Here is a 44,278-nt window from a genome sequence, read left to right as displayed (position 1 = left end):
GCTGTCCTTGATACATGCGACCGACAATTTGTTCAGGCGACCAAGTATCCCACAACTTTTCTTGAACAGCTTCTTTTACTTCAGGCGTAAATTTTGACTTGGCACCACAGTTGGATTTATTTTGATGGTAACGTACTTGCGCTTCCTCAGCCGTACTACCGGCATGGCGTTTTATCTCTCTTGAAATTGTAGAAGGTTGACGATTTAAGAGTGCCGCTATTTTACGAATCGAATAATCAAGTTCCAGGTATGTTTCTATTTTTACACGTTCTGATATGGTAAGATGGGTATAGCTCATAATGATTCCTCCGTTTGAATGTTGGTGTGGTAACTACATTCTACACGAGGTCGTTATGGGCTTCTTTTATATTGACTTCTAAGTGTTGCACTTAATATTACAATTCGTCTGATAAAAAAAGGACTTTACTTGGGACACCACTTACTGAATGCAACAACTTATGTATGGACTGATTTATTCGGATTTAAGACAACATATTGGATTAATGATTACCTAGTAAACTAAACCTCGAACAGTGGCCCTTTTTAAGCGTCCTCTAATCGGGGTTCAGTTCACTTTGTTCAAAATGGATTTTGTTTATTCTATAAAAAACTTGAGACTTGGGAAGAATATTTAATTAAACTTTGTTTCAAAGCTAAGTTTCAATTGTGCTTAAAGAAAAAAAGTTCAAATATTTCCCACCGTTGGCTCAATCTTTCGTATTAAACAGTAATGGGTGAAGAGAGTCTTGTCCAAACCAATTAGTAAGAGTCTCTATTGCTGAGTCTGATAACTCTTGTGTAAAAAGAAGAGCTAAGCGCTTTTTCGGTCTCGAACAAGCTACATAAAACAAATTTCTGTTGCGTTCAAACATGTCAATTTTTTTTGGAGGAATCCCAGTTGATTCATATTCTAACATCTGAGAAAAATTATAATGTGACCATCCTCTTCCAAAAACTACTAATACATTTTCGAACTCTGCCCCTTTTACTCCATGTTTCGTTGCAAATGGAGTTTGATGTTCTATAAATTTTGATAAAGCAATAACTTCTTGATAAGGAATCGTTTTCAACTTCTTTATTCGTTCAAATTTCTTCTTCATATAGTCATCTAACTCTTGGAAACTTTCCACTAAATCAAGTTCAGTTTCATATCTTTCTATATACTCTGGTAAAGATGGATACCTTGTCTTCTTTAGGTGTTCAATAACTTCTCCAATATCTTTATTATTACGAATGGAAATAAGTCTATCCATATGAGTTACCCATTCAAGTTTTTCTTTATGAGAGCGAATTACAGGTCTTTCCCCTTCTAAGAGGGAGAACATTTGACCAAACTTTTTATTTTCATATGCGATACAAACTGGTTCCAAAATATTAACAAAGAATGCGATATAGTCATCCTCTTTCTTAATATACGAGTCATTGTTGGGGAAGACATCTGCTATATTTCGATAGCCTTGTTCTTGAGCTAGTATATTATGCGTTAACATAAGAATCTTCGTTGTTTTCTTTGAAAAATCCCAACCTCTTTTGAGTAGCTCCGACTTAGTCTCCACAAGAGATTGATGAGCGATATCCATTGGTAAATCACCCTTCCAATGAGGTTCAGTGCGTCTTTCTTTTTTCCATGCATTTGAATGGAATACAAGTACTGAACCCTCATCTGAATCATTAATCTCTTGCATTAATTCTGGTCGAATTCTATTTAGACTATCTACAATTGTCTTACATGAACGAAAATTTGCTCTTTTTTCAATAACTTTTAGACTGTCATGTTCAATCTTGCCACAGCCTGTACCATATATTTTTTGCCAGTGATCCCCAAAAAAACCGAAAAGAGGTCCATCGTTTTTGTCTAAAAAATGCTTTTTTATGGATTCTATGAAGTTTTTATCTGTGTCTTGATATTCATCAATGAAAATAACAGGGAAGCGAAAAGAAAATATTTTACGAAATTTATAGTCTTCCATGAGACAAATAGTTAATGCTAAAACATCATTATGACTAAGTGAAATTTTTTGAGACTCTATTCTTGAATATCCAATATCATAAGTAATAGTATGATTATTTATTTCTCCAATTTCTTTAAGTCTATCACCCCATTTATCAATTTGGGGTAATATTTCACGTAATCTTGGTTGGTAATCTTTTATGATTGACCAACAAAATGAGTGAATTGTTGCAGAAAAGATAACTGGATGATGATCAGTTCTCGATTCGATTTCATTTCGTGCAATATTAGTATAGGTTATACATGCAATTCGTTGATTATTACGTAGTAATGCATTGCCCTCTTTCACTAGCATATGCTTAAGTGCATGTATTAAAGAGTATGTTTTTCCAGCGCCTGCCCCAGCCTCTAAAACAAAACTCTTTTTCTGGGATATGCACGAATAGACTTGCTTTAGTGCTTCTTTAGCAGCTAACTCTGCTGGGTTAAGAGTCATTTTTTCAATCATTAGTATCCACCGCCTCTTTTACTAAAACTTTTGTGGAGTCGTTATTATGTTGAAAGGGATTTTTCGACAACCATTTTAAACCGTCTTTAATATAGAAAGGAACTCTCCATTCTGTGTCAATAAGAGCATATTGTAGTGCGAAATTAGTCTTATCAACTACACTTGCTTTATTCCATGCATCATAAGCTAATTCATTATTGTCATTACCATTAATTTCAAACAGTGATTTGTTGGCTAACATAAATGCGTCTTCAAAACTTCTGCCTGAAGGTAATGGAGTTTTTTCAATAACCACTTCACTTTTTTTCGTACTTTCTAATATTTTATCCGTTGCTTTGCCCACAACAGTCGCGGCAACTTCTTCGTAAGCAGCTGTTATTTCTGAACTAACATTAATTTCCTCTGGAATCTGATAAGCAATACGTAGATTAACTTTAACTTTCTCTTCAACTGGTTTATTTAATAGGATTTGGGTTGTAATATCTTTTTCATCGAACCAATTTTTAATTGCGGAATTACTTGTATGGCTTGCTTCAGCCACAGGGCATTTAATATAATATGTTCCATTTGATCTAACATCTTTTTTTACTGCATCAATATCTGTAATTATTAAAGAGGGTATTTCCAAAAAATTGAGAAAAGGAAAGAAATTATGGGCATATGCTCCTCCAACTTCAATTATGGATAGATAATTACTTGAAAGTGATTCCTCAGGTGGATTTTCGAAATCAACCTTCTCTATAATTTTAGGCATTAACAATCTTTCTGTTGGTCCTTCTACTAAAATTGCTTTATCAGCAAAAAATAAATCGCACCTTGTTAATGTTAAATATTTGTGCAAGAACTCTTTTGCTTGTTTAAGGGAACTATCTGAAAATCCTGCTCTTAAATCCTTAATACGAGTATTTATTTCTCCAGTTCTAGTACTAAGAAAATACCTAATTGCATCGAAAGGTGCTTCATTTGCAATATGGGTAGAATGAGTAGTAATGACAAATTGGATTGGCCATTTTACTCCATCATTAAAACGATGAGAAAAATCGTTAGCAATTTCGTTTATCTTTCTTATAAAAACCTCCTGCATTTGTGGGTGCAAATGTGCTTCAGGTTCTTCAATAAAAACAATTTGGAAGTTTGGAGCTGGTTGTTGGGCCTTGTATGTTTTGAAGAATCCAAAAAGTTTAAATAAAATGTAAATTATATTTCTAGAACCAAGACCATTGTAAGTTTCAGGCAGGGAAGTACCATCTACTCCAGGATAAAGTACCTTAGTGTGGTTCTCTAAAAGCCTTCTGACATCTAAAATAGTTTCAGTATGAAGAGCAGCATTGTTTAGCCCTGGATATCCAAATAGTGATAAAGCTGGTAGAAGTTTGTTTAGATGTTCATTAAAGTCTGTATCTAGTTTAATTTGAATATCTTTTACTGCCTCTTCCAAAGCGACGGCAGTCTGATTTTCAGAGGGTGAAGCAGTATCTAATTTAGCAATATCAAGCATTTGCTCCACAACTTTTCCTAATACGTCTCTATCTCGATGTGTAGTGTCATCCAACCCTCGTTGAGCGTTAATAAAGTCAGTTTGTAAAATACATTTAAACTTAGGGAAATCAAGTGTTTTCTGATTTGTAACATCTTGTGGATCAATAGCAAATATGGATGTTTCATACAATTTGGGAATCCTTTCTTTTAGGATTCTAAAGAAGTTTTTCTTTTCTTGTGCAATATTTTCAGGAATATCGGAATAATTTATTCCTTCAAAAAGAGAATCAATTCTACCACCTTTTAGTTGATATTTAATATTTGCAATTACCTCAGTGGAATTTGGGTCGAGATCTATAATTAACTCACTGAGAGGGCCCAAATCATCACAATCAATGTCATATTTGAGTGTGAGTGTTATTTCAATAGCAGGAAGTGATTCTCTGATAGTAGGATTTTCATTATCCTCAGTCCATTTAATAAAGGCAGCCCAAAAATGATCATGAACGGGGATAGAAAAGTCTACTAAGTTAAATTTTGGGGAATTGTCTGTTAATAGACGCTTAAATAATTCTGTAAAAGAAGTTTTACCAGAATTATTACGTCCGACAATTATAGTTGTTGTTTGTTCTAAAGTTAATTCGACATCTTTTAATAGTCTGAAATTTTTTATTTTCACACTGTTTATGTGCATTTGTTAACATCCTCCAAAAATAAATTATCTAACCAAATTAATTATTACACAATTAACCAATTTAATTAACGATATTTTAAAAAAATAAAAAAATACGGGGAAATACAACAAACGCTAATCTGTAATTATTAATTTTTCATTGAAATTAGAATTATTAATAGTCGTGTAGGAAGTCCTTCTTTTTACGGGGTAATGGATAAATAACGCATTAAGTTAATTTAATCCTATATACAAAAATGATTTAATGGTTATAGGTATGAGTTTTTATTTCTTGAGAGTGGAAATGTGTTGATTTTATTATTTATTGAATCAGTAATTTTAGAAGAATTTAATCAAATTAAAAATACAAATGTATTAGCATACGAATTTTTTAGGAATGATAATTTGCTATCACAGATTGATGATATTTTTAATGAACATGAGAGTAGAGTGTACGTTCAAATTATTCAAGCTACTAGACTTTTTAATTTAAATTGGCATGTTTTGGGTTAAAAAGACAAGCAAGAAGCTAAAATATTGGAGTTTTTGGTGGATTTAACTCGCCGTATATATTCGCTTAGCTTTCTGGAAAATTAGAGGTTGAGCATTTTAGATAAGCACTTACTATGGGGCTACAATGATTCCTGGGACAATGTTGTAGTAAATTGAAATTTATAAGAGCTGGTGCTGATCCAATTACGCGGCATGTTTAAAAATAGAATAAATATTCATCCATTTTTGCTCTACACATTTTCTATAAAATCTATTTGAAAATTCGGTAATACCTATGCTTTTGCTGAATGTCAAATTCCCTCCTGGGACATACAGTTTTATAACGTCATACTTAGAGAAATAAGCACTTTCGCTTATGATCAGTTGTTTTACAGTACTCGGTCAGTCGAATTTCTGTACTAATGGATTGTATGTGGCTTTTTTTCTTTGCCCAAAAGGAAGGGAATACTTGAAATACAGCTTTACTATTCCGTTTTTAAATTGATACAACCTTACCGAAATTTGCGTGGAACGTTCTTCTATAGCTTCTTGTTCCATGTATTGATCTGGGTTACCTTATAAAGTAACGATTGACCTAATCCAACTCCTTTCAATGAGCACCTTTTCTTTTTGTGTCTATACATCACACTAGTACATCCTTGATGATGGTATATCGATAGAATAGTAGAGGAATATAGTTTATGAGATAGAAGTTAAATTCACGCTAATTGTAATAGGGTAATAAAATAGAAAATGAGGATTGATTTCTTTAGTGGATGGCTAAAATAACAATAAAGTGGATGGTTAATTACAATTGAAATAATATTAATATATAATTTTTTATCAGGAGTAACACGGTTATAAGAAGAAAGTGCAAGTTTGAAGGAACTAATGAGGTGAGTATAGTTGGATTGGAAACCTGATAGAAATGCGAAAAAAGCTATCTATAAACAACTCGCAGAATATATTGAAAAGGGAATTGCAGATGGTACATTTCCACCCGATAAACCATTGCCATCAGAGAGATATTTAGCGAGTGCTCTATATTTGAACAGAAGTACTGTCGTTCATGCATATGACGAATTAGAATCGATGGGGCTAATTGAAAGGACTAGAGGAAGCGGTACTACCATTAGTAAAGATATATGGGGTATAACAAAAAAGCGGATTCCTAGCTGGAATAGGTATATTGAGGCGGGTTCCTTTTTACCAAGTCAACCTGTCACGCAAAAAATAAGAAAAGAAGCTGTTGAACATAAATTAATAAATTTAGCTTCCGGTGAATTGTCAGAAGAACTTTTCCCAAAAAGATTTTTAAGCGAGATAACGTCAACACGTTCTTTTATTGGAAGCCTTGGATACGATCATCCACAGGGGAATGAAATCCTTAGAACTACCATTGCAAAACACGTGGAAAAAAGTCGGGGAATCGAAACTAATCCTTCTTCCATACTTATAACATCAGGAGCGCAACAAGCATTACATTTAATTGTACAATGTTTGTTAAAGCCTGGAGATGCAATAGCAATAGAAGATCCTTCCTACAATTATAATCTTCCAATTTTCAGATCGGTAGGTATACAAATACATTATCTACCTGTCGATAAGGATGGAATAAACCCAGAAGATTTGGAGTCATTATATAAAAAACACCGAATAAAAATGATTTTTTTAAATCCATATTTTCAAAATCCGACGGGCTCTTTGTTGAATAAAAAGAAAAAAGAAGCGATTTTAGATATATCCTCAAAGCTTGGAATTCCAGTAGTAGAAGATGATCCCTATAGTTTAACAGCTTTTTCAGGAGATAAAATCTCTACCCTAAAATCAATGGATAGGAATGGCAACGTATTATACATTAGTTCTTTGTCCAAAATTGTTGCCTCAGGATTAAGAATAGGGTGGATAATTGGCCCAACATCAGTGATTGAAAGATTATCCGATGCGAAACAACAAATCGACTTCGGTCATTCTAGCTATACACAATGGGTAGCGAATGATTTTTTAGAATCAGAAAATTTTCATATTCATATAAAAAGTTTAATTAAGGAATTAGAAAAAAGAAGAGATAAAATTATAAAAAGCCTAGATACGTATTTAAAAGATCTAGTGGAATATTTTATTTCTCAAGGCGGTATTCATATATGGTGTAAAATACTTAAAAATTATAATGAAACCCAATTGCTTGAAGAATCCATAAAAAGAGGCGTCATTTATGTTCCTGGTTCTACACTGGGATCCAAAGATGGTTTTGTTCGTTTTACTTTCGCAAAGGAAGATGAAGACTCAATTGATGAAGGAATCAAAAGGTTTGCAGAAGCTCTTAATAGTATATAGACAATTGGATGACAAAAATGTGTTAGATAGGATGGCTAAAATATTTACAGGTGTAATGATTTGAAAAAAATAGGTTTTTTGATCGATAAAAGGATTTTTTTGTTACTAATTTGCTAATATATTTTCATTTTAACTGATTGTAGCGTAGGGCAACTCGACTCCCGCTCGCCCGCAGGAAGCCTTGCTCTGCGCGAAAGCAAAGCGTCAGCGACAAAGCGAGTAGCCCGTAGCAGAAATCAGCCTCTTCGAGTGTATAAAGATGGCCAATCAACACACCAGATATTTTCATCCCGAGGGTAAATGGATGGTCAAAAAAGCATCAAATTGGATGGTTATAAAAAATATAAATCCCTTATCATGGAGAGGTGGATGTTAAAACATCGATATAGTTTAATTACTAATTATTCTTTATGAAACAATGTGCAATGAAGACAATAATATAGTAATTGCTACTAAAATGCTTAAATTATTGAAAGAGTTGATATGATATGACAACAGGTATGATTATTACGCTAGTGATTGGATCTATTCTTAAATTGATAATGAGCCCTCCCAGTATAGCTGTGGGATGGGGGGTAAGTAAATTTGAACTTCATAAAAAACTTGATTCAAAAGATGTTACGGTAACATTTAATGGAAAGAATTTAGATGAGGAAGAAAAAAATAGATTTACAGACTATTTTAATAAAGCTTCCTTTTTGAAAAAACATTATATATTTCCAGGTAATGAAAAATTATTTTTACAACCAGAGACTAATGTTACTCCATTTATCATGAACGTAAAAAGAGGCAAAAAAGATGTTAATTACTTTGTTTTTAGTTACGACAATCACGTTGATGTAGTCAAAAAATACAACGAGAAGGTTGTTTCATATAGTATTAGTTCTGAACATCTACAAAATTTCGCAGCTTTAACTACAAATGCAAATCATTAAGGGTTTTCGGAAAATTAGGGATTCGGTCGGGGCTTAGGTCACTGACGTAGAATCCCTTTTTTATTACCCTGAAAAAATTACGTGAATATAGTAGCGAAATTATCGCGAAATTATCCTTCCAATTCAATTAAATGGAGGATTTTATTATGACCAAAAAGTTAGGATTATTGCTACTCGTCCAAGCACTCAATACTTGATGAACGACTTTCTTTAATAGAAATAGGAGTAATCTACCATAATAGGAATAATTCTTGCTTCACTATTTCATTCCATAAAAGCTGGTATAATAATGGTAGAATCATACATTCATAAAGGAGAGAAATTGATGACAGCTCAACAGCAAGCAGCAATGCAATCCATGATCGACTGGCTAGCAGATGAACACGAACTTGGGCAAGAACCCAAGAAGATAGAAATTGCAGCAGAATTTGATTTATATGATATGCACTACTATATATTCAAGTATAAAAAAAGTATTCTCGGAAAATGGCTCCTTGGCGTATGCGGAGGCTATGAGGATCCGTCTGACACTGAGCATTGCGGCCATGTATTCAGCGAGATGCAACCTTATGACCCTGCGACTGCAGAGCAAGAAGCTGTAAAGATGGTAGAATTAATCCGAGAATACTGGATGCAGCAGGCTGCAGCATATGAAGCTGCTCAATCTATGGAGGACGAGAAGGAAACGCAAGATAATGGTTATAATGGTTCTGGTATTTTTAACGGGTTCGTTCTGCTTAACTCTGCGGAATGTGATATTGATCAGATAAAGGCCAACCTTTTGAATGATTGGAACATCAGCTGCTCGTCCGTAGAGGATGATGAAAATGCCGAAGAAACAGAGGAAGGAACCTTGGTCTTTGAAGTGGACGACTGCATGTTAGCGGTTAGTTTTGTCGATGCTCCAATACCAGATGGTGAGGCTGAGTATTATGCACAGGGAAATTACATGTGGAAGGAAGCCGTGGAAGTTACTCAAACCCATGTAGCTCAAATCATCCTAGCTGCATTTACCCGCTCTGGCTCCCCGCTGGACAGTGGTAGGCTATACACGAAGCTGGCGGCAAGTTGTTTAAAGCTTCCTAACGCAATAGGGATCTATACATCTGGCACCGTATTCCAGCCCGAACTTTTTCAGGATATGGCTGAAGTCATGAAAAATGACGACATGTTTCCTTTACTGAATCTTGTTTATTTCGGCCTGGTTGGAACGGAAAAAGGGGTAGATGGATATACTTATGGGTTAAAAGCCTTTGGCAAGGATGAAATTGAAATTTTGGACAGTCAAGCAACTCCTGCTGAACTGCGTGATTTTTTGATTACGATTTCTGGATATATTGTAGAAGAGAATGTCACTTTAAGGGATGGAGAAACGATCGGCTTCTCAGCAGAGCAAAAGCTGCCGATTTCCCGTTCCGAGGCAGTTTATGTCGATGGGGATTCTCTCAAAATCAAATACTAGTTTCATACATCAAAAGACACCGTAGCAGGTGTCTTTTTTATGCATCATAATCCCTGATTTCCAACTGTAAACGAGGGGAGGGATACCACCCTATTAACCTTTAAGATGCCAGCTTCATAGAATGTTTAAATGTAGATACCTTTTACATTTGAGCCTATGATCGTTCCCGAATGTAGTGCTTACTTAAGCATTTTGTTCGTGTATGCTTCATTTAATAAAATATTTTTATGTTGTATAGCAAGGTTAACCAACTTAAATTCACCTTTGCTTATATCTCCCTTGATGCTGTTTAACTCGTTCCAAGCCAAATCATACAGAGATTTATCAATGATGCCATTCAAATAAGCTTCTTCTAATTCATCAGCATCTTTTTCAATTAACTCTCCTGATGGTAACAAAATAAGATCTAAAAATAGATCATCCATATATGGAACATTATCTTCTATTGAGTTTTTATGGCATATATCGATATACGATTGAATTATTTCTCCGTTAGCATTAAACATAGTTGTTACAGAATGGTTTTTTTCAAGGGGAAATTGTTGTAACCATATATAGCCGTTATCAACAATACATAGTTTATCCTCTCCATAATTCACGAATAAAGGTTCAGTAACTAGGACTGTTTTCAATAAAGTTATAAAACCCTTGAAGTCTCTAGTGTCAAGGTATGACTGACTATACTTTCTTTCGATAACTCGTGACCATTCAGAACGGTCACCAAACTTTCTTTTTAGCATACTGAACCTCCAAACTCATTTAAAATAATGGGGATACAACTCTTTATGTTGCCATATCCAGTTTTTCATCTCAAGGATCATTTCTTCATAGCTCGGTACGGTAAATGAAAAATCTTTTCTTGTGTTGACTAGTGTTTTATCAATGTTTACGAGGGGATATGGCTGGATCGTTACTTTATTTTCCTTGAAATGCGTATTGAATAATTGCAGTAACTCAAATTTTGAAATACTGCTATTGTTGACGAGGTGGTAGAGGCCTGTTGTACCTTTAAGTGCTGCACGTTCAATTGCTTTTGCTAATGTTAAGGTCGTAATTCCGTTCCATATCGCACCAGTATAGCCGCGAATAGTATTATGTTGTTTCATAAACCAATTAAAAAGGCCAATGCCATCCTCCTTCAGATCAGGACCAATGATAGAATTACGAAACGTCAGATGTTGAGTGCTTTCAATTTCTCCTAGTCCCTTCGTACGATCATAAAAGGTTTCCCCATCGCGAAGGCTACTTTCATGATAGGGAGCGGCTTTTCCTGAGAATACACAATCTGTACTTAAATGAATAAGCTTAGTGTTCCTGTTTGTTAATAAAGATTCAATGGCATGAGGCAAATAACTATTGAGATATACGCTTTTCTCGCGGTCTTTTTCACAGGCGTCATTTAATACACCGATACAATTGACCACAACATCATAATCGTAATCTAAAATTAGTGATTTTAAAAAATTTGTATCTGTAATATCTCCCGTAATATTATTTCCGCAAGAAAAGGCTGATCGCGAATAGGTTGTTACTTCATGCCCTTGGGCGTACAAATAGAGTGAAATTGTGTGACCAGCCATTCCAGTAGCTCCAAGTACTAAAAATTTCAAGGTTTTCCTCCCATCCAATTTTGTAATTCTTCTTGAATGAGCGGAAGCTTTAATAATTTTTCTTTTATTTCAGCGACGGATAGTATTTTCGTATTAGTAGAGTTGTATTCGTCGGTCAATGTAATTTTAGGAGAGCCCTCATCAAGATATTTTCCATAATTTAAATCACGGTTATCAGCAGGGATTCTATAAAAATTTCCCATATCAATGGCCTTCGCAGCTTCTTCTTTTGTTAATAACACTTCGTAAATCTTTTCGCCATGCCGTGTTCCGATAGTTTGTATTTTATTTTGACCTTGAAAAATTTCTAGTAATGCCTGTGCTAAATCCTCAATATAAGCAGCTGGTGATTTTTGCACCATAATGTCCCCGTTGTCAGCGTGTGAGAAGGCGTATAAAACTAATTCTACTGCCTCATCAAGGCTCATCATAAAGCGTGTCATTTTAGGATCAGTAATTGTTAAAGGCTTGCCAGCTTTAATTTGTTCGATAAATAGAGGAATAACAGAGCCTCTTGAAGCCATGACATTTCCGTATCGTGTTCCGCAAATTAATGTTTTCTCCGGATGAACCATTCTAGACTTAGCAATAAACGTTTTTTCCATCATAGCCTTCGATATTCCCATTGCATTTACTGGATAAGCAGCCTTATCTGTAGACAGGCAAATAATTTTTTTAACGCCAGCTTGAATAGCCGCAGTTAAAACATTATCAGTGCCTAGGATGTTCGTCTTAACTGCTTCTAGTGGAAAAAATTCGCAAGAGGGGACCTGCTTAAGAGCGGCTGCATGGAAAACAAAGTCGACATCATACATCGCATGATGAATGCTTTGGATGTCACGGACATCGCCTATAAAAAATTTAATTTTCGGATGTTGATAGAGTTTACGCATATCATCTTGCTTTTTCTCATCTCTTGAAAAGATGCGTATTTCCTTAATGTCGGTAGTTAAAAACCTCTTTAATACTGCATTACCAAAAGAGCCGGTGCCGCCAGTAATGAGAAGAACTTTATCTTTAAACATTGTATTGTTAATTACACCTCCTGCATGCATGGAAATAAGGGCGTTATTTTAATCCTCTTCGATGTAAATCATATTCAGAATTTTCCCTTGGGAAGTTATACCAGTATGCCAATTCGTTTGTATATTTACTTGTCGGGTTTTTATCCATTAAAGCACAATTAAAATCCCAATCCCCGGCAATATCTTTTCTTATGGTAAAAGTTGCATCACCTATAAAACTTCTTCGAATAATTTTAAATTGTCCAGGTAATGTGTATCGGTTTGATTCATCTTTTATAAATGCATAGCCTGCCTTTGTAAGCATGTTGTAGTAGTAAATATCAAATTGACCATCTACTTGGGCTAAGACGTTTCGAATAGCGGGTAAATAGTGATCATCACTATCTATGATAGCTATATAATCACCAGTAGCTTCTGCGATACATCGGTTATAGGCTACACTAGCACCCAAATTAGTTGGATGAGTAATTATTTTTAAGGCAGGACAGTTTTTCTGATAGTCCTCTAATAGGGCTAAAGTATTGTCGGTTGAGCCGTCATCGCAAACGATAATTTCATAGGCGTATTCTTTAGGAATACTTTCTAACAATGTCAATATCCACTCTTCACTATTGTAGGCTGGTGATAAAAAACTAATTTTCATATAAAACCTCGATTCTTTTATTGTTAGTAGAAGTGTTCAATAGGCGTAAGTAGAAGTTTTAGAAAGTCTATACTTTTACTTTCATTGACATAAAGGATTCTTTATTACAATATGCGTTGCAAGAGTGGTTCTGTAGGCAATTGCTTACATTCGTTAGTTATTTAAAGAGAGAAAAGCGTTTTAAAATAAGGTGATTTTACTAGTGTGATAACGGTACTTATACTAATCTTTTCACATTATTGAACAAGAAATCATAATTTAATGAAACGCTTCATTTAAAAAAGGGGGATGTTATGTCAAAAAAGATAGCCTTCATATGTAGTGTGGAATCGTATAAGCTCTCCGACGCACATATTTTCAAAGATTTATGCCTTGTTCCTATTTTGTTAGGTGATTACTTAGGCTATGAAGTTACTATTGTAACGACTGAAATGAATGAAGCATTATTGAAACAAACCTTTCCTTCTGTTACTTTTCAACATATTCCGTTTGAGGATGACTATGTTGCTAATATGAATAGTTATTTAATAGAGCATGCGAAGGACATCGATATTGCATTTGCGATAGGGCCTTATCCATCATATTTATCGATTTTAAAAACTTATAAAAAGTTTAATCCAAACGGAAAAATTTATATGAAATTAGATGTTAATCGATTTTGGCTAAATCGATTAAAAACGTATCCGTATTTTGCGGAGTTACTTCAGCTTTGTGATGTACTTTCCTCTGAATGTGAATCTATCCAAAGCTCTATACATGAATTTTCCAATTTGGATATTAAACGTATTCCAAACGGCTTTTATGAACTGTTTCATACAGAGTCTGTCTCATTTAACGAAAAAGAAAATAGAATAGTAACGGTTGGTCGTTTGGATGCTCCTGAAAAACAAATTCTTTTAGCGGTAAAAGCATTTTTAGCTGCACAGCTTTCGGATTGGGAGTTTCGGTTAGTAGGTCCAATGTCTGAGGAGTTTAGACAGGAGTTGTTGAACGTTCTTGATGGAAACCCATTCGCAACGCAGGTCATTATGTTGGGACCAATTTATGATAAGGTGCGATTGGAGGAGGAGTATAGAAAGGCTAAAATATTTTGCCTTACCTCATTAGTAGAATGCTACGCTCATGTATTTGCTGAGGCCGCAAAGAATGGTTGTTATATCGTTACGACTGATGTCGATGGGGCGGCAGATATTACCCATAATCAGCGCTTCGGGACAATTCATCCGACACATGATTGGCAAAGTGTTGGGCGGACATTGCAGCAAGTAACGAAACAGGAAGCTTTATTGGCTGATGCATGTGAACACCTCCAAGCTTTTGCAAGAGCGGAATTAAATTGGAAACATATTGTGCAAAAAGTAGCCGAATATTTAGAGGAAAAGCCAATCGAATAAAAGGGGGATACTAGGAGAATCGGGTAAAAAAGGGCGACCATATTTAAATTAGCATCGCTAGAAGGGGAATAAAGCACGCTTCTTCGATGACAAACACCCTTTAAGAAGAAACCTTGAAAATAGGAGCGGAAATAAACCCCTCGTTATCGTGAATAAAACACGAATACGTCATAAAGTAAGCGCCAAATACTACAATCCACCTAATGAATTAATAATCGTGAGACAATCACAATATTCATTCATTAGGAGTTTTTTCATGACCAAATAAGAACGTCAACGCTTTTGGTATTAACATATCAGACCTTTAAGACAGCATTGAAAAAAGTGTCGCTGTCTAGTTTATCAAACAGGACGTACCTGTTAAAGTATGTATTATTGGTAAAAAAAGACACGCTCACGAAATCCAACTTTTTTTAAGAAAGATAGCGTTAGAATTTAAAAACCTATTTTTGTAACAGAAATTAAATGATAACCATTAAAGGTTAATTTATAAACATCAGGTTTTTCTGTAGATTTCCAGAAGTCATATCCATATGAATTATCAAAATAATTTATTATACTTGTCATAATATTACCGTGTGTCCCGATAGCTACATTTGTAAAATCTTGATTTTCAATGATTTTAAATATTATTGGTAAAGATCTATACTGTGCTTCTCTAACACTTTCTCCTCCATCCAATCGAAAATCTAAATTTTTATAGGAATCCTTCATTGCTTGTTCAATTTTATCTTCTGACAATTTATAAATCCCTTTAAGTGTTCTTTCTTTTAAATTTTCTTCAATAATAATTGTAGTAGGATGGTCAATTAATCCTTCTAATGTTTGTAAAGATCGTGTATATGGGCTAGATAATACTGCATCAAAATCTACTTTTTTCAATGAGGCTACAAGTCTTTTTGCTGATTTTTTGCCTTCCTCAGAAAGTGGGCGTTCTCGTTCTTGTGCAAAAATAAATGGAGAATGTGCATGTCGAATAAAATAAATATTTGTTTCCAAATTTTTCATCTCCTTTTTAAATGCATTTTTCTTTATTGTAAGTTAAATTTTAGGAAATATAAAGTGATCATAATGGATTCCTCAACGAACTAAAGGAGTGACAATACTTTTCGATGAATACAAAAAAAGCGCGAGAAATCAACGTTTCTAAAAATTGATTTCTTGCGCTTTTTAAAGTTTTGACCTACTTTGTCCCAACCTAGTCTTCTACACTATCTTCAACCAAAAATTCTATCTTTCTATTACTTTCATCTTTTTAGTCAAAGGAGGTTAATATTTTATTTTATTTCAAGTGTATATGGTTGAGAACTAGCTTTGCCGTAATATTCACTAACTTCAATAAAGTAAGTTCCTTTATCAAGTGTAATTGTACCTACTTCAGCATCTCCAGCTCCGTAATAATCAAAAGTTTCTACTGTTTTTCCTTTTGCATCAATAATACGGATGACGCCATCTAGTGCTTTTTCTGTTTTAAGAGAGAAGGACACATCGCGTTTGCTGTCGTTTTTAAATTCGAAATAGTCTTTATCACCAAATTGAACACCGGCATTTAAATATTGATTAGCTACCCATTTACCGTCTTTTTTCGTAAGTACAGTCGGTTTTGTTGGTACACCGTTAACGATCTTGGAATCTGCATCTTCATCAGCTTTTTTATGATCGAACAAAGTTAAATTATACGGTTGGATTGATAATTGTCCATTATTGCTTCCGTTAAGAATAATAAAATAACCGTGAGCTTGTTTTGCTTTAAAAGAAGTATTTACATCTGTTGTCCCGCCAAGACCAAGTAGCATTTGGATGAGATCTTCACCTTGTCCAAATTGAATTTCTGTTGCCATTTCTTTTGGATCAATTTTTTTATTGCCATTTGTATCTTCTATAATGGAGCCTGAAAACTTCAAGTCATTTTGAAGTTCTTTAGGTAATTTATCTAGCTGTTCTTTTGTATATGGTATAGAAGAAATAAGAAGGCTTATGACTTCATCTTTGCCATATTGTTTATAATAGTAGAAATCTGTATTATCTTGATAAATGAGATGATCTTTGTAAGTTGTACCAGGTTGAATCTTAATAGCAGTTTTTGGTGAATTATTATTGGTATTATCCTCTTTTGGAATAGCTGCCATTTTACTTGTTTTAAGTGTATACGGTTCAGAAGAACGGTCACCAAGATTCATTACTTTTACAATATAGGTCTTATCCTTTTTCAATGCAATTGTCTTTGCTTCGTTTTCATCAATTGATGAACCAAGAAGTAGACTAAGTAACCCCATATCGTTAGTTAATGAAGAAACTGGAAGCAATTCTTTTGTTTCCTCATCGTATTCGAATATAGTACCAGCTGGTGATTGGTTTATACCTTTTTGAATGTTGAAACCATAAACGGCATTTTCTTTAGCTGTAAATTTGAAGTAATCTTCATCATCTTCAGTTTGGAAGTATGCTTTTTGATCTTTACCAATATCGAAAGGAATCGCTTGGTCCATAATTTGCTCAACGTTTTCTGGTTGATCCATAGCATCTGGATTCATGAACATATTCATAAAATCATTCTTTTGATTACGTTTTTTTGCTGTATATTCATTAAAAGATAAAAGATCGTCATCGTCTTCTACGCTACTTTCTAGCATTCCTTCTAATGAAAGGCCGTCTTCATCTTCTGGAAGGGTAACGACTTCACCTTTTAATGTGTAAGGAATGATGGATTCACTAACAGTTGCTTCAGTATCAATACCGCCGCTATAGAACATTTCAAGTGTAGAATTGTTACTGTTTTCATTAGAGACGCCGATTACATACTTTTCATTAGGCTCCGCATCGACAACTAAGCTTACTCCATCACCTGTATCCGTACCGTAAGATGCTCGGATTGGATATGCCTCACCTAATTCTTCTGCATCGACTTCCTCTGACTGTAGAAGATCAAAATCATCTTTTAGATAAAGCTCCATGGATGCAGTAACACCTGGAATTCCAGTTAAATCAAATTTCAGTGTCGTTGGTTCATTTACTGAAAATGTAAAATAATCTTTGTCACCTAGATGATCTTCAGAAAGTAGGGTATAGTTTTTCCCTTCTGTACTGAATGGGAATTTTTCAATGTTCTCCATATGCTCCATATCTAGTGAATCAATTGGTAATTCTTTAGTCGTTTGAGCTGTGAAGACATAGTTAGAAGCACCTTTTGAGCTATAGTTGCCATTATGGTCTTTAACTCCAATAAGAAGGGTTCCTTTTTGATCTGCATTAAATAGGTATCCTTCTTGTTTACCTACACGAACATCATTGACGTTAATTGGTTCTACTTTTTTATTAGAACCTTCAGGGTAGAAGTACAAATCAAATGCATAATCATATTTGTCTGCACCATTTAATGTCAGTTGAGCATATTCATTTTCATCAAGATCAACCTTGTACCATTTCTTTTCGTCTGGTTGGCTGAATGAACCTTTTTCAGTATTTAATGTATCCTTTTTCAGGACTTTAGCGTTTTTCAAGCGCTCTTCTTTTGTTTCTGAATACTGTTTTGGTAAATCTTTTATATTAAACTGTAATGCACCCACAGGATCTACTAGACCATGTCCATATGTAAGATCGTAGCCTGTCTCACCTAAATCCTTTGCAGTCTTTTCAAGAATAGCTTCTATTTCAAAAGGCTTTAAATCTGGATATTTTGATTTTAAAAGTGATGCTACACCGGCAACAACAGGCGATGCCATCGATGTTCCACTAAATTTTACAAAGGATGATCCTTTTTTCTCATCATGAACTGTACTGTAAACGTCTTCACCTGGTGCTACTAGGTCAACTGATGGACCATAGTTTGAATAGCTTGATAATTTGTTTCGATCATTTGTAGATCCTACACTTATAACGCCTTCGTAAGAAGCAGGGAAGGAGTAATTATCTGTCGATTCATTACCAGCAGCAGCTACAATGGTAACTCCTTTTTCAATCGCTTTTTGAACGGCTTCCTCCATTAATGGAGATTCACCATAGCCGCCAAGACTCATATTGATAACATCGGCACCTTGCTCGATAGCATAAAGGATGCCTTGTGCAAGGACGTAATCATTAGCACCATCTTTTCCGTTAAATACATCGATTGGAAGAAGCTTGGCCTTTGGATTTATCCCGTGTCCTCCAATACCATTATCTTTTGCAGCGCCAATAATTCCCGCTACATGTGTTCCATGATCACCAGGATAAGAAGTATTGGCAGGTGCTGCAGCATTATATGGAGGTAGCACTTGAGATTTTAAATCTGGATGTTTAAAGTCCACCCCAGAATCGATAACTGCCACTTTTACATCATTTTTACCTGCTAATTGTAGAGCTTTATCAATTTGAAGTAGATTTAAATGATACATATCCTGTTTCTTTGGATCTGTTTTCGTACCAAAGGAATGATACACATAACTTGGGGATACACTTTTAACCCCTTTTTGCTGAGCGTAATATGAAACTGCTTTTTCTAAATTTGTCCCTTTGTTAAGTTGGATAACATCGTAACCTAAAGAAGGAATAGAGCGGATCACTTTTGTTCCGATTTTGTTATGCACACTCTTATCAAGACCAGAATGTTTGACAATAATCGTATCCTTACTAATCCATTCTTTTTGATTTTTGAATGCTTGGTCCTGATTGCTAGCTACTTTCACTACATCTTGGTTCTTTGCTGTTTTTTGTGGAGCTTCAGCAAAGGCAGAAGCAGCAGGAACTATTAGTGCAGCAGATGCTACTAGAGCAACTGATTTTTTCTTCCAGTTTTTCAACTGTTTTCCCTCCTTGGGTCCTTAAATATTTGTGATAACTATACTAATACGAATGAGTAATAGAAAAGTTTCGTAAATGAGGATATATTTTTCAAAGTTTCCAATGTATATTTTACCATTATATTTTACCTATCGTAAAGATTTGTATTAAGCTGATGGAATCCCACCTAGGATCACGAAAGAAAATTCATATCCTTTCCAGATAACGCCTACCATTCCTACTAGATTTGTGAGATTGGAGTAGGAAAGTGTATTTGCCACAGTGAAAAAAATCAAACTATAGAAAAATTATTTTAAAGCTGCGCTATAAGTCTGTTTAAATCTTCCTTAGAACGAGGCATTTTGATGTTTTTCTCAAATAGTTTTTTGTTTTGTAAAGCAATGGCCATTTCGAAGACCCATGGGCGTTCAAGATGGGCTCTTTCAAGCAAATCCTCTTGAAAGAACAGTTCAACAGGATTGCCATTATAAATAATTCTCCCAGCTTCCATGACGACTATTTGATCTGCCCATTCATAGGCTAACGAAATATCATGAGTTGCCAGTAAAATGGTTCGTTCACCGTTTTCTAACGTAGCTAAATATTGTAAAACTTGTGCACTATAATAATTATCTAGTCCAGCGGTCGGTTCATCTAATAATAAAACAGAAGGTTGCATTGCTAGTACTCCTGCCATTGCGACACGTTTTTTCTGTCCAACACTTAAAAAGTGGATTGGTTTATCGAGCAATGATTCAACTTCGGTTTGAGCGATAGCCCAGGCAATTTTTTCTTCAATTATTTCAGTTGTCCAGCCAAGATTCAGAGGTCCAAACGCAATATCTTGTTTAACAGTGCCAGAAAAAAGCTGATTGTCTGCATCCTGAAAAACAATACCAACCTGTTGACGTAATTCTTTTAATGCTTTTCTACTATAGTTAAGTGCTTTGCCTTGAAAGGATATACTTCCAGCTGTAGGCTTCAAAATTCCATTTAAATGCTGAAATAACGTTGATTTCCCAGCACCATTATGACCAAGTAAAGCAATTTTTTTCCCTTTTGGAATTTGAAGTGTAATGTCAGTTAAAGCATGAGTTCCATCTGCATAAGCATAAGATAAATGTGTTAATTCAAAGTACAAATCTGTCATGAGAAAAAACCTCCATACATGATGAGGAGTATAAAAATTGCAACAATACCTAGCCAATTTTTCGTGTTATAGGTAATCTCCTCTTGCCAATAGACCGTCTCGCCACCACGTGCTTCCATCGCATTGTTTAGTTCACGACTACGTTGGAACATCTCAACAAATAAAGCAGCAATCAGCATAGAGACCGAGCGAAGCCACTGAATGGGGGAGCTGTATCCTAGACGAGCCTGCTGAGCAAGATGAATTTTTTGCATACTATCTAAAAAGATAAAAATAAAACGATACGTTAGTTCTACTAGCTCTACGAATAGAGTGGGCAGTCGCCATTGTCGCAGGACATAACAAATAGATTGGACTGATGTCGTAAGAATTAAAAAATACAAACAGCTTATACTGCCAAGGACGATGAAAAAAAGCTGTTGCGCTGTCACTAAGCTCGTACTACCAACAAATATTGTCCAATGATGAATAGAAAATGACCAAATAGTTGGAGGTAGTGTGCTTGTTGCTGGCGCTATAGAAATTAAAATGGATACTAGACTCGAAAGTAAAAAAAATCCCGGTAGCAATAGTAATTTTGCGTAATATTTAGCTGGGATTTTTGCACCTAAAATGATAAAAGCACTCATCACAATAAATGTAATGAGTGAGATTCGTTCGTCTCTCATGATAAGCGACAATAAAAGCAGTCCAAGGGAAAACGTCATTTTTTCTAGCGGATGAACAGACGCTAGTTTATTCATATAAGCATACTTATCAATGAGTAACATTGCTTAACCCTCTTTATGTTTACCGCGCATTAAGCCGATGAAATAGCCAATAAATCCGGCTCCAATAGCAGCTTGGAGTGCGAATAATAAGCTTTCTATTTCACCACTTGGTGGCTCCCATAAGCTTTCAAACCAAGGCTCGTAGGTAGCATCTATCTCACCGATTGCTGCCTCCGCTTCGCCATCAGCACCTTCAAAATCTGCGCCTTTTTGAATGAAGAGGGGGATGATTGCTAACAACACAACAATTGCTAAGAGCAGTAAATTCTTTTTCATGTTAGTGAGCCTCCTTTGCCGAGAAAACGCGTAAAGCTTTTAATTCACTCACATTGTATTTTTTTAAGAAGTTCATAACGACCACTGTTAAAATGCCTTCACTAACAGCAAGAGGGATTTGCGTGAACGCAAAAATACTAGCAAACTTTGTGAATGAAGCCATAAAGCCTCCGACCTCAGAAGGGAAGGCAAGAGCTAATTGTACAGAAGTGACAATATATGTACCTAAGTCACCAAGCATTGCTGCTAAAAAGACAGCTACTGAAAATGATAGCCCCATTTTTTGAGAGCCCTGAAAAACATAATAAGCAATAATAGGACCAGCAATTGCCATAGAAAAGGCATTAGCACCTAAAGTTGTCAGCCCACCATGTGCTAAAAGTAAAGATTGGAATAATAATACGATTGTCCCGATAACGCTCATCGCTAATGGTCCAAAAAGAACTGTCCCAAGTCCAACCCCTGTCGGATGTGAACAACTACCTGTTACAGAAGGGATTTTTAAAGCTGATAGTACAAAGGCAAAGGCACCAGATAGGCCTAAAATCATTTTTGTTTCAGGGTTTTCATCAATAGTTTTACGAATAGAACGTAATCCTAAAATAATAAATGGAATGGATAAGACCCACCAAAAAATCGCCCATTCAATTGGCAAAAAGCCCTCCATAATGTGCATCGCAAATGCACGATCTGGCACGAATAAAAAAGCCAATAAGAAATAACTAAGCTTCCAACCTGAGAATTTCAAAACCTTTCCTCCTCACATTAAAATAGTTCGAATAGTATGCGATGTGGAAATAAAAAAGCACTTCCCCGAAGTGTGGAAAAGTGCATAGCTAAAAATGCAAATAACATTCTAATTTGCTCAGCCGCACACCTATCCTCGTAGGTTCAAACGATCACATATTTTTCGGCAGGTCTCCTGGCTTTAGTTCAACGTTTTATAGGCCTTCCCATCCTTTGGACAGTGACATAATCTATAAAACTCCCTATTACAGTGGCGGGACCGCGCCGGACTTAAACCGGCTTCCCTTTTAAGCGAAATGATGAACAATTCGCACCGAAAAAAGATGAAGTTGTGATTTCACGACAAAGTGTAACATGATTTTCCATATATATGCTATACTTTTTATGAAAAAATTTTTAATTGAGTGTCTATGTCGAAAATTTAGATAAATAGAAAAAGAATGTCATATTTTTCTTTTAAAAATTACTGAAAATGTCACAAATTTAGAAAGAAATATTGAAATTTTTAAAAAATAAGCTATGATAGAAACAGTTTTTAATTTTAATCACAATCAATTATGCCTTGGCATAATTGCATCCGGAATCGGCATTGTGCTTGCACAAAGAACTCCTTTCCGATTTCTTGACATCCGCCGGAGGCTTTAACTTCTTTCAGCGGATGTTTGGACAATTGCTGAAGAATAACTTAAACTCGCATTCATCTCACCACCATATAGGTGGGAGACTTGCTGAAAGAAGTTAAAACAATAATTTCATATAAACCATCCATAAGTGCTTGAATATTTTCAAGATAATAGGGAAATCGGTGTGAATCCGATACAGCCCCCGCTACTGTAATAGCTGATGAAATCGCGGATGCCACTAGTGAAAACTAGGAAGGCGCGAAAGTAAAAGGAAGCTTAAGTCAGGAAACCTGCTTATGTGATAATGATGCAAACTTTTCGGAGGGAGAAGTTGAAGCGAGAGCGAGTACCTGTATATATTCGTTTTTTTGGGCTTCTACTAAACCTTTACTCTTCGTCTAGAGTAAAGGTTTTTCTTTTTCCTAAAAGAAAATGAAGGGAGAAAAACTATGACAACTTGGAATTTAGAGGGGATGAAAACACATCTTTTTATATGCAATGGTAGTAGCTGTATGAAAAAAGATGCTGAGGACATTACTCAGGCAATTCGTGATGAAATACAGGTGCTGGAACTTGATAAGGAAATACATACGACAAGGACTCGCTGTAATGGTAGGTGTAAAGATGCTTGTGTTGTCATTGCTTATCCTCAAGGGAATTGGTACCGTGTGCCGACAACAGAGCATGCGAAGGCACTCGTACATGATTTAAATCATGAATCTTTACATAATGAGCATGTCTTTACTTTGAGTGAAGGATCTTTACAGCGTACAGCACAAACAACAGCCATTAAAGGTATTGAAAAGGTGAAAGAGGGGTAACAAAATGGCGCAAAAAGGTAAGATTTTCGTAGTTGGCTTTGGCCCTGGAGACTTTAAACATATTACGACTCGTGCTGTAGAGGCACTACAACAAAGTCATATGATTATTGGTTATAAAACCTATGTTGAGCTTATTCAAGATTTAGTTAGTGCAAAGTCGATTATTAGTACTGGTATGACAGAGGAAGTTTCACGTGCACAGGAAGCGGTACGTCAAGCAGAGGCTGGAAGTATCGTATCGGTTATTTCTAGCGGTGATGCCGGTGTTTATGGAATGGCAGGATTAGTGTATGAAGTATTAATCGAGCTAGGCTGGACGGAAGCCACTGGTATCGAAGTAGAAATTGTTCCAGGTATTTCTGCTATTAATTCGTGTGCAAGTTTACTAGGTGCTCCTATTATGCACGACGCTTGTACCATTAGTTTAAGTGACCATTTAACACCTTGGAATTTAATTGCTAAGCGGGTAGAATCAGCGGCAATGGCGGATTTTGTTATTGCGCTTTATAACCCAAAAAGTGGACGTCGTACGAGACAAATCGTAGAGGCTCAACGAATTTTATTAGAATATCGTTCGCCAGATACACCGGTTGGACTTGTGAAAAGCGCGTATCGTGACCGTCAGGAAATTACGATGACGACTTTAGCAGAAATGCTTGAGCATGATATCGGTATGTTAACAACAGTTATTATCGGGAATTCAACAACATTTTTCTATGACAATAAAATGATTACACCACGTGGTTATCAGCGTAAATATACACTTGGAGAAGAAAAACAGCCGTTACGACCACATCAACGACTGAAGGAAGAAAATGAACCATGGGCAATGAATCAAGAAACTGGGGCAGCGCGAAATGATTTTGCAACAGATCCGAATGCCAATCGTATAAAGCCTAGTTTAGCTATAACACCACAACCAAAGCCTAAAAAATCATCGCTTGAAATGGCAACAGCAGCTCTGGCAAAGGTGAAGGGAACTAGTGCTGTGAATGTAACACCTAAGCTCGTGCAACAAAAAATCGAATCGGTTTTTGAATTAGCTGTTAGTCCTGGGGTAGCCAATAAGTTTTTTACTCCTCAACAAATGATGACATTAGCTGAGGTAGTTGGTGAGGAAGGAACGATGGAGTATACACCAGACCACCAAATTCATTTGAAAATTCCTACGTCTGAGCCCGGTGAGATTACAGCAAAGCTACGTGAAGTGGGCTTTTTACTAACACCAATTGGTGACGTACTTTCGTTAAAGGCTTGTGATTTCTGTTACGGAGAAAAAACGGATTCGATTCCATATGCGGAAGAGATTCAAGAAAAGCTTGGTGGCATGTCATTACCGAAAACATTGAATATTGGCTTTAATGGCTGTGGTATGGCGTGTTATCGAGCTGTATTTGATGATATTGGCATTGTTTATCGTAAAAGTAAATTCGATGTTTTTATTGGTGCCAAGCCTGTTGGTCGGACAGCACATGCGGCTCAGCCTGTTGTTGAGGGATTAGAGCCTGAGCAGCTAATACCGCTTATTACCGACATTATCGAAGAATATAAAGCAAATGCACATCCAAATGAACGTTTGTTTAAATATTTCAAGCGTGTGAAAAAGATCCTACATTTTACGTATCAGGATATGTCTTCAAAAATAAAAGTTGAGCCAGCTCCATGCGGCGACTAGTGAGGGGTAATGAGATGAAAGCAATTTTATTTGTCGGCCACGGGAGCCGTTTAGAAGCAGGAAATGAAGAGGTACGCACGTTTATCGAGCAAATGAAACCTCGTATTGATGAGCGTTTTTTAGTAGAAACATGTTTTTTAGAGTTTGCATCGCCGAACATTGAAGAAGGTATTACGAACTGTGTGAAGAAGGGCGCTACAGAGGTGCATGTTATTCCGATTATTCTTCTTCATGCTGGACATTCAAAAATGCATATTCCAGCAGAAATCGAACATGCGCGTGAGCATTATCCAAATATTACGTTCACATATGGTCAAACAATCGGTATCCATGAAGAAATATTTGCGATTTTAGAAGATCGTTTAGCAGAAATCGGCTTTAATGCTGAAGAAGAACATAAGGATACTGCCGTTTTATTAATTGCACGTGGCGGCAGTGACCCATATGCAAATGGTGATTTTTATAAAATTACACGCCTGTTATGGGAAAAACTCCCGGTTCAGTATGTAGAAAGTGCCTTTATGGGTGTCACGGACCCTCGTGTTGAAGAAGGTATAGAGCGCTGTGTGAAGCTAGGTGCTAAAAAAATCATTATGCTACCGTACTTTTTATTCACGGGTATCTTAATGGAACGTATGAATGGCATGCGCAAGCAATTAAACGAAAAATATGCTGACTGTGATATTCAAATTGCCAACTATTTTGGCTATCATGAGCGTTTACAAAATGTGCTATTAGAGCGTATTGAGCAAGCTGTAAATGGTACATCAACAGGTATGCAAGATTTAGAAAATTATCGTGCTTATGCGGCAGTGCATGGACATGCGCATCATCATCACCATCACGACCATGATCATGACCATCATCATCACCATCACCATGAAGAGGAGCAGGTAAAATGATTTTCATGTTAGCAGGGACGAGCGATGCAAGGAATCTAGCACTTGAATTACAGTCAGCAGGTTACGCTGTGACAGCAACAGTCGTTACTGATTCAGCAGCCTCAAGCCTTGCAGAAGTGGGCCTACCCCATTTAATCGGTCGATTAACGGCTGAGGAAATGGCGACGATTATTACGGAGCAAGGATACCGTTTAGTTGTAGATGCCTCTCATCCATTTGCTGAAGAAGCTTCAAAAAATGCGATGGCGGCAGCCGAACAAGCAAATGTACCGTATATACGCTATGAACGTGCCCACGAGCAATATGCACATCCACTTATTACGGTTGTGAAAGATTACGAGGAGGCTGCCCACTTAGCAGCTGAAAAACGTGGTGTTATCATGCTAACGACGGGCAGTAAAACACTAGCGACCTTTACAAAGATATTACATGGCTTAGAAAATACGAGAGTGATCGCGCGCATGCTTCCTCGACTCGATAATATGGAAAAATGTGAAGCACTTGGTGTGGCACAAAGAGATATTGTTGCGATACAGGGCCCATTTTCAAAGGAATTAAACGAAGCCCTCTTTCGTCAATATGATGTGACATTGATGATTACGAAAGAAAGCGGCAAGGTTGGCTCGGTGGATGAAAAGCTAGACGCTGCCCTTGCTTGTGGCATTGAAACGATTTTAATTGCAAGACCAAATATCAAATACGGACAGCAATATTCTACATTTGAAGATGTATTACAAGCTGTACAAAACACATTTTAGGAGGCAATTCAAATGGACTTTAAAACAGATTTCAAACCATTAACAGTAGACCCAGATAAAATTTACGATTACAGTTTCTCAATTATTGCAGAGGAAATGGGCGAGCATAATTTCTCAGAGGATGAGTGGAAAATTGTACGCCGCATCATTCACGCTTCTGCTGACTTTGAACTAGGACGTAGCGTTATTATTACACCAGGAGCGATTGAAGCAGGTATTAAATCAATTCTTGCAGGTCGCCATGTCATTGCAGATGTGCAAATGATCGAAAGTGGTTCAGGGAAAAAACGCTTTCAAAAGCATGGTGGCGATTTACACTGCTATATTGCAGATGAAGACGTTTCAATTGAAGCGAAAAAACAAAACACTACGCGTGCGATTATCTCTATGCAAAAGGCTGCTAAATTACATGAAGGTGGTATTTATGCAATCGGTAATGCACCTACAGCATTGCTTGAATTAATTCGTTTAATTAAAGAAGGTTTAGCGAAACCAGATTTAATTATCGGTATGCCAGTTGGCTTCGTTTCTGCTGCTGAATCGAAGGAAGAGCTATTAAAGCTAGAAGGTATTCCATACATTACAAATGTTGGTCGTAAAGGCGGTAGTACAGTGACGGTTGCTGCATTGAATGCTGTCTCACTTTTAGCGGATGAACAGGCGAAAAAATAATGGAGCGGAAGCCTAAAAAAGATCCTAAAGACATGCGTCACGGTTATACAACGGGATCCTGTGCAACTGCAGTAACGAAGGCTGCATTACTCGCCTTAATTACAAATGAAGAGCAAGAAACAAGTACCATTCATTTACCGATTGGGCGAGATGCAACCTTTACGATAGAAAAATGTACATTTCAAAACGATGCTGTAATTTGTGAAACGATTAAAGATGCTGGTGATGACCCAGATGCAACCCATAAAGCACTCATTGTGGGCACAGTAAGCTGGGCGGATCTACCAGGTATTCATCTTGACGGTGGAATTGGTGTCGGGCGCGTAACAAAGCCCGGCTTACCAGTACCTGTCGGAGAAGCAGCCATCAATCCTGTGCCGCGAAAGATGATTCATAGTACTGTACAAGGCGTACTTGATGAATTTCAAATTAAACGAGGCGTTAACGTAGTTATTTCCGTCCCTGAAGGTGAGGAAATTGCTAAAAAAACGTTAAATGGGCGCCTTGGTATTATTGGAGGCATCTCTATTTTAGGCACAAGGGGAACCGTCGTGCCTTTTTCGAGTTCAGCGTATATGGCCAGTATCGTCCAAGCGATTAGTGTTGCAAAAGAGGCTGGTTGTGAGCATTTAGTTGTCACGACAGGTGGACGTAGTGAAAAGTATGCAATGGCACAATACCCTGATTTGCCAGAGGAAGCGTTCATTGAGATGGGCGATTTTGTTGGCTTTACATTAAAGCATTGTAAGCGACTTGGTATGAAGAAAGTATCGCTTGTTGGGATGATGGGGAAATTCTCGAAAGTGGCACAAGGTGTCATGATGGTGCACTCCAAAAGTGCTCCTATCGATTTTAATTTTTTAGCTCAATTAGCAGTAGATATAGGGGCAGATGAAGAAACCGTAGCCGAGGTACGAGAGGCTAACACTGCTTCACAAGTCGGTGAAATTATGGCAGAAAAAGGTTATGATGCATTTTTCAACCGTTTATGTGAGGCGTGCTGCTATTCATCTATACATCACATTAGAGGCGGTTTAACGCTGTCCACATCGATCTATTCGATGCAGGGACAATTACTAGGAAGGGCTGATGACATTGCATCGATCGATGAAATTGATTGGGATCGGGGATAACGGACAAGAAAGCTTACTACCACAATACGTGCAGTGGATTGAAGACTGTGAGGTGCTTGTTGGTGGAGAGCGTGTTTTAGAATTTTTCCCGAACTTTACCGGTGAAAAAATGGTGATTAAAGGTGGCCTTTCAGCGCTAGTTGAAAGATTGTCTGCGGAAACGAGAAATACAGTTATTTTAGCGTCAGGAGATCCATTATTTTACGGAATCGGTGGGTATTTAGCGAAAAAGCTGGACATTGACGTTTATCCATATATGAGCTCAGTGCAGCTTGCTTTTTCTAAGATGGGAGAAAGCTGGCAGGATGCGTATGTCACAAGTATTCATGGACGCTCCATGAAAGGATTAGCACAACGTATTGATGGTAAAAAGAAAGTGGCACTACTAACAGATGCAGAAAATAATCCGAATGAGTTGGCACGTTATTTAAAACATTTTGGCATGACAGAATACCGTGCATTTGTGGCAGAAAATTTACAGGGCACAAATGAAAAATTTAGCTGGTATTCGCTTGATGAATTAGAAATGGCTGATTTTTCGCCTTTAAATGTAGTCATTTTACAGCAAACTTCAGTGCCGAAGCGCTATGCACTCGGTATTGATGATGAAGAATTCTCGCAGCGTAAGCCCGATAAAGGTCTAATTACGAAAAAAGAAATTCGTGTCCTAAGTTTACAAGCAATGCAGCTACAAAAGGATAGCATCATTTGGGACGTTGGTACATGTACAGGTTCGATGGCTATTGAGGCCGGTAAGCTTGCGCCAGACGGTCAAATATTTGCCGTAGAGAAAAACGCACCTGATTTGGACAATTGCTTGCAAAATCAGCAAAAGTTTCGTGTAGATATTACAGCTATTCATAGTAAAGCGCCAGCAGGACTTGAAAACTTCCCTGATCCGGATGCGATATTTATCGGCGGTACAGGAGGAGAAATGGTGGAGCTCTTACAATTATGCTGTTCACGTTTAAAGCCAAACGGACGTATTGTATTGAATGCTGCAACTATTGAAAATTTATATAAGGCTGTCGAAGCGTTTAAATCTTGTGGCTTTGCTGTTGACATATTACAGGCGCAACTTGCACGCAGCAAACCAATATTAGATATGACACGTTTTGTCCCATTAAATCCGATTTACATTATTTCTGCATATCGAAAGGAAGAAAATCATGAGTAATCTTGGAATTTTATATGGCTTGGGCGTAGGCCCTGGCGATCCAGAGTTAATTACAGTTAAGGCATTCCGTGTCATTCAGGAATCGCCTGTTATCGCGTATCCGAAAAAACTAAAAGGCAGTAAAAGCTACGCACATCGTATCGTAGATGTCTACATTAACCCAGAAGAAAAGGATATGCTTGGTTTAGTATTTCCAATGACAAAGGATGAAGCTGTATTAGAACGTGAATGGACGAAATCAGTTCAACTTGTCTTTGAAAAATTAAAAGAAGGTAAGGACGTCGCATTCGTAACAGAAGGAGACCCATTATTATATAGTACGTTCATCCATATGATGAAGCTTATGCAGGACATGCACCCTGAAGTTGAAATTCGAACAGTTCCTGGTATTTCTTCGTTCAACGGTTCAGCATCACGACTTGGAATTGCGCTTGCAGATGGCGATGACCGTGTTGCCATTGTACCTGCTCATGATGACTATGAGGCTATGCGTGAAGCGATTGAAAGTCACGATGCAGTAGTGTTCATAAAAGTAGCGAAGGTTATTGATTTAATGCTTGAAGTACTACGTGATTTAGATTTACTTGATAAAGCGTCAGTCGTAACAAAGGTAACATCTGATGAGGAAATCATTTGGGATGTACGCGAACTAGACGGTGTCGATCTAGAATATTTAACATTAATGGTGGTGCGTAAATAATGAAGAAAATATATATTGTTGGCGCGGGTCCTGGTGATCCAGATTTAATTACAGTTAAAGGCTTACATATGCTACAAACAGCAGACGTTGTTATGTATACAGATTCTTTAGTGAATGAAGACCTGATTGCAAAGGCAAGACCAGATGCAGAGGTTATTCGTACAGCAGGTATGCATTTAGAGGAAATGGTAGCGGTCATGGTAGATCGTGTTAACGCGGGTAAAGTAGTAGCTCGTATGCATACGGGAGACCCTGCTATGTATGGCGCGATCATGGAGCAGGTGGCCCTATTAAAAAAAGAAGGCATTGGTTATGAGGTTATTCCTGGTGTAAGCTCGGTCTTCGCTTCTGCAGCGGCAATCGGGGCAGAATTAACAATTCCTGACTTAACACAAACACTTATTTTAACGCGTGCCGAAGGACGTACACCTGTACCAGAATTCGAAAAGCTACGCGATTTAGCAAGTCATCACTGTACGATCGCATTATTCCTAAGCGCAACGCTAACGAAGAAAATAGTAAAAGAATTACAAAGTGCTGGCTGGGCTGATGATACACCAGTAGCTGTTATTCAACGAGCTTCTTGGCCAGATCAAAAAATCGTACGTACAACATTAATTGAACTGGATGAAGCAATGCGTGTGAACGGTATTCGTAAGCATGCGATGATTTTAGCTGGCTGGGCTTTAGATCCGACTATTCATGATAAAGATCAATATCGTTCGAAATTATATGATGCTACTTTCACACATGGCTTTAGAAAAGGTGTGAAGACTAGTGATTGAGTTACAAGAGGGTGTCTTTCCAGAGGTTGACCAACGAAATCCTTATGCAGTTGTCGCCATTACAAAGCATGGTGTTCAAATTGGACGTCGCTTGCAGCATACTTTTGCTGCGAGCGATTTATATTACATGAGCAAATTTGAGCAGGGGGATGAAGCAGAAAAGCATATACAAATGTTTACAGGTACTGTGCGTTTACTGCTCCCTACTCTTTTTAAGCAATATAAAGGCTTAATTTTAATCATCTCACTCGGTGCAGTTGTTCGCATGATAGCACCGATTTTAAAGGATAAAAAGACAGATCCAGGTGTAGTTGTTATTGATGATCGTGGTGAAAATGTAATTAGTGTTTTATCGGGACATCTTGGTGGCGCCAATGAGCTGACGCATGAAGTAGCTGCGGCGCTTGGAGCAAATCCAATTATTACGACAGCTTCAGATGTGCAAAAAACGATTCCGGTTGATTTATTTGGGGCACGTTTTGGTTGGGTATGGGATAGTGCTGATAAACTGACACCTGTAAGTGCCTCTGTTGTAAACGAGGAGCACGTTGCAATCGTCCAGGAAACGGGGGAACGTGACTGGTGGATGCGTGACACACCGATGCCAGAGGAAATTAAAATTTATCCGACAACATATGCAGCGATTGAAGCGAAACCACATGCGACATTGCTCATTACTGATCGGATCATTGAACAAGAGGAAGAAGTGCTTCTTGAAAATGGTGTGATTTATCGACCAAAATCCGTCGTGCTTGGCATGGGCTGTAATCGCGGGACATCTGTGGAAGAAATTGAGCAAGTTATTGATGAAACCCTTGCAGAGCTGAAGCTTTCGAAAAAAAGCGTTAAAGCGTTATGTACGATTGATTTAAAGAAGGACGAGCAATGCTTCCTTGAAATAACGAAGAAATACGATTGGGAGTTTGTTACATATTCACCGACGGAATTAAATGAAATTGATTTCCCATCACCTTCGGAAACCGTTTTTAAATATACCGGAGCATACGGAGTGAGTGAGCCTGCTGCGATGCGTTATGCGGAAGTGGAGTCGCTTGTGCTAGAAAAGAAAAAATCGGGCAATGCTACTATCTCTGTTGCTAGATTAACATTTTAAGGAGGAAGCCTATGCAAACAAATCGCTTTGTACTTGCTGGTACTGGCAGTGGAGTTGGTAAAACAACTTTTACCATTGGACTTATGAAAGCGTTACAAGAAAAGGGCAAAATTGTGCAGGGCTTTAAATGTGGTCCCGATTATATTGACCCTACTTATCATACTGCTGTTACAGGACGGGTATCACGCAATATCGATAGCTGGATGTTTTCACATGGAGCAGTGTGTGATATTGTTGCGCGCGCAAGCAAGGATGCTGATGTTTCCATTATTGAAGGAGTAATGGGCTTTTATGATGGTAAAAGTCCGTTATCGGATGCTGGCTCAGCAGCAGACATTAGTGTTGTAACAGAAAGTCCTGTTATTTTAATTGTTAATTGTGCAAGTATGGCACGAAGTGTAGCGGCAGTTGTGAAAGGCTTCCAATTGTTGTCGGATCAACCGAATATCGTCGGTGTTATTGCCAACCAAGTTGGAAGTGTTGGCCATTATGAAATTGCGAAGGCTGCCATTGAACAGGAGTGCGGTATTCCAGTGATCGGCTATTTGAAGCGTGAGCAAGGGATTGATATTCCTAGTCGCCATTTAGGATTAGTGCCAGCGATTGAACGAGGAGAACTCGATACATTTTTTGATAAGCTAGGCTCTGTAATGGCAGAGACGATTGATTTAGAGCTATTGCTTGAATTAACAAAGGCTCCTGTACTACAAGAATCAGGGCAACTATTTGCGGAACAACCATCGCAAAATATTTGCATTGCTGTAGCCAAGGATGCCGCGTTTAACTTCTATTATGAAGAAAATTTGGCGCTGCTACGAGCAAAAGGAGCTAAGCTGCAATTTTTCTCACCACTTGCGAATGAGCCTGTTCCGCCTGATGCAGACGGATTGTATATCGGTGGGGGCTTCCCCGAAGAATTTGCAGATATTTTAGCGGAAAATTCGGATGTCAAAAAGTCTATTCGTGAAGCAGTTACCAAAGGTCTACCGACATTAGCTGAATGTGGAGGCTTCATGTATTTGACGGAGGCTATTACAAATAGTAATGGTGACCGTTATGACATGGTTGGTGTTATTCCTGGAGAAGTAGCGATGCAAACAAAGCTAGCAGCTCTCGGTTACCGTGAAATTTTTGGCACACCAAATAATTTTTTGATTGGTACGGATGAAGAAGCGAAGGGACATGAATTCCACTATTCAAAATATAACGGCTCACACGATACGCCTGCCTATGAAACGAAGGGACGCTTTGGTAACAAACAAGAGGGCTACCAAGCAGGGAATTTAGTAGCTGGCTACACCCATTTTCATTTCGTATCTAACCCAAAGCTTGTTGACAATTGGTTAACAGCTTGTAAGAAGGTGAAAAATCATGACTAATTATTTTCCTATTCACATCAATATTGAATATAAAACCGTAGTAATTGTTGGTGGGGGGCACGTAGCAACACAGAAGGTAGCATCACTGCTACCAGCTAAAGCGAATATTGTCGTTATAAGCCCAACTCTAGATGAGTCATTAGTGCCACTTGCGGAATCCGGTCAAATAACGTGGCATGAAAAAGAATTTGAACCGCGTGATTTAGATGATGCATCCCTCATTATTGCGGCAACAAATGATACGTCCGTAAATGAGGCTGTCCAAGAAGCGGCCCAACATTGGCAGCTCATCAACCGTACTGATGCACAGGCTGAAAGCGACTTTATAACACCGGCAACAGTGCGCCGTGGTCCTTTAGTGTTAACTGTTTCAACGTCAGGTGCCAGTCCAGCGCTAGCGCGTAAAATCAAAGATGACCTCGAAGAGCAATTTGATGAAGTCTACGATGACTATGTATGCTTCTTGCAACAAGCACGTTTAATGATTGCTGCGAACTTTGAAAAAGGTCCAGAAAGACGCAACGCTTTACAAGCATTACTGGAACCAAGCTTACTAGAATGGACACGTAATGGAGAGATTGATAGACGTGAAGCATTTTTACAACAAATACTGATTGGAGTAGCGCGATGAAAGACGGAAAAGTGTATTTAGTTGGAGCTGGACCAGGAGATCCGAAGCTCATTACAGTTTACGGGCTCGAATGTATTCAAAAGGCGGATGTCATTGCATATGACCGCCTTGTGAACCCGAAATTACTAGAGTTTGCGAAAAAAGATGCTGAACTTGTGTACTGTGGTAAATTACCTGGTAAGCATCACTTAATTCAAGATGAGATTCATACATTACTTGTCGAAAAAGCGCAGGAAGGCAAGATTGTCACACGTTTAAAAGGTGGCGATCCATTCGTTTTTGGGCGCGGTGCAGAGGAAGCGGAAATCTTAAAAAATCACGGAATTGCATATGAAATTGTACCTGGTATTACAGCAGGCATTGCTGCACCAGCATATGCTGGTATTCCTGTAACACACCGTGATTTTGCAACAAGCTTTGCTCTTGTAACAGGGCACGGTCGTGAGGAAAAAGGACAGGATTTTTTAAATTGGCCTGCACTTGCAACAGGTATCGATACAGTTGCCTTTTATATGAGTGTCGGCAATATCGCTTATATTTCTCGAAAACTCATCGAAAATGGTCGTAAGGCAACAACTCCAGTCGCCGTTATTGAGTGGGGAACAACAGATCAACAGCGTACCATTACAGGTCAGCTTGATGAAATAGCTACTATTATTGAGCGAGAAGGCTACCATAACCCGTCCATGATTGTCGTTGGCGAGGTTGTCAATGTACGCGAGAAAATTCAATGGTTTGAGGAGCAAGGGCTTGCCTTTACATAAAGGAATAAAACGTATTTGCGCATAAGGAGGAAATACATCATGACAGTAATCGAGGCTTTAAAAAATCGTCGAGCGATTCGTAATTACACGACACAGCCTGTTGAAAAAGAGAAAATCGAGCAAATTTTACAAGCTGCCACATATGCTCCAAATGACCGTATGCGTGAGCCTTGGCATTTTTATGTTATTCAAGACGGTGCGATGGAACGCTATGAGGAAATGGCCAATGCTTATTTACAGGAGCGATTCCCTACAAAGCCCAACTTAGTAGAAAGCTCGCTAAAGGTTGTTCAAACAACGCCAGTGGCTATTGTTGTTACAGCAGATATCGTAGAAAATGATGCTGATGCAACAGCAGATAATGTCTTTGCCGTATGCAGTGCCATCATGTCTATGTGGCTTGCCGCAGAGGAGCTAGGGCTTGGCTTTGTATGGCGTACACGCGGTGTAGGGCTAGTTCATGACCCGCGTATGCATGCATTTATAGGCGCAAATGAATCACAAAAAGTAGTAGGAACAATCTTTATTGGCTATCCAGAAGAGCAAGAGCTTAAAGACAAGAAACGAAGCCCAATCGAAGAAAAAACAACATGGCTTTAAGGGAGGCTTAAACAATGGCTAGAAAAGGTTTGTTTTTAGTTTATACAGGTGAAGGAAAGGGCAAAACAACAGCTTCCTTAGGTGTCACATTACGCGCAGTTGGTCGAGGCCTAAATGTCCGATTTATGCAATTTATAAAATCACCCGAGCGCACATACGGAGAGCAAATTGCTCTTCGAAAGCTTGGCGTAGAAATGGAGCAAATGGGCATCGGCTTTACTTGGACAAAAACACCCGAGGAGCATCGTGCCGCATTAGCAAAGGCATGGGAAAAAACAAAGGCCGCCCTGCAAGACGACAGCGTTGATTTACTCGTACTAGACGAACTGAACAACGCGCTTGCTATAACAAAATTCCCAATTGATGACGTGCTCCCATTAGCAGAAGTCATTGAAGCCATTCAGCAGCGCCCATCTACCATGCATTTAGTAGTAACCGGACGTAGCGCCAACCCCGCACTTGTGGAAATGGCCGATTTAGTATCAACAATTGATGCGACTAAGCACTATTATGACGAAGGTATACCAGCAGTTAAAGGTTTAGAGTTTTAATTGATGCACTGGCGTCGGAGGGATATCCGCGGAACGAGGCGGAATACCCGCGCTTTGGAGTGAAATACCCGCGGAACGAGGAAGAATACTCGCGCTTTGAAGTGAAATACCCGCGGAAGGAAGCAGAATACCCGCGCTTTGGGGTGAAATACCCGCGGAAGGAAGCAGAATACCCGCGCTTTGGAGTGAAATACCCGCGGAAGGAAGTAGAACACCCGCGCTTCAACAAAAATAAGGGAGGGAAAAGACTATGCCAGCAAAATCTATCATGATTCAAGGAACTGCTTCTGATGTAGGGAAAAGTATGATTTGTACTGCGCTATGCCGTATTTTATCTGATGATGGGCTAAAGGTAGTACCGTTTAAATCGCAAAATATGGCCCTGAATTCATTTGTAACTCAAGATGGCGGGGAAATTGGTCGTGCACAGGGTGTACAAGCAGAGGCGGCACGTGTTGTCGCAACTACGGATATGAATCCGATATTGCTAAAACCAAAGCAGGATATGGTATCGGAAGTGATTGTTCATGGTAAGCATTTTTTAAATATGGACGCTAAAAGCTATCGCAATCAATTCGTCCAAGAAGCGATGCCAATCGTTGAAAAGTCAGTGCGAACTTTACAAAATACATATGATGTCATTGTCCTTGAAGGTGCAGGAAGCCCGGCAGAAATTAATTTGAAAGACCGTGATATAGCTAATATGCGCATGGCTCATCTAGCAGATGCTGCGGTTGTGCTAGTTGCAGATATCGATCGAGGTGGCGTGTTTGCATCGATTGTTGGAACGCTCGCATTACTTGACGATGCAGAACGTGCACGTGTAAAAGGGCTGATTATTAATAAATTTAGAGGAATGCGTGAGTTACTTGATGATGGCATTGAATGGGTAGAACGTGAAACGGGGATTCCTGTCCTTGGAGTTGTACCGTATGTAGAGGTCAATATAGAGGCTGAAGACTCACTAGCATTATCGTCATTACGCTTTAAAAAGCCTAAGCCCGGAGAGTTTGCAGTGGATGTGGCCATGATTCGCTTGCCGCGCATTTCAAACTTTACAGATGTTGATCCATTTTTCGATGAGCCAGAGGTTGGTGTACGTTTAATTGGCAATGTCAATGAGCTTGGTACTCCAGATTTACTTATTTTACCTGGAACAAAAAGTACAATGGATGATTTAGCTTGGTTAAAGGCACAGGGCTTCGATCAAGCAATTGCTAATTTACGTGCACGAGGGACAAAAATTATTGGTATTTGTGGTGGCTTCCAAATGCTTGGTGAAACGTTGCTAGATCCAGATGCAGTAGAAGGAAATGGCGAGTCAGCGCAAGGTCTATCATTATTGCCAATGGAAACTGTATTTGTTGGCGATAAAAAGACAGTTCAAATGACAGGAACAAGAGGGGAGGATACGTTTACTGGTTATGAAATTCATCTAGGACGTACAAAAATTTTGCGTGATGAAGTATCGCCATTTTTACAACTTGCAGATGGACGCGTAGATGGGGCAGTAAGTGCAGATGAATTAGTAATCGGAACGTATTTCCACGGCTTATTCCATAACCGCACCTTTACACGAAAGCTTATTAACGACATTCGCGTGAAAAAGGGCCTCGTTGTTTTACCAAATGATGTAAAAAGTGACACAGAACGAAGAGAGGACGCATACAATATGCTGGCAAAGCATGTGCGTGCGAATCTTGATATGAAAAAAGTATATGAAATTATGAATATAGAGGTACCTGTATGACAAGAAAAGGTCCGTTAGCCATTGATTATGAGGCGTTATGGCAGGAAGGTATGAAAGACTGGCAAGGCCAAATGCCTGAAAGAATGGTCAATGATCAATTAGAGGAGCAGTTTTGGGCGCAATCCATCTCCCGTAAAAAGGCTGGACAAACAGATCCTTATGCTGCAAAAATATTTCAAGAAATTAAAAAAAGTATTCAACCCGAGCAATCGGTATTGGAAATTGGTCCAGGCTGGGGCAATTATACGTTTCCGCTTGCTGACCATGTGCGAAAGCTAACTTGTGTAGATAGCTCAGCAAGTATCCTTACCTATTTAGAAAATTGCATGGAAGATAGGCAACGTGTTTCTTATCTTCACGCAAAATGGGAAAACCTTGCTGAGGATGAAGTAGAAGCGCATGATATCGTCATCGGGGTCAATTGCTTTTATCGTATGTATGACATCAAATCAGCACTTTACCATATGAATCGTCTAGCTAAAAAGCGTGCAATTATTGGCATGACGACAGGGCCGATTCAACCCCATTATGAAATTTTATACGAAAAGTATGGCTACGATATTAAATTTCCACGAAGAGATTATATAGAATTTTTAAATTTGCTGTATGAAATGGATATTTATGCCGAATGCAAAATCATCCCATTAGAACGAGTATATGAATATGACAGCTATGAGCAGCTTGTAACAACACAAAGCAAAAAAATATTGAATGATACTTTTAATAGAGCACATGTTGAAGAGTCGCTTTTGCCGTTTATTGAGGAAAAGAATGGGCGTTATTATTATCGTCATGATTTCCACGCTGCGCTCGTATCATGGGAGCCAAAATAATTACGAAACCTTTGGACTGAAGTGACCAAAGGTTTTTCTTATTGTGCACGATAAGGTACAATAAAGCGATAGAAATAGAAGTGAGGTGGCATATGTGCAACTACATTTTTTAGGAACAGGCGCAGGAATGCCTTCAAAGGAAAGAAATACAAGTGCCTTAATGGTAAAGCTTTTAGATGAAGTGGGGGAAATGTGGCTTTTTGATTGTGGAGAGGCAACCCAACATCAAATTTTGCACACATCGTTAAAGCCACGTAAAGTAACGAAAATATTCATTACACATTTACATGGTGACCATATTTTTGGACTACCTGGCTTTTTAAGCTCTCGTTCATTTCAAGGTGGGGATGAGCCATTAACAATATTTGGCCCTCAAGGTTTACAGCAATGGATTGAGCAAACCTTAGCCTTATCAAAGACACATTTAACATATCCATTACAATTTGTTGAAGTCCATGAAGGTGTTATTTATGAGGACGAACACTTCACAGTAAGTGCAAGTGAATTGCGACATGTAGTTCCATGCTTTGGCTACCGTATTGAACAAAAAGATTTACCTGGTGAATTGTTAATGGAAAAAGCACAGGCTCTAGGTGTTCCTAAAGGCCCGATGTTAGGACAACTAAAAGCTGGGAAAGATATTGAGCTTGCAGATGGCACTATTGTTTATGCAAAAGATGTCGTTGCTCCGCCGAAAAAAGGCTTTACGCTCACGGTATTAGGTGATACAAAATACTGTCCAGAGGCTGTTTCATTAGCTAATGGAGCAGATATCGTTATTCATGAAGCGACCTTTGATGGTACAACGACAGATTTAGCAGCGAGCTATGGACACTCTACAAATGTCGAAGCGGCTAAGGTAGCTCAACTAGCAGGCGCAAACTATTTACTTCTGAACCATTTAAGTGCACGCTTTTTACCACATGATTTACCGGAATTTTTAGCAGATGCACAGGAGATTTTTCCTCAAACCTTCCTTACATCAGATCAATCAGTATTTACATGGAATAACAATAAGTTAATTTAATTTCTTTCAGCCAAAAACGTAAAGTAGCTTTTAAATGACACTTCATTTAAAAGCTACTTTTATCTTTATTTAGCAAAGTATTTTCTGCAAAAGCAGGGCAAAATACACGTACTTTAAATGAGACCTTTTTATCGATATAATTCAACGATTTGATTTGCTATATACTCGGAGCTAAAATGAACCCCATTTCTGAGCCACCACATTAGGATCCCCAGTATTGAAGAGGCGAGAATATCCATTGATAGTGTACTATCAGCACCTTCACTTTTACGTTGTATGACAATCAAGTCCTTTAATGTCATATGCATTTTTTTAATGAAACCAGGATGCTCAAATAGCACAGCTAATATTTTCCTATGCTTATAAAAATAATCTAAAAACGTAATTAGTTGTTCTTGATTATTTAAATTATCAATTTGTAAAGTTGGAGACATTTTAGACAACAAGTCGTCGAAAATGTCGTAAACTACTTGTTTTAATAAATCATTTATATCGACAAAATGTAAATAAAAAGTTGCTCGATTTAGCTCTGCACGTTGGGCTATTTTTTGTACTGTTAGTTTCGAAATATCTGGGTTTTCAATTAATATATCTACGACAGCCTCTTTAAAGACCCGTTTAGAGCGAATCGCTCGTGGGTCCTGCTTTTTGTGTGTGGTCAATTTCATTCTCCTTTATCTATTAAATACAAATTTAATTAATAGTATTTTTACTTTTGTTGTTTAATTGACACTTCTTGAAAAATTGTAAATTGGAATCAAAAAATAAACGTGTTATTATCTATTTTATTGACATAGTGTTAATAAAACAAGTGGAAAGAGGAAGAATGTAATGTCGGAATCGATAAATAAAAAAGTACTATTAACAGTATTAATTTTCGGGTGTTTTTTATCTACTCTTAATCAAACGCTGTTAAACGTTGCATTGAGTAATTTAATGGACGTATTTTCCGTTTCTGCTACAACAGTGCAGTGGTTAGCTACTGGTTTTATGTTAGTAAATGGGGTGCTAGTCCCTATTACCGCATACTTAATGAAACGTTTTTCAACACGCCAATTATTTATAAGTTCAATGCTGTTTTTATTAGTAGGCTCTATTTTTTGTGCAGTAGCTCCGAACTTCATAACCTTACTAATAGGTCGTATGATTCAAGCGGTTGGAGCAGGAATTATTATGCCATTGCTAATGAGCATTGTCATGTTTATTTTCCCTCCTGAAAAAAGAGGCAGTATGATGGGGCTAATTGGGCTTGCTATGATTTTCGCTCCAGCCATTGCACCAACTTTAGCAGGCTTCATTATCGATTATTATTCATGGCGTTGGTTATTTATCGGAATCATTCCATTTGTCGTGATCGTTATATTCATGGCAATGAAATATTTAATTAATGTTTCAGAAACAGCAAACACGAAGTTAGATGTAGTGAGTGTTATTTTATCAACAATTGGCTTTGGTCTTATTTTGTATGGTTTTAGTAATGCAGGTAGCCATGGCTGGGGTGATAACATTGTAATAGTTAGTATACTTGTGGGGATAATGACCACTGCATTATTCTGTCTTCGACAAATGAAATCTTCCGATCCACTTCTTAACTTATCCGTTTTTAAAAATAAAGTATTTACGCTAACGTCCATCATCAACATTATTGTCACTATGATGATGTATGCGGATATGATTTTATTACCGATATATTTACAAAATGGAAGAGGGTTTACGGCATTAGATGCTGGTTTATTATTATTACCGGGTGCTCTTGTAAATGCCTTTATGTCTCCAGTGACAGGAAAAATGTATGACCGCTTTGGTGCGAAGCCGTTATTTATTATCGGTTTAATTTTCGTCATTCCTTCCATGTGGGTTGTAACAGATTTAACAGAAACAACAACATTTAGCTTTCTAATGATACGTACCATTTTTCTACGTATAGGGTTGAGTTTTATCACAATGCCATTGAACACAGCTGGTTTGAATGCCTTACCTAAGACACTTGTCACACATGGTACAGCGGTGAATAATACATTACGACAAATTGCAGGTGCAATTGGATCTGCTGTCGTCATTACAATTTTCACAGCACAAACGACAAATCATGCGAAAATATTGCTAGGAGAAATACCGAATGCGACGGCTGAAAGTATACGTACGCTTGCCTCCATTTTAGGTTCAAGTGATGCTTATTATTTCATGACAATCTTAGCGATACTCGCATTTGTTTTAACTCTATTTGTTCCATCTAAAAAAAGAGTAAACAATAGTTTGTGATTGTATATATTTCAACGAATGGAGTTTAGTTGTTTTACTTCAGAAGTCAACGTGGTGAGGCTTGTCTTGGCATTTTAATCATTGCTATAATCAACTTCTCATCTCATACTAATGATGAAGAACCGTTGATTTTTCAAGGAGGGTGGCGACTCCTGCAGGATGAGCTTGGGCGGAATGTGCCAACTCGGAGTGAAAAACAACCTTTGTTTATTGATTCTGACAAGCTGAAGAGCCTTACTACAATTATGTAGCAAGGCTCTTATTTTTAGGTTGTTTTCTCAAAGATTGTTGCTTCTTTTATGGTTCACTTCTTAAAAGCACCCGTTTTGTTTAAGAAGAAAAATTACTTTTCTCCATATTTTCCATTCTAATTGCTTTTTGATACTTTCCATCTTCCTCAGTAGCAATCGCTTCATCCGTATTAATGCCTTCTATCGAATAATACTTAGTCCCATTTTTGTACTTGTTTGAAAAGTAAGTCCCTTCCTTGTCCGAATGCTTGGTAACTTGACCAATCTCCAATTTCACCCCTTTAATTTCGCTATTCAAGTCTCATTCATGAACTACCTGGTCCGTTAGCCATCCATGTAGCGCAAAAACCAGCGCTACACCACAGAAGATGAAAATGTACTCAGAACGGGTATTGTATACTACGGCTGGGAGAGGAAGGTCGATAAACTATGGTGCCTTGAGCCCTTCCGTTAGTCTGACTCCAACGACCACGGTGTATCACTGACTGTCGCTCCCTCACGGGAAGCACTCATGGGAGATTCATCCTACTCAGGTTGCTGCACCAGCCTCTAATTTGATTGGCCGTAGAAAGGATGTTTCTAATGGAAGTCATCATTGAACGTGCATGTGGTATGGATATTCATAAGGATTCGATTACCGCATGTATTATGACACCAGAAGGCAAAATGATTCAAAGTTTTTCTACTAAAACGGTTTTTTTATTGCAATTAATCGATTGGATTAAAGAACACGGTTGTACTCACGTAGCTATGGAAAGTACAGGTGTATTTTGGAAGCCTATTGTAAACATACTAGAGGCTGAGAATATCGAATTTTTAGTTGTGAATGCCCAACATATCAAAGCGGTTCCCGGTCGTAAGACTGATGTTAAAGATGCGGAATGGATCGCCAAGTTACTTCGTCATGGATTACTAAAAGCTAGTTTCATTCCAAATCGCACCCAACGTGAATTACGAGAATTAGTTCGGTATCGTCGGAGTATGATTGAAGAACGTGCGAGACAACATAACCGCATTCAAAAGGTACTCGAAGGTGCGAATATTAAACTTGGTTCTGTTGTATCAGATGTGATGGGAGTTTCTTCTCTTGATATGCTTCGTGCCATTGCCGAAGGTGAAAATGATCCAGAAAAGTTGGCTGGTTTCGCTAGACGTTCAATGAAAAAGAAAAAAGCAGAACTTGAACTCGCACTTCGTGGCTATATCCAACCACATCAACGACTAATGATTAAAACCATTCTTACTCATATTGATTTTCTGACTGTACAAATTGAATTGTTAAATCAAGAAGTAGCTTGCCGACTTTCTACACACCAAGAAGATATCGAAAGATTGGATTCTATTCCAGGGATCGCCACTCGAATGGCGGAACAAATCCTAGCTGAAATCGGAACTGATGTAAAACAGCAATTTCCAAGTGCAGCACATCTCTGTTCTTGGGCAGGACTAGTACCTGGACACAATGAAAGTGCAGGAAAAAGGAAATCCTCTACTATGAAAAAAGGCAATAAATACTTGAAATCGGCTCTAATCGAAGCAGCTCATTCGGTCAGAGGATCTAAAACCTATCTAGGCGCATTATATAGACGGACTGCAACTCGAAAGGGTAAAAAACGAGCTGGAATATCCGTTGCTCATGCCATCTTACGTATTGCTTATT

Annotated in this window: 39 protein-coding genes and 2 riboswitches; of the genes, 24 read left to right on the top strand and 15 right to left on the bottom strand. The window is 37.9% G+C overall.

The features are described from left to right. The 3 genes from ABE34_RS13925 to ABE34_RS13915 form a co-directional block, all read right to left on the bottom strand. The coding region (locus ABE34_RS13925; RefSeq protein ID WP_197141006.1) for a helix-turn-helix domain-containing protein at positions 1-298 on the bottom strand (298 nt) is incomplete at its 3' end. A 409-nt stretch (positions 299-707) separates the two neighbouring features. Beyond that, positions 708-2,459: a UvrD-helicase domain-containing protein gene (locus ABE34_RS13920; RefSeq protein WP_197143155.1), complete on the bottom strand. Its 1,752-nt coding sequence runs from the start codon at positions 2,457-2,459 to the stop codon at positions 708-710. Beyond that, entirely contained in the window at positions 2,452-4,632 is a 2,181-nt protein-coding gene (locus ABE34_RS13915) for an ATP-dependent nuclease (protein ID WP_197143154.1), read from the bottom strand. Before ABE34_RS13915 ends, ABE34_RS13920 begins: the two co-directional genes overlap by 8 nt. A gap of 1,377 nt (positions 4,633-6,009) precedes the next feature. Between ABE34_RS13915 and ABE34_RS13910 the strand changes: the two genes are divergently transcribed. The 3 genes from ABE34_RS13910 to ABE34_RS13900 all read left to right on the top strand — a co-directional run bounded on the left by ABE34_RS13910 (position 6,010) and on the right by ABE34_RS13900 (position 9,837). Next, the gene (locus tag ABE34_RS13910) at positions 6,010-7,440 is read left to right on the top strand and encodes a PLP-dependent aminotransferase family protein (protein WP_197143153.1); all 1,431 of its coding nucleotides are present in this window, start codon (positions 6,010-6,012) and stop codon (positions 7,438-7,440) included. A 488-nt stretch (positions 7,441-7,928) separates the two neighbouring features. Beyond that, positions 7,929-8,375 (top strand): YfmQ family protein, encoded by a 447-nt coding sequence (locus ABE34_RS13905; RefSeq protein WP_197143152.1) that lies wholly within the window; start codon positions 7,929-7,931, stop codon positions 8,373-8,375. A gap of 325 nt (positions 8,376-8,700) precedes the next feature. Beyond that, positions 8,701-9,837, top strand: coding sequence for a DUF4261 domain-containing protein (locus ABE34_RS13900; RefSeq protein WP_197143151.1), 1,137 nt, complete (start codon positions 8,701-8,703; stop codon positions 9,835-9,837). Between the two features lie 179 nt (positions 9,838-10,016). Here ABE34_RS13900 and ABE34_RS13895 read toward each other — a convergent pair whose 3' ends face one another. From ABE34_RS13895 to ABE34_RS13880, 4 genes are read right to left on the bottom strand one after another with little or no spacing between them, the layout of a single operon-like run. Beyond that, positions 10,017-10,577 carry a DUF402 domain-containing protein gene (locus tag ABE34_RS13895; protein ID WP_197143150.1) on the bottom strand — a complete coding sequence of 187 codons (561 nt, stop codon included), beginning with the start codon at positions 10,575-10,577 and terminating at the stop codon, positions 10,017-10,019. 15 nt (positions 10,578-10,592) lie between these two features. Continuing rightward, positions 10,593-11,447, bottom strand: a complete 855-nt coding sequence (locus ABE34_RS13890; RefSeq protein ID WP_197143149.1) for an SDR family oxidoreductase — start codon at positions 11,445-11,447, stop codon at positions 10,593-10,595. After that, positions 11,444-12,472 (bottom strand): polysaccharide biosynthesis protein, encoded by a 1,029-nt coding sequence (locus ABE34_RS13885; RefSeq protein WP_197143156.1) that lies wholly within the window; start codon positions 12,470-12,472, stop codon positions 11,444-11,446. The genes ABE34_RS13890 and ABE34_RS13885 overlap by 4 nt, the downstream gene beginning before the upstream one ends. 43 nt (positions 12,473-12,515) lie before the next feature. After that, positions 12,516-13,115 carry a glycosyltransferase family 2 protein gene (locus tag ABE34_RS13880; protein WP_197143148.1) on the bottom strand — a complete coding sequence of 200 codons (600 nt, stop codon included), beginning with the start codon at positions 13,113-13,115 and terminating at the stop codon, positions 12,516-12,518. Positions 13,116-13,408: 293 nt separating this feature from the next. On the opposite strand from ABE34_RS13880, the gene ABE34_RS13875 reads away from it, so the two are divergent. Next, positions 13,409-14,509: a glycosyltransferase family 4 protein gene (locus ABE34_RS13875; RefSeq protein WP_197143147.1), complete on the top strand. Its 1,101-nt coding sequence runs from the start codon at positions 13,409-13,411 to the stop codon at positions 14,507-14,509. Between the two features lie 435 nt (positions 14,510-14,944). On the opposite strand, the gene ABE34_RS13870 is transcribed toward ABE34_RS13875, so the two are convergent. From ABE34_RS13870 to ABE34_RS13845, 6 genes are all read right to left on the bottom strand, one after another. Further along, positions 14,945-15,508 (bottom strand): histidine phosphatase family protein, encoded by a 564-nt coding sequence (locus ABE34_RS13870; protein WP_197143146.1) that lies wholly within the window; start codon positions 15,506-15,508, stop codon positions 14,945-14,947. A 278-nt stretch (positions 15,509-15,786) separates the two neighbouring features. Continuing rightward, a complete protein-coding gene (locus ABE34_RS13865; protein ID WP_197143145.1) occupies positions 15,787-19,287 on the bottom strand; it encodes a S8 family peptidase in 3,501 nt (1,166 codons plus the stop codon). A gap of 293 nt (positions 19,288-19,580) precedes the next feature. After that, on the bottom strand, positions 19,581-20,417 hold the full coding sequence (locus ABE34_RS13860) for an energy-coupling factor ABC transporter ATP-binding protein (RefSeq protein WP_197143144.1): 837 nt from the start codon (positions 20,415-20,417) through the stop codon (positions 19,581-19,583). Beyond that, positions 20,414-21,187, bottom strand: coding sequence for a cobalt ECF transporter T component CbiQ (cbiQ, locus tag ABE34_RS13855; protein WP_197143143.1), 774 nt, complete (start codon positions 21,185-21,187; stop codon positions 20,414-20,416). Before cbiQ ends, ABE34_RS13860 begins: the two co-directional genes overlap by 4 nt. A 3-nt stretch (positions 21,188-21,190) precedes the next feature. After that, positions 21,191-21,463, bottom strand: coding sequence for an energy-coupling factor ABC transporter substrate-binding protein (locus ABE34_RS13850; RefSeq protein ID WP_197143142.1), 273 nt, complete (start codon positions 21,461-21,463; stop codon positions 21,191-21,193). Position 21,464: 1 nt separating this feature from the next. Next, positions 21,465-22,211 carry an energy-coupling factor ABC transporter permease gene (locus tag ABE34_RS13845; RefSeq protein WP_197143141.1) on the bottom strand — a complete coding sequence of 249 codons (747 nt, stop codon included), beginning with the start codon at positions 22,209-22,211 and terminating at the stop codon, positions 21,465-21,467. A 147-nt stretch (positions 22,212-22,358) separates the two neighbouring features. Then, a riboswitch (cobalamin riboswitch) is annotated at positions 22,359-22,543 on the bottom strand. 419 nt (positions 22,544-22,962) lie between these two features. Beyond that, positions 22,963-23,146: riboswitch (cobalamin riboswitch) on the top strand. A gap of 136 nt (positions 23,147-23,282) precedes the next feature. Between ABE34_RS13845 and ABE34_RS13840 the strand changes: the two genes are divergently transcribed. The 18 genes from ABE34_RS13840 to rnz all read left to right on the top strand — a co-directional run bounded on the left by ABE34_RS13840 (position 23,283) and on the right by rnz (position 40,105). Next, the gene (locus ABE34_RS13840; protein ID WP_197143140.1) at positions 23,283-23,654 is read left to right on the top strand and encodes a (2Fe-2S) ferredoxin domain-containing protein; all 372 of its coding nucleotides are present in this window, start codon (positions 23,283-23,285) and stop codon (positions 23,652-23,654) included. A gap of 4 nt (positions 23,655-23,658) precedes the next feature. After that, the gene (gene cobJ, locus ABE34_RS13835) at positions 23,659-25,329 is read left to right on the top strand and encodes a precorrin-3B C(17)-methyltransferase (RefSeq protein ID WP_197143139.1); all 1,671 of its coding nucleotides are present in this window, start codon (positions 23,659-23,661) and stop codon (positions 25,327-25,329) included. Between the two features lie 14 nt (positions 25,330-25,343). Beyond that, complete coding sequence (locus tag ABE34_RS13830) at positions 25,344-26,231, top strand: sirohydrochlorin chelatase (protein ID WP_197143138.1); 888 nt, start codon at positions 25,344-25,346, stop codon at positions 26,229-26,231. Next, complete coding sequence (cobK, locus tag ABE34_RS13825; RefSeq protein WP_197143137.1) at positions 26,228-26,989, top strand: precorrin-6A reductase; 762 nt, start codon at positions 26,228-26,230, stop codon at positions 26,987-26,989. The genes ABE34_RS13830 and cobK overlap by 4 nt, the downstream gene beginning before the upstream one ends. Before the next feature lie 12 nt (positions 26,990-27,001). After that, positions 27,002-27,661: a precorrin-8X methylmutase gene (locus tag ABE34_RS13820; RefSeq protein WP_197143136.1), complete on the top strand. Its 660-nt coding sequence runs from the start codon at positions 27,002-27,004 to the stop codon at positions 27,659-27,661. Beyond that, entirely contained in the window at positions 27,661-28,794 is a 1,134-nt protein-coding gene (locus ABE34_RS13815; protein ID WP_197143135.1) for a cobalt-precorrin-5B (C(1))-methyltransferase, read from the top strand. The genes ABE34_RS13820 and ABE34_RS13815 overlap by 1 nt, the downstream gene beginning before the upstream one ends. Next, positions 28,751-29,971 (top strand): precorrin-6y C5,15-methyltransferase (decarboxylating) subunit CbiE, encoded by a 1,221-nt coding sequence (cbiE, locus tag ABE34_RS13810; RefSeq protein WP_197143134.1) that lies wholly within the window; start codon positions 28,751-28,753, stop codon positions 29,969-29,971. Before ABE34_RS13815 ends, cbiE begins: the two co-directional genes overlap by 44 nt. Beyond that, positions 29,964-30,671: a precorrin-2 C(20)-methyltransferase gene (gene cobI / locus ABE34_RS13805; protein WP_197143133.1), complete on the top strand. Its 708-nt coding sequence runs from the start codon at positions 29,964-29,966 to the stop codon at positions 30,669-30,671. The genes cbiE and cobI overlap by 8 nt, the downstream gene beginning before the upstream one ends. Further along, positions 30,671-31,456, top strand: coding sequence for a precorrin-4 C(11)-methyltransferase (cobM, locus tag ABE34_RS13800; protein WP_197143132.1), 786 nt, complete (start codon positions 30,671-30,673; stop codon positions 31,454-31,456). The genes cobI and cobM overlap by 1 nt, the downstream gene beginning before the upstream one ends. After that, the gene (locus ABE34_RS13795) at positions 31,449-32,570 is read left to right on the top strand and encodes a cobalamin biosynthesis protein (protein WP_197143131.1); all 1,122 of its coding nucleotides are present in this window, start codon (positions 31,449-31,451) and stop codon (positions 32,568-32,570) included. The genes cobM and ABE34_RS13795 overlap by 8 nt, the downstream gene beginning before the upstream one ends. An 11-nt stretch (positions 32,571-32,581) precedes the next feature. Next, positions 32,582-33,949: a cobyrinate a,c-diamide synthase gene (locus ABE34_RS13790; RefSeq protein WP_197143130.1), complete on the top strand. Its 1,368-nt coding sequence runs from the start codon at positions 32,582-32,584 to the stop codon at positions 33,947-33,949. Next, positions 33,942-34,580, top strand: coding sequence for a precorrin-2 dehydrogenase/sirohydrochlorin ferrochelatase family protein (locus tag ABE34_RS13785; protein ID WP_197143129.1), 639 nt, complete (start codon positions 33,942-33,944; stop codon positions 34,578-34,580). The genes ABE34_RS13790 and ABE34_RS13785 overlap by 8 nt, the downstream gene beginning before the upstream one ends. Then, positions 34,577-35,344, top strand: coding sequence for a uroporphyrinogen-III C-methyltransferase (cobA, locus tag ABE34_RS13780; protein WP_197143128.1), 768 nt, complete (start codon positions 34,577-34,579; stop codon positions 35,342-35,344). The genes ABE34_RS13785 and cobA overlap by 4 nt, the downstream gene beginning before the upstream one ends. Before the next feature lie 39 nt (positions 35,345-35,383). After that, positions 35,384-35,944 carry a nitroreductase family protein gene (locus tag ABE34_RS13775; protein ID WP_197143127.1) on the top strand — a complete coding sequence of 187 codons (561 nt, stop codon included), beginning with the start codon at positions 35,384-35,386 and terminating at the stop codon, positions 35,942-35,944. 14 nt (positions 35,945-35,958) lie between these two features. Further along, positions 35,959-36,495: a cob(I)yrinic acid a,c-diamide adenosyltransferase gene (locus ABE34_RS13770; RefSeq protein WP_197143126.1), complete on the top strand. Its 537-nt coding sequence runs from the start codon at positions 35,959-35,961 to the stop codon at positions 36,493-36,495. 250 nt (positions 36,496-36,745) lie between these two features. Further along, on the top strand, positions 36,746-38,245 hold the full coding sequence (locus ABE34_RS13765) for a cobyric acid synthase (protein WP_197143125.1): 1,500 nt from the start codon (positions 36,746-36,748) through the stop codon (positions 38,243-38,245). Then, a complete protein-coding gene (locus ABE34_RS13760) occupies positions 38,242-39,078 on the top strand; it encodes a class I SAM-dependent methyltransferase (RefSeq protein WP_197143124.1) in 837 nt (278 codons plus the stop codon). Before ABE34_RS13765 ends, ABE34_RS13760 begins: the two co-directional genes overlap by 4 nt. A gap of 94 nt (positions 39,079-39,172) precedes the next feature. Beyond that, the gene (gene rnz / locus ABE34_RS13755) at positions 39,173-40,105 is read left to right on the top strand and encodes a ribonuclease Z (RefSeq protein WP_197143123.1); all 933 of its coding nucleotides are present in this window, start codon (positions 39,173-39,175) and stop codon (positions 40,103-40,105) included. 128 nt (positions 40,106-40,233) lie between these two features. Here rnz and ABE34_RS13750 read toward each other — a convergent pair whose 3' ends face one another. After that, positions 40,234-40,767: a TetR/AcrR family transcriptional regulator gene (locus ABE34_RS13750; protein WP_241756707.1), complete on the bottom strand. Its 534-nt coding sequence runs from the start codon at positions 40,765-40,767 to the stop codon at positions 40,234-40,236. Between the two features lie 169 nt (positions 40,768-40,936). Here ABE34_RS13750 and ABE34_RS13745 point away from each other — a divergent pair, with 169 nt between their 5' ends. Then, the gene (locus ABE34_RS13745) at positions 40,937-42,367 is read left to right on the top strand and encodes a DHA2 family efflux MFS transporter permease subunit (RefSeq protein ID WP_197143121.1); all 1,431 of its coding nucleotides are present in this window, start codon (positions 40,937-40,939) and stop codon (positions 42,365-42,367) included. 330 nt (positions 42,368-42,697) lie between these two features. Here the strand turns inward: ABE34_RS13745 and ABE34_RS13740 are convergent, their stop codons facing one another. Next, positions 42,698-42,889, bottom strand: coding sequence for a hypothetical protein (locus ABE34_RS13740; RefSeq protein ID WP_197229856.1), 192 nt, complete (start codon positions 42,887-42,889; stop codon positions 42,698-42,700). Positions 42,890-43,200: 311 nt separating this feature from the next. Here ABE34_RS13740 and ABE34_RS13735 point away from each other — a divergent pair. Beyond that, positions 43,201-44,278, top strand: a 1,078-nt coding sequence (locus ABE34_RS13735; RefSeq protein ID WP_197140306.1) for an IS110 family transposase, incomplete at its 3' end; no start/stop codon positions are given.

Origin of the sequence: Lysinibacillus sphaericus (assembly GCF_015844675.1) — a bacterium.
GTDB lineage: Bacteria > Bacillota > Bacilli > Bacillales_A > Planococcaceae > Lysinibacillus > Lysinibacillus sphaericus_E.
Note: the sequence above shows the minus strand (reverse complement) of the source record. Positions and strands in the feature narration are given on the sequence as shown.

What these genes read in the sequence shown, in the direction of transcription:
- ABE34_RS13815 (WP_197143135.1), top strand. Translation starts at nt 27,661, where the DNA reads ATGGAGCGGAAGCCTAAAAAAGATCCTAAAGACATGCGTCACGGTTAT.
- cobI (WP_197143133.1), top strand. Translation starts at nt 29,964, where the DNA reads ATGAGTAATCTTGGAATTTTATATGGCTTGGGCGTAGGCCCTGGCGAT.
- ABE34_RS13770 (WP_197143126.1), top strand. Translation starts at nt 35,959, where the DNA reads ATGGCTAGAAAAGGTTTGTTTTTAGTTTATACAGGTGAAGGAAAGGGC.
- ABE34_RS13840 (WP_197143140.1), top strand. Translation starts at nt 23,283, where the DNA reads ATGACAACTTGGAATTTAGAGGGGATGAAAACACATCTTTTTATATGC.
- cbiQ (WP_197143143.1), bottom strand. Translation starts at nt 21,187, where the DNA reads ATGTTACTCATTGATAAGTATGCTTATATGAATAAACTAGCGTCTGTT.
- cobJ (WP_197143139.1), top strand. Translation starts at nt 23,659, where the DNA reads ATGGCGCAAAAAGGTAAGATTTTCGTAGTTGGCTTTGGCCCTGGAGAC.
- ABE34_RS13760 (WP_197143124.1), top strand. Translation starts at nt 38,242, where the DNA reads ATGACAAGAAAAGGTCCGTTAGCCATTGATTATGAGGCGTTATGGCAG.
- ABE34_RS13895 (WP_197143150.1), bottom strand. Translation starts at nt 10,577, where the DNA reads ATGCTAAAAAGAAAGTTTGGTGACCGTTCTGAATGGTCACGAGTTATC.
- ABE34_RS13820 (WP_197143136.1), top strand. Translation starts at nt 27,002, where the DNA reads ATGGACTTTAAAACAGATTTCAAACCATTAACAGTAGACCCAGATAAA.
- ABE34_RS13745 (WP_197143121.1), top strand. Translation starts at nt 40,937, where the DNA reads ATGTCGGAATCGATAAATAAAAAAGTACTATTAACAGTATTAATTTTC.
- cobK (WP_197143137.1), top strand. Translation starts at nt 26,228, where the DNA reads ATGATTTTCATGTTAGCAGGGACGAGCGATGCAAGGAATCTAGCACTT.
- ABE34_RS13830 (WP_197143138.1), top strand. Translation starts at nt 25,344, where the DNA reads ATGAAAGCAATTTTATTTGTCGGCCACGGGAGCCGTTTAGAAGCAGGA.
- ABE34_RS13860 (WP_197143144.1), bottom strand. Translation starts at nt 20,417, where the DNA reads ATGACAGATTTGTACTTTGAATTAACACATTTATCTTATGCTTATGCA.
- cbiE (WP_197143134.1), top strand. Translation starts at nt 28,751, where the DNA reads ATGACATTGCATCGATCGATGAAATTGATTGGGATCGGGGATAACGGA.
- ABE34_RS13900 (WP_197143151.1), top strand. Translation starts at nt 8,701, where the DNA reads ATGACAGCTCAACAGCAAGCAGCAATGCAATCCATGATCGACTGGCTA.
- ABE34_RS13775 (WP_197143127.1), top strand. Translation starts at nt 35,384, where the DNA reads ATGACAGTAATCGAGGCTTTAAAAAATCGTCGAGCGATTCGTAATTAC.
- ABE34_RS13920 (WP_197143155.1), bottom strand. Translation starts at nt 2,459, where the DNA reads ATGATTGAAAAAATGACTCTTAACCCAGCAGAGTTAGCTGCTAAAGAA.
- ABE34_RS13785 (WP_197143129.1), top strand. Translation starts at nt 33,942, where the DNA reads ATGACTAATTATTTTCCTATTCACATCAATATTGAATATAAAACCGTA.
- cobM (WP_197143132.1), top strand. Translation starts at nt 30,671, where the DNA reads ATGAAGAAAATATATATTGTTGGCGCGGGTCCTGGTGATCCAGATTTA.
- ABE34_RS13915 (WP_197143154.1), bottom strand. Translation starts at nt 4,632, where the DNA reads ATGCACATAAACAGTGTGAAAATAAAAAATTTCAGACTATTAAAAGAT.
- ABE34_RS13880 (WP_197143148.1), bottom strand. Translation starts at nt 13,115, where the DNA reads ATGAAAATTAGTTTTTTATCACCAGCCTACAATAGTGAAGAGTGGATA.
- ABE34_RS13905 (WP_197143152.1), top strand. Translation starts at nt 7,929, where the DNA reads ATGACAACAGGTATGATTATTACGCTAGTGATTGGATCTATTCTTAAA.
- ABE34_RS13765 (WP_197143125.1), top strand. Translation starts at nt 36,746, where the DNA reads ATGCCAGCAAAATCTATCATGATTCAAGGAACTGCTTCTGATGTAGGG.
- ABE34_RS13790 (WP_197143130.1), top strand. Translation starts at nt 32,582, where the DNA reads ATGCAAACAAATCGCTTTGTACTTGCTGGTACTGGCAGTGGAGTTGGT.
- ABE34_RS13850 (WP_197143142.1), bottom strand. Translation starts at nt 21,463, where the DNA reads ATGAAAAAGAATTTACTGCTCTTAGCAATTGTTGTGTTGTTAGCAATC.
- cobA (WP_197143128.1), top strand. Translation starts at nt 34,577, where the DNA reads ATGAAAGACGGAAAAGTGTATTTAGTTGGAGCTGGACCAGGAGATCCG.
- ABE34_RS13875 (WP_197143147.1), top strand. Translation starts at nt 13,409, where the DNA reads ATGTCAAAAAAGATAGCCTTCATATGTAGTGTGGAATCGTATAAGCTC.
- ABE34_RS13885 (WP_197143156.1), bottom strand. Translation starts at nt 12,472, where the DNA reads ATGTTTAAAGATAAAGTTCTTCTCATTACTGGCGGCACCGGCTCTTTT.